Origin of the sequence: Morganella sp. Je.2.23 (assembly GCF_051129855.1) — a bacterium.
GTDB classification, from domain to species: domain Bacteria; phylum Pseudomonadota; class Gammaproteobacteria; order Enterobacterales; family Enterobacteriaceae; genus Morganella; species Morganella sibonii.
Genome location: NZ_JBCPSQ010000001.1, coordinates 805,376 through 862,785, shown reverse-complemented (window position 1 = coordinate 862,785; position 57,410 = coordinate 805,376). Strand labels below are relative to the sequence as shown.

56 protein-coding genes and 1 riboswitch (2 of these 57 running past the window's edge) are annotated in these 57,410 nt (G+C 50.2%); of the genes, 26 read left to right on the top strand and 30 right to left on the bottom strand.

Going from position 1 to position 57,410, the window contains the following annotated elements; translation table 11 throughout:
- Both AAZR23_RS04145 and AAZR23_RS04140 read right to left on the bottom strand, forming a co-directional pair.
- On the bottom strand, window positions 1-418 hold the 5' portion of the coding sequence (locus AAZR23_RS04145; protein WP_247716798.1) for a threonine/serine exporter. Its footprint begins 56 nt before the window's first position; only the first 418 of its 474 coding nucleotides appear in the window; it begins with the start codon at window positions 416-418; the stop codon falls past the left edge of the window.
- Window positions 418-1,206, bottom strand: a complete 789-nt coding sequence (locus AAZR23_RS04140; protein ID WP_046892259.1) for a threonine/serine ThrE exporter family protein — start codon at window positions 1,204-1,206, stop codon at window positions 418-420. Before AAZR23_RS04140 ends, AAZR23_RS04145 begins: the two co-directional genes overlap by 1 nt.
- 121 nt (window positions 1,207-1,327) lie before the next feature.
- Here AAZR23_RS04140 and AAZR23_RS04135 point away from each other — a divergent pair, with 121 nt between their 5' ends.
- Window positions 1,328-2,050, top strand: a complete 723-nt coding sequence (locus AAZR23_RS04135) for a TetR/AcrR family transcriptional regulator (RefSeq protein ID WP_080947947.1) — start codon at window positions 1,328-1,330, stop codon at window positions 2,048-2,050.
- 26 nt (window positions 2,051-2,076) lie between these two features.
- On the opposite strand, the gene AAZR23_RS04130 is transcribed toward AAZR23_RS04135, so the two are convergent.
- Entirely contained in the window at window positions 2,077-2,487 is a 411-nt protein-coding gene (locus tag AAZR23_RS04130; RefSeq protein WP_434690692.1) for a hypothetical protein, read from the bottom strand.
- 257 nt (window positions 2,488-2,744) lie between these two features.
- Here AAZR23_RS04130 and AAZR23_RS04125 point away from each other — a divergent pair, with 257 nt between their 5' ends.
- Window positions 2,745-3,038 (top strand): DUF5339 domain-containing protein, encoded by a 294-nt coding sequence (locus tag AAZR23_RS04125; RefSeq protein WP_046892262.1) that lies wholly within the window; start codon window positions 2,745-2,747, stop codon window positions 3,036-3,038.
- Window positions 3,039-3,096: 58 nt separating this feature from the next.
- On the opposite strand, the gene AAZR23_RS04120 is transcribed toward AAZR23_RS04125, so the two are convergent.
- The 3 genes from AAZR23_RS04120 to AAZR23_RS04110 all read right to left on the bottom strand — a co-directional run bounded on the left by AAZR23_RS04120 (window position 3,097) and on the right by AAZR23_RS04110 (window position 5,062).
- Complete coding sequence (locus AAZR23_RS04120) at window positions 3,097-3,534, bottom strand: universal stress protein (protein WP_052927453.1); 438 nt, start codon at window positions 3,532-3,534, stop codon at window positions 3,097-3,099.
- A 157-nt stretch (window positions 3,535-3,691) separates the two neighbouring features.
- Window positions 3,692-4,120: a universal stress protein gene (locus AAZR23_RS04115; RefSeq protein ID WP_046892264.1), complete on the bottom strand. Its 429-nt coding sequence runs from the start codon at window positions 4,118-4,120 to the stop codon at window positions 3,692-3,694.
- Between the two features lie 78 nt (window positions 4,121-4,198).
- Window positions 4,199-5,062 (bottom strand): NAD(P)H-hydrate dehydratase, encoded by an 864-nt coding sequence (locus AAZR23_RS04110; RefSeq protein WP_218428168.1) that lies wholly within the window; start codon window positions 5,060-5,062, stop codon window positions 4,199-4,201.
- Window positions 5,063-5,216: 154 nt separating this feature from the next.
- On the opposite strand from AAZR23_RS04110, the gene AAZR23_RS04105 reads away from it, so the two are divergent.
- Entirely contained in the window at window positions 5,217-5,438 is a 222-nt protein-coding gene (locus tag AAZR23_RS04105; protein WP_046892266.1) for a DUF2594 family protein, read from the top strand.
- 186 nt (window positions 5,439-5,624) lie between these two features.
- On the opposite strand, the gene AAZR23_RS04100 is transcribed toward AAZR23_RS04105, so the two are convergent.
- On the bottom strand, window positions 5,625-7,073 hold the full coding sequence (locus AAZR23_RS04100) for a DUF3999 domain-containing protein (protein WP_434690686.1): 1,449 nt from the start codon (window positions 7,071-7,073) through the stop codon (window positions 5,625-5,627).
- Window positions 7,070-9,742: a DUF2339 domain-containing protein gene (locus AAZR23_RS04095; protein ID WP_434690683.1), complete on the bottom strand. Its 2,673-nt coding sequence runs from the start codon at window positions 9,740-9,742 to the stop codon at window positions 7,070-7,072. The genes AAZR23_RS04100 and AAZR23_RS04095 overlap by 4 nt, the downstream gene beginning before the upstream one ends.
- Before the next feature lie 741 nt (window positions 9,743-10,483).
- Between AAZR23_RS04095 and hemB the strand changes: the two genes are divergently transcribed.
- The gene (gene hemB / locus AAZR23_RS04090; RefSeq protein WP_046892269.1) at window positions 10,484-11,458 is read left to right on the top strand and encodes a porphobilinogen synthase; all 975 of its coding nucleotides are present in this window, start codon (window positions 10,484-10,486) and stop codon (window positions 11,456-11,458) included.
- A gap of 156 nt (window positions 11,459-11,614) precedes the next feature.
- Here hemB and AAZR23_RS04085 read toward each other — a convergent pair whose 3' ends face one another.
- The 9 genes from AAZR23_RS04085 to ftnA form a co-directional block, all read right to left on the bottom strand.
- Entirely contained in the window at window positions 11,615-11,968 is a 354-nt protein-coding gene (locus AAZR23_RS04085; protein ID WP_107679813.1) for a DUF488 domain-containing protein, read from the bottom strand.
- The gene (locus tag AAZR23_RS04080; RefSeq protein ID WP_434690681.1) at window positions 11,965-12,480 is read right to left on the bottom strand and encodes a methylated-DNA--[protein]-cysteine S-methyltransferase; all 516 of its coding nucleotides are present in this window, start codon (window positions 12,478-12,480) and stop codon (window positions 11,965-11,967) included. Before AAZR23_RS04080 ends, AAZR23_RS04085 begins: the two co-directional genes overlap by 4 nt.
- Before the next feature lie 443 nt (window positions 12,481-12,923).
- A complete protein-coding gene (prc, locus tag AAZR23_RS04075) occupies window positions 12,924-14,969 on the bottom strand; it encodes a carboxy terminal-processing peptidase (RefSeq protein ID WP_107679811.1) in 2,046 nt (681 codons plus the stop codon).
- An 18-nt stretch (window positions 14,970-14,987) separates the two neighbouring features.
- Window positions 14,988-15,680, bottom strand: coding sequence for an RNA chaperone ProQ (gene proQ, locus AAZR23_RS04070; protein WP_052927446.1), 693 nt, complete (start codon window positions 15,678-15,680; stop codon window positions 14,988-14,990).
- Window positions 15,681-15,775: 95 nt separating this feature from the next.
- Window positions 15,776-16,273, bottom strand: coding sequence for a GAF domain-containing protein (locus tag AAZR23_RS04065; RefSeq protein ID WP_046892274.1), 498 nt, complete (start codon window positions 16,271-16,273; stop codon window positions 15,776-15,778).
- Window positions 16,274-16,652: 379 nt separating this feature from the next.
- Complete coding sequence (locus tag AAZR23_RS04060) at window positions 16,653-16,988, bottom strand: YebY family protein (RefSeq protein WP_171819800.1); 336 nt, start codon at window positions 16,986-16,988, stop codon at window positions 16,653-16,655.
- A gap of 34 nt (window positions 16,989-17,022) precedes the next feature.
- Window positions 17,023-17,922, bottom strand: coding sequence for a copper homeostasis membrane protein CopD (copD, locus tag AAZR23_RS04055; RefSeq protein ID WP_434690676.1), 900 nt, complete (start codon window positions 17,920-17,922; stop codon window positions 17,023-17,025).
- Window positions 17,923-17,929: 7 nt separating this feature from the next.
- Window positions 17,930-18,313: a copper homeostasis periplasmic binding protein CopC gene (gene copC, locus AAZR23_RS04050; protein WP_046892276.1), complete on the bottom strand. Its 384-nt coding sequence runs from the start codon at window positions 18,311-18,313 to the stop codon at window positions 17,930-17,932.
- Between the two features lie 191 nt (window positions 18,314-18,504).
- On the bottom strand, window positions 18,505-19,011 hold the full coding sequence (ftnA, locus tag AAZR23_RS04045; protein ID WP_107679807.1) for a non-heme ferritin: 507 nt from the start codon (window positions 19,009-19,011) through the stop codon (window positions 18,505-18,507).
- 237 nt (window positions 19,012-19,248) lie between these two features.
- On the opposite strand from ftnA, the gene AAZR23_RS04040 reads away from it, so the two are divergent.
- Window positions 19,249-19,482: a DNA polymerase III subunit theta gene (locus AAZR23_RS04040; RefSeq protein WP_025154120.1), complete on the top strand. Its 234-nt coding sequence runs from the start codon at window positions 19,249-19,251 to the stop codon at window positions 19,480-19,482.
- Window positions 19,483-19,698: 216 nt separating this feature from the next.
- Here AAZR23_RS04040 and yebF read toward each other — a convergent pair whose 3' ends face one another.
- Window positions 19,699-20,082 carry a protein YebF gene (yebF, locus tag AAZR23_RS04035; protein ID WP_166707665.1) on the bottom strand — a complete coding sequence of 128 codons (384 nt, stop codon included), beginning with the start codon at window positions 20,080-20,082 and terminating at the stop codon, window positions 19,699-19,701.
- Window positions 20,083-20,225: 143 nt separating this feature from the next.
- Window positions 20,226-20,417 (bottom strand): YoaH family protein, encoded by a 192-nt coding sequence (locus AAZR23_RS04030; protein ID WP_046892279.1) that lies wholly within the window; start codon window positions 20,415-20,417, stop codon window positions 20,226-20,228.
- Between the two features lie 124 nt (window positions 20,418-20,541).
- On the opposite strand from AAZR23_RS04030, the gene pabB reads away from it, so the two are divergent.
- The 8 genes from pabB (at window position 20,542) to mntP (ending at window position 28,748) form a co-directional block, all read left to right on the top strand.
- Entirely contained in the window at window positions 20,542-21,930 is a 1,389-nt protein-coding gene (gene pabB, locus AAZR23_RS04025) for an aminodeoxychorismate synthase component 1 (RefSeq protein ID WP_434692387.1), read from the top strand.
- Complete coding sequence (locus AAZR23_RS04020) at window positions 21,917-22,483, top strand: CoA pyrophosphatase (RefSeq protein WP_434690671.1); 567 nt, start codon at window positions 21,917-21,919, stop codon at window positions 22,481-22,483. Before pabB ends, AAZR23_RS04020 begins: the two co-directional genes overlap by 14 nt.
- A 190-nt stretch (window positions 22,484-22,673) precedes the next feature.
- A complete protein-coding gene (locus AAZR23_RS04015) occupies window positions 22,674-24,038 on the top strand; it encodes an L-serine ammonia-lyase (protein WP_107679806.1) in 1,365 nt (454 codons plus the stop codon).
- Window positions 24,039-24,521: 483 nt separating this feature from the next.
- Entirely contained in the window at window positions 24,522-25,505 is a 984-nt protein-coding gene (manX, locus tag AAZR23_RS04010; RefSeq protein ID WP_181257634.1) for a PTS mannose transporter subunit IIAB, read from the top strand.
- 63 nt (window positions 25,506-25,568) lie between these two features.
- Complete coding sequence (locus AAZR23_RS04005; RefSeq protein WP_046892283.1) at window positions 25,569-26,366, top strand: PTS mannose/fructose/sorbose transporter subunit IIC; 798 nt, start codon at window positions 25,569-25,571, stop codon at window positions 26,364-26,366.
- Window positions 26,367-26,379: 13 nt separating this feature from the next.
- The gene (locus AAZR23_RS04000) at window positions 26,380-27,237 is read left to right on the top strand and encodes a PTS mannose transporter subunit IID (RefSeq protein WP_004237386.1); all 858 of its coding nucleotides are present in this window, start codon (window positions 26,380-26,382) and stop codon (window positions 27,235-27,237) included.
- 121 nt (window positions 27,238-27,358) lie between these two features.
- Complete coding sequence (locus AAZR23_RS03995; RefSeq protein WP_434690665.1) at window positions 27,359-27,817, top strand: DUF986 family protein; 459 nt, start codon at window positions 27,359-27,361, stop codon at window positions 27,815-27,817.
- A 157-nt stretch (window positions 27,818-27,974) separates the two neighbouring features.
- Window positions 27,975-28,172, top strand: a riboswitch (yybP-ykoY riboswitch).
- Window positions 28,173-28,178: 6 nt separating this feature from the next.
- Window positions 28,179-28,748 (top strand): manganese efflux pump MntP, encoded by a 570-nt coding sequence (gene mntP / locus AAZR23_RS03990; RefSeq protein WP_166707663.1) that lies wholly within the window; start codon window positions 28,179-28,181, stop codon window positions 28,746-28,748.
- A gap of 62 nt (window positions 28,749-28,810) precedes the next feature.
- Here mntP and rlmA read toward each other — a convergent pair whose 3' ends face one another.
- On the bottom strand, window positions 28,811-29,626 hold the full coding sequence (gene rlmA, locus AAZR23_RS03985; protein WP_434690662.1) for a 23S rRNA (guanine(745)-N(1))-methyltransferase: 816 nt from the start codon (window positions 29,624-29,626) through the stop codon (window positions 28,811-28,813).
- A gap of 82 nt (window positions 29,627-29,708) precedes the next feature.
- Here rlmA and AAZR23_RS03980 point away from each other — a divergent pair, with 82 nt between their 5' ends.
- The 4 genes from AAZR23_RS03980 (at window position 29,709) to AAZR23_RS03965 (ending at window position 36,444) form a co-directional block, all read left to right on the top strand.
- Entirely contained in the window at window positions 29,709-30,755 is a 1,047-nt protein-coding gene (locus AAZR23_RS03980) for a hypothetical protein (protein WP_434690660.1), read from the top strand.
- 104 nt (window positions 30,756-30,859) lie between these two features.
- Complete coding sequence (locus AAZR23_RS03975) at window positions 30,860-31,597, top strand: vWA domain-containing protein (protein WP_349416425.1); 738 nt, start codon at window positions 30,860-30,862, stop codon at window positions 31,595-31,597.
- Window positions 31,598-31,778: 181 nt separating this feature from the next.
- Entirely contained in the window at window positions 31,779-33,116 is a 1,338-nt protein-coding gene (locus AAZR23_RS03970) for a YadA-like family protein (RefSeq protein ID WP_434690657.1), read from the top strand.
- 1,195 nt (window positions 33,117-34,311) lie between these two features.
- Entirely contained in the window at window positions 34,312-36,444 is a 2,133-nt protein-coding gene (locus tag AAZR23_RS03965; protein WP_434690655.1) for an autotransporter domain-containing protein, read from the top strand.
- A gap of 66 nt (window positions 36,445-36,510) precedes the next feature.
- On the opposite strand, the gene AAZR23_RS03960 is transcribed toward AAZR23_RS03965, so the two are convergent.
- From AAZR23_RS03960 to guaB, 5 genes are all read right to left on the bottom strand, one after another.
- Window positions 36,511-38,106: an MFS transporter gene (locus AAZR23_RS03960; RefSeq protein WP_434690652.1), complete on the bottom strand. Its 1,596-nt coding sequence runs from the start codon at window positions 38,104-38,106 to the stop codon at window positions 36,511-36,513.
- A gap of 72 nt (window positions 38,107-38,178) precedes the next feature.
- Entirely contained in the window at window positions 38,179-40,047 is a 1,869-nt protein-coding gene (locus AAZR23_RS03955; RefSeq protein ID WP_434692384.1) for an amidohydrolase, read from the bottom strand.
- Between the two features lie 105 nt (window positions 40,048-40,152).
- A complete protein-coding gene (locus AAZR23_RS03950) occupies window positions 40,153-40,797 on the bottom strand; it encodes a hydrolase (protein WP_182107764.1) in 645 nt (214 codons plus the stop codon).
- A gap of 579 nt (window positions 40,798-41,376) precedes the next feature.
- Window positions 41,377-42,954 (bottom strand): glutamine-hydrolyzing GMP synthase, encoded by a 1,578-nt coding sequence (gene guaA / locus AAZR23_RS03945; protein ID WP_166707647.1) that lies wholly within the window; start codon window positions 42,952-42,954, stop codon window positions 41,377-41,379.
- Window positions 42,955-43,013: 59 nt separating this feature from the next.
- Window positions 43,014-44,480, bottom strand: a complete 1,467-nt coding sequence (gene guaB, locus AAZR23_RS03940) for an IMP dehydrogenase (protein ID WP_434690647.1) — start codon at window positions 44,478-44,480, stop codon at window positions 43,014-43,016.
- A 172-nt stretch (window positions 44,481-44,652) separates the two neighbouring features.
- Here guaB and xseA point away from each other — a divergent pair, with 172 nt between their 5' ends.
- A complete protein-coding gene (gene xseA / locus AAZR23_RS03935) occupies window positions 44,653-46,029 on the top strand; it encodes an exodeoxyribonuclease VII large subunit (protein ID WP_434690644.1) in 1,377 nt (458 codons plus the stop codon).
- A 44-nt stretch (window positions 46,030-46,073) separates the two neighbouring features.
- Here the strand turns inward: xseA and AAZR23_RS03930 are convergent, their stop codons facing one another.
- Window positions 46,074-48,140 carry a S9 family peptidase gene (locus AAZR23_RS03930; RefSeq protein WP_434690641.1) on the bottom strand — a complete coding sequence of 689 codons (2,067 nt, stop codon included), beginning with the start codon at window positions 48,138-48,140 and terminating at the stop codon, window positions 46,074-46,076.
- 150 nt (window positions 48,141-48,290) lie between these two features.
- On the opposite strand from AAZR23_RS03930, the gene AAZR23_RS03925 reads away from it, so the two are divergent.
- Window positions 48,291-48,839: an NADPH-dependent FMN reductase gene (locus tag AAZR23_RS03925; protein ID WP_218428144.1), complete on the top strand. Its 549-nt coding sequence runs from the start codon at window positions 48,291-48,293 to the stop codon at window positions 48,837-48,839.
- Between the two features lie 18 nt (window positions 48,840-48,857).
- Here the strand turns inward: AAZR23_RS03925 and AAZR23_RS03920 are convergent, their stop codons facing one another.
- A complete protein-coding gene (locus AAZR23_RS03920; RefSeq protein WP_434690638.1) occupies window positions 48,858-49,664 on the bottom strand; it encodes an MBL fold metallo-hydrolase in 807 nt (268 codons plus the stop codon).
- A 191-nt stretch (window positions 49,665-49,855) separates the two neighbouring features.
- On the opposite strand from AAZR23_RS03920, the gene AAZR23_RS03915 reads away from it, so the two are divergent.
- From AAZR23_RS03915 to AAZR23_RS03900, 4 genes are all read left to right on the top strand, one after another.
- Window positions 49,856-50,314: a DUF6097 family protein gene (locus AAZR23_RS03915; protein ID WP_166707642.1), complete on the top strand. Its 459-nt coding sequence runs from the start codon at window positions 49,856-49,858 to the stop codon at window positions 50,312-50,314.
- A 127-nt stretch (window positions 50,315-50,441) separates the two neighbouring features.
- The gene (locus AAZR23_RS03910) at window positions 50,442-51,107 is read left to right on the top strand and encodes a response regulator (RefSeq protein WP_046892339.1); all 666 of its coding nucleotides are present in this window, start codon (window positions 50,442-50,444) and stop codon (window positions 51,105-51,107) included.
- Window positions 51,108-52,526, top strand: a complete 1,419-nt coding sequence (locus AAZR23_RS03905; protein WP_434690635.1) for an ATP-binding protein — start codon at window positions 51,108-51,110, stop codon at window positions 52,524-52,526.
- Window positions 52,527-52,561: 35 nt separating this feature from the next.
- Entirely contained in the window at window positions 52,562-53,134 is a 573-nt protein-coding gene (locus AAZR23_RS03900) for a cysteine hydrolase family protein (protein ID WP_052926082.1), read from the top strand.
- 42 nt (window positions 53,135-53,176) lie between these two features.
- On the opposite strand, the gene AAZR23_RS03895 is transcribed toward AAZR23_RS03900, so the two are convergent.
- On the bottom strand, window positions 53,177-53,503 hold the full coding sequence (locus AAZR23_RS03895) for an AzlD domain-containing protein (protein ID WP_052926081.1): 327 nt from the start codon (window positions 53,501-53,503) through the stop codon (window positions 53,177-53,179).
- The gene (locus tag AAZR23_RS03890) at window positions 53,503-54,165 is read right to left on the bottom strand and encodes an AzlC family ABC transporter permease (protein ID WP_166707641.1); all 663 of its coding nucleotides are present in this window, start codon (window positions 54,163-54,165) and stop codon (window positions 53,503-53,505) included. The genes AAZR23_RS03895 and AAZR23_RS03890 overlap by 1 nt, the downstream gene beginning before the upstream one ends.
- A gap of 106 nt (window positions 54,166-54,271) precedes the next feature.
- On the opposite strand from AAZR23_RS03890, the gene AAZR23_RS03885 reads away from it, so the two are divergent.
- From AAZR23_RS03885 to AAZR23_RS03875, 3 genes are all read left to right on the top strand, one after another.
- Window positions 54,272-54,829: a helix-turn-helix domain-containing protein gene (locus AAZR23_RS03885; RefSeq protein WP_015422664.1), complete on the top strand. Its 558-nt coding sequence runs from the start codon at window positions 54,272-54,274 to the stop codon at window positions 54,827-54,829.
- 143 nt (window positions 54,830-54,972) lie between these two features.
- The gene (locus tag AAZR23_RS03880; protein WP_434690629.1) at window positions 54,973-55,545 is read left to right on the top strand and encodes an HdeD family acid-resistance protein; all 573 of its coding nucleotides are present in this window, start codon (window positions 54,973-54,975) and stop codon (window positions 55,543-55,545) included.
- Window positions 55,546-55,741: 196 nt separating this feature from the next.
- On the top strand, window positions 55,742-57,025 hold the full coding sequence (locus tag AAZR23_RS03875; protein ID WP_052926079.1) for a mechanosensitive ion channel family protein: 1,284 nt from the start codon (window positions 55,742-55,744) through the stop codon (window positions 57,023-57,025).
- Here AAZR23_RS03875 and AAZR23_RS03870 read toward each other — a convergent pair.
- Window positions 57,002-57,410, bottom strand: partial view of a DUF924 family protein gene (locus AAZR23_RS03870; RefSeq protein ID WP_434690625.1) — the 3' portion only. It continues 128 nt past the right edge of the window; 409 of the gene's 537 nt are visible here — the last part of the coding sequence; the start codon falls outside the window, past its right edge; its stop codon occupies window positions 57,002-57,004. The genes AAZR23_RS03875 and AAZR23_RS03870 overlap by 24 nt on opposite strands.

Genomic DNA, 57,410 nt, shown 5'->3' with positions numbered 1-57,410 from the left:
ATAAGGCACCGACCACAAAGGCCGCCCGCAGAAAATTACTCACCAGCATTTCCAGCAGTTCAGGGGTAAAACCTGACTGCGACAGTTTAATAACCGCCAGCATCGCCATATAGGCATTAATTCCCGGAAACATCGGAATAATGGCCGCCACCGTAAAAACTTTCGGGTGTGCCAGCCACCAGCGGGACCACTGAATACCGATGATCCCGACCAGAACCGATGCCCAGAATGTGGCGGAGACAATATCAAAACCGGCGGCAATCAGGATAAACCGGCTGCCGTGGCCGATTGCCCCCAACAGTGCACAATATTTCAGTGCCCGTTTCGGCACATTGAATACCATAGCAAACCCGGCTGCGGGGATCGCCGCCAGCAGCATATCCTGTGCCAGTGCTGCCAGGAAGGATAATATCGTCATCATATCCAGTCCCTCAGGCTGCCGAGTGTAATTGCGGTAAAGATACCGATACAGGTTGCCAGGGTAAGCAGACTGGCCATCGCCCAGCGGGCAAGACCGGTGTTAACATGTCCTTTGAACATATCCGCAACCGCATTGATCAGCGGGAACCCCGGAACCAGCAGCAGTACGCTCGCGGCCATGGCAATACCGGATGTTGCCGAAAACAGCGGGATTTTCAGCATCATTCCCGCCACCATCGTGGCAACAAACGCCGTAAAACAGAAGTTAATCAGCGGGTTCATATGCCGTGCGGTCAGCACCTGACGGACATACATGGCGCAACCACTGGCCGCAAAGGTAATCACCGCCCCGTCCCAGCCGCCGTTATTCAGTTTGCAGAAACAGGCGCAGGACAGTGCCACCATCAGCACCATTACCCAGCGCGGATAGCGCAGCGGTTTCATATGCGCGAATTTTTTCTGCACCCCTTTGCAGTCCAGATGTCCGTGCTCCGCGAGGATCACCACATGCTGCACCTCCGTCACGATATGCATATTGATACCGCGATCCACCACCTTACGGGTGGATGTCAGGCAGTGCCCGTCAATGATCGTGGTGAGCACAATGGCATTCGCCGAGATGGCGCAATCCACCTGATCTGCCCCGAGTGCTTTTCCTGTCCGCCCCGCCAGTTCTTCCACCAGCATACTTTCCGCGCCATGCTGTAACAGCAGCAGCCCGCATTCGATACACAAACGGGTGATAGTCCGCTGCATATCCTGAGTCACCTCTTTCCCCTGCCCCATAGTTTTACCGTTAACCGTTGATGGTCCGACTTTCCCGCTATTCTAATTCTTTGTATTAACAACTCACTGGGTTTGATCAATAGTTTGATAATAAATCGTCATACTGTACCGTAATTGCAGTATGGCAGGGAAACGGGCTATTGAGCAATCCGGCGCGGCGTGGTTAAATCAGAGCTTGTCACTGTTACCGGAGCCCGTATCTGTTATGTCACCAACCCCGTCACCATTAACCCCGAAAGGGCAGCGCCGCCGTCATGCCATTCTTACTGCCGCTGCGGATGTTTTTATCCTTCATGGTTACGAAGGCACGACACTGGATATGATTATTGAGCAATCCGGCGGTTCACGCTCCACACTGTATACCTCTTTCGGCGGGAAAGAAGCGCTTTTTCTGGCGGTTATAGAACACCTTATCAGCGGAATTTTTGAGGATAATGAAGAGGAAGAACCGGAAGCAGCCACCGATGCGGAAACATTGTTATACACCAGCGGAAGACGTTACCTGAACAGTATTGTTCACCCGCAGTCACTCGGTTTATATCAGCTGATTCTGGCGGAATCACAGCGCTTCCCGCAAATCAGTGAACAATTTTACCGCGCGGGCCCGCTGCGCGCCGCACAGCAACTGGCTGCCGGGCTGAAAACACTGCCGGGAATTGCCGCGTCGGAGGAAACATTGCTGGCTGTTGCCGCCCGTTTTCTGGAAATGCTGAAAGCCGACCTTTATCTGCCGGTTTTCAGTCATCAGCATAAGAAACCAACGGCGGAATTTATTGAAAAGCAACTGCCGTTATCCGTGGAGATAACCGCCTGTTACCTCCGCCACAAATTAACACCCCAATGAACAGCAGTTACTGTTAACATCTGCCTTCAGGCGGTAACTTCTGCCGCCTTTGCCTGTGCCGCAGCCATATCATCCGCCACAAATACCGGTACACCGTAAACGGCACCGGCCATCGGCGCGAATTTTTCCAGTTGTGCTTTATCGCCGGTTTCCCGGTTAACAGTCAGGATCATTACGCTGCAATATGCCGCCATTTTCTCTTTTCCGGTTTTCAGCCAGCGGCGGACATACTTCCGTGCATCCATATCTTCCTGCGTATCCGGTTTTTCCGGTCCGGTTTTCGGCGGATAAATTAAAGCAAAAGGTGTCTGTTTATCCAGCAGTGCATCCAGCTCTTTCACCCACTGTTCTGTCTGTACCATATTTTCCGGGAATGACTGCATTATCACCACAGGAAATGCAGTGGTATCCATATGAACAAAATTAACTGCTGACATAATTACTCCGTAATCTTTTTTGTATTCATTGGTACAATATTGTCACGTCCATAACCTGTCAACAAATAAGAATGCGTTTCAATTGCATCCGCACAAATTGTTCATTGTGTGATCAGTCATCCCCGGCCATGTTATTCTTATGCAAAAAGTAAGTAGTTATTCTGAGATTCATCTTATTCTTATATATATTCCATGATATTTCGGGGCATATTGATTAATTATTCATATCCGTTCCTGCCTACAACATAAGGTCTATAATGAAAAAGCTGACACTAATTTCCCTGGGATGCCTGTTCTCTGTTACTGCCTTCGCTGCCAACGCCAGCAAAGTCTGTGATGAATATTTCACCGAGATTGACGCGATGGTCAAACTTGCAGAACAGGAAGCCAAAGGCGATGCTGATGCAACAGCACAGATCAATGCCATGAAACAACAGCTGGAAACAGCGAAAACACAGATTAAATCAGTGCCGGAAGAGACTCAGGACATGGCGTGTCAGCAAGGTCTGGATGCACTGAAAGAATTCAAAGCATCGATGGAAAAACAGTAATTCTGTCTTCTGCAAAAAAGGTCCGTGTTTGCGGACCTTTCCGTTCCTGTCATGATACTCAGCGGACAACCAGTACAGAAATCGGTGCGTGTGCCACAATCCCCGACGCAGTTGACCCCAGCAGATGCGTTGAGATACTGGGATGCCGTGAACCGACAACAATTAAATCCGCATGAATTTCTTTTGCTTTTGCCAGCACCTTATCTCTCGGGGTGCCGTAATCCACAAAATAGCTGATCTGTTCCGCCGGCAAATCCACTTTTTCTGCAATCGCTTTCAGCTCTTCTTTTGAACGGGCGACCGCTTTTTCAGCAAATGAATTCAGTAATTCATAGTGATAGTTATAGCTTATCGAGAATTTCGAAATATCCGGCACAGAGTGAAACAACATCAGTTTCGCCTGTGACATTTTCGCCAGATAAATCGCATGTTTCAGTGCATTGCTTGTCAGTACATCTTCTGTCACATCAATAGGAACTAATATCGTTTTATACATACCATCCCTCATTGTCAGCCCGTGTTATATTTGATTTAAGTATAGGCAATAAACCGGAAACCACCGTGCCCGGCATCATGTTTTTTCAGAAGAAACAGACAGGAAAATATCCGGTGACACTGACGGTCACCGGAGAAATATCAGAGACGTGCTGAACTCAGCGGACGACCATCACCGATACCGGGGCATAACGGACAACACCACCGGCGGTGGAACCCAGCAGATGGGTGGAAATATTCGGACGGCGGGAACCGATAACAATAATATCCGCTTTCACTTCCTCCGCAGCCTGGATAATTTCATCACGCGGGGAGCCGAATGTAATGGTATAAGCAAGACGTTCCGGCGGCAGATCAATAGAATCCATCAGCATATGAATATCTTCTTCCGCTTTGATGGTCGCTTTATCTTTTATTTCCATATAACCCAGCGCATACGCATTAATAATCGCGGATGAAATAGGCAGGACATGGACAATATGCAGCTTAGCCCCTGTTTCATTCGCCAGATAGAGTGCGTGGCGGACAGCTTTGCTGGTCAGTTCTTCTTCTGAAATATCAATAGGAACCAAAATTGTATTATACATACTGCCTCCTCGGGTAAGTCATGCGATATGGCATTACTATACTGAACAATGAGGAAAATATCTGTGAGATTGATACCGTTAACTCTTATTACCCTGTGTTTTTGTTATCAGGCGGTTACGGATCAGTCTGACGTAATCAATAATTTCATGGGCGGTTAATCCGACCGGGCCGGTACCGGCAGCCACACATTCATCTGCTGCCGCGCCGTGCAGCCAGACCCCGCCGCACACGGCTTCCTGTACCGGCAACCGCTGAGCCAGCAGACTGCCGATAATGCCGGATAACACATCTCCGCTGCCTGCGGTCGCCAGCCCTCGGTTACCGCTGTGATTACACCACAGCACGCCTTCCGGTGAGGCAATCAGGCTGTGATGCCCTTTCAGTACGGCCCAGCAGTGATACTGTGCCGCCAGTGCCAGCGCTGCGGCCGGGCGATCTGCCTGAATATCCGCCACCGTGGTATGCAGCAGCCGGGCGGCTTCCTGAGGATGCGGGGTTATCACGCACTGATCATCCAGCGCAATACCCGGCGTCACCGCCAGGATATTCAGTGCATCCGCATCCAGCAACTGTGGTTTTCCTGTCTGTATAAACGCAGCTTCCGCCAGTGCGCGGCTCTCTGCACTTTGCCCCAGACCGGGGCCGGTGACCTGCGCGGTTACCGCCGGGTCATCCGCCGGGGATCGGGCTGTCCGCAGCATCAGTTCAGGCGCATTTTCAATAAACGGTACCGGTAATTGCGGCTGGTTAAATCCCAGGATCACTTTACCGCAACCGGTTTTCAGTGCCGCACACCCGGCCAGAATTACCGCGCCGGTCATTCCCTCCGCACCGCCGGTGATCCCGAGTGTACCAAAGGTTCCTTTATGGCTGTCCTGCGGACCCGGTGTCTTTAACATCGGGTAATCACGGGTTATTGCATTGATATCAATAATATTCATCTTATTATTTTGCCTTTTTCAGCGGATAATGAATACACCCTGTTTATCAGCATAGTAGGAAACTAAAAAAGAAAGTAGAGCAGTGACGGGCAGATCTGGTATTCTTTGCGGCTGAAATATCCGGGAACGATAAATATAACGGTTGAGGTTAACCATGAATAACGCATTTAAAACAGAAAACGATACTGAAAAACTGGCTGCGGAAGTGACCTGCTTAAAGGCACTGGTGACATATTTACTGAAGGCGGTGGGTCAGGCGGATGCCGGCCGTATTATCGTCAATATGGAACGTCAGATCAGTGAAATTGATGATGAACATCTGGCCGGTACATTTAAAGATACCATTGCTCAGATTAAAACAGAGTACCGGAAATAATTTCCGGCCTGGCAATTAATGCTGTCCGGGAATAATGCAACGAATCGCTAAAGAGAGGATGAGTTGTTTGTGTCAGGATAATGTTCCTGTACTAAATACCCTTTCTTTTTTATTTTCGTTTCTGTCCGCACGCTGTTATACCATTCTGTTATACAACGTGCGGACTTTTTTTATACTGTTCTGTTATTACTTATCCGGTTTCACTTCTTTCAGCAGACGGACAGCAAATATCCCGAGTACAGCCACCCCTGCGACCAGAACTCCCCACAACAGCCAGGTTTTCCAGGCAAACGGCGGTGCCGCTTCCGGTGCCGGCAGTAACTTCGCTTCACCGCCCAGCGTAACCACCTTTTCTGATACATCCGCCCGCGGAATCGCATCCTGATTATTCAGATAATTACCCGGCAGAAGCTGTGCCAGCGGTAAAAACGCCGCTCCGGCATCATAAGCCCCCCACACCAGCAGATACGGCGCAGAGCCCTGGGCGTTAAAGGTCAGATATTGTGCGTATTTCACCCCGGCAACCTGAGGCGGGCTATCGCGCCAGCTGCTGTTAATCGCCGTCAGCCGCACCTGACGGACCGGCAGATCATTCAGCCGGATGCTGCTGTTCCGGTTTTCTGTGTCATCCGATACCAGTGAATAAAGCACTTTGTTATCCAGCGGCAACCAGTTTCCCGCTGTACCGCTCCGGTATTCTATCCGCACCGGCAGAACCGTATTTTCCTGGTCGATATGAAAATCCAGGCGGCTGAGATTCTGCGTATTCGGCAGACTGTAAATCATACTGCCATCGGTGTCTGCTTTCGGCGTAAAGCCGAAGCGGTTAACCTCCCGGCGTTCCACTGTCCGCGACCCCGTTCCTTCCGCTGTTGTGATCTGCGGTGGTGCCTGATTGTTATCCCCGGTCACGGAAAGCAGCCAGTATTTCGCCCTGCTTTCATCACCGCGGATATAGTCCGGGATTTTTATCTGCTGTGCCAGCAGTGTGTCATCGCCGGATTTCAGATCCATCAGCGGCACATCGCGGATCACCGGAGACCAGTTCTGTTTGTCATCGCTGCTGAACAATGATGCTCTGGCCTGCATATTCCCGGTCTGCTGCGGCCAGTTCAGTGTGATTTCGCGCAGCGGCAGCGGGAGCTGCTGTTTATTATCCGGCACCAGCAGATAGGTTTCGGTTGCCGGCCGCACCAGGCTGTCCGCATTATCATTGTAGATGGTCAGTTCTGTGCCGTTATCCGCTTTCAGACGGATTTTGCGGTTGCCGTCCTGCTCTTCCGCACGGCTTTGTGACAACGGATAAATAACGAAACGGATACGCGCGCTTTCGTCTTTTATCTGCTTTGCCGCCGTCAGTGACATCGGCACCGGTGTTCCGGTGCTGTCAAAGATACGGATATCCCGCAGATCCGGCCATGCACTGTTCAGCCAGACATTATCCGGAACTGTCAGCCGGTAAAATGGCGAATTCTCCGTTCCCGGCTGTAATTCTGCTCCCTGGTTAAAGTCATTCAGTGTCTTAGCCCCGGTTTCCGCACGGGAAAGCATTGTCACTGATGCCAGTACCGCCGCCAGGAGCACCGTTCCGGTATGCCATTTGCGGCGAAATGCTGTCTTTTTACCTGTGATCATCCGTTATTTTCCTTATTATTCTGCATATCAGTGCCTGTCTTCGGCGGTAACGGCGAGAAATAGCCCACAACCAGAATCAGAAGTGCCACCCCGATAAATGCACCGGCTCTGGCAAGCCCGCTGCTCTGGTTCATATCAACCACAAAGAGTTTGAGGATCACCACAGCAAAGATAACCGCGCCCGCGACCCACAAATGGCGTTTATGCCGCCGGGTGGCAGTTGTCATCAGGATCACCGCCGTCAGTGCCCAGACAATCGCCAGTGTGGTCTGGATCAGACGGGACTGTAACAGTGCCGCGGTTGTCCATGCGGTTCCGTCCGCAAAGGCCAGAGCACGGATCAGAATCCCGTTCGCCCACCAGACAGCCAGCCCGGCGGTAATAATACCAAGCACACGGACCACATCGGACCGGAAACGGACTTTCGGTGTGGTCCGTATCACGGCATCACGCAGACACCACAAGGCGGCAAGGCCGAACAATCCGGCTTCATCCAGCGGATTCAGCAGCGGGACATATTGCCAGAGTGATAACTGACCATCCTGCATATTTCCGGCAAATAATCCCATTCCCAGCAGAACGGCCAGCGGATACACACTCTGCCAGTACAACGCACCGTGATTATCCAGCGGCGGCCACCGCAGGCGCTGCATGGCATACAGCACGAAAAATACGCCGCATACTGCCAGCATCGCAATAAAGTAAGCCCACTCTTCCATACCCCACGGCAATTGTGCTTCCGCCCACAAGACTTCAGTGATCAGCAGGCCGATCAGTGTCCAGAGTGTTGCACCGTGCATCAGATTGCTGACAACCCGTGGTGCCTGTTCCGGCAGCAGCCGGATCAATGCAATCATCGTGCTGATGACCAGCAGCCAGATAAAGCCGCCGTACAGTGACCCGGCCGGATGTATCCCGGCAGAAATATAACCGCACAGCATCAGCAGACTCACTATCCACAGCGCGCTGATGCAGTAATACAATTGAGTCCACTGTACTTTCCGGGCCAGGAAGAACCAGCTCCAGACGGAGATCACAAGCCCGGTCAGTACATACTCCTCACCGGACAGTAATTTCCCCGCCGGTGATAACCACGGCAGAATCCACAGCCAGGAGAGCCAGGTAATCATTGCAGGGATAATCAGCAGCCCGGAAATCAGTTTGCTGCGCGGCATCAGGCGGAAATGGTGATGAAGCGCCCCGGCAACCAGCAGCCCGCCCCACTGGAAGATATACATCCAGGTCGTTTGTTCTGACCAGTATATGAAGTCCATGCTGTAGAGCAGAGAGGCAAACCCGAGCAGCACCAGTCCGGTGGCACTCCAGCCGACAATCCGCTGTTTTTGCAGACAGGCAAACCACAGGATCGCCAGCCCCTCAATCGTCCACGCCATTGACGTCCATTGTGGTGACAGCGCCATCGGCACCGCCAGCGAGATAAAACCGATACTGAGCAGCAGAAACCCGAGAGACAGACGTTGCCCGTCCGCCCGGAAACGGCGCAGGCTGACCACCGTCAGCAGCAGATAGAGCAGCCCGAAAGCAAGGGACGAGATTGCCGTACCGAGATAAAACGGTTCTGTAATGGCATATTGCAGTGAAAACGCCAGTACCGGCGGTGCGAACAACAGCACCGAATCCACCATCAGCTGTTTTCGTCCGTTGTCAGTCAGGACATGATGGCGGGCATACTGCTGGGTCATCAGCCCGTAGATCACCAGGTTCAGAATAATGAAGATCTGGCAGCTCAGATAAAATTCCGGACGGTAATTTTCCACGCCCCAAAGCACACCGACCACAAACGTAAAGGTGAAACCGACAATATTCAGAACCCGCCAGCCCTGCCAGTAGTTCATCACCAGAATCGAGACGGAAAGCATCAGATAATAAGAGAACAGCGCGATATAGTTACCACTGCCGGTGGAGAGCAGCACCGGAGCCGCGTAACCGCCGATCACCGCCAGAACGGCCAGACTGACCGCGTTTTGTATAACAGCAAAGAAAACAGACGCCAGACAGATAATGACCATCAGCGCCAGTGCAAACGCCAGCGGCAGGAACTGGTAGAGCTTATAAGCGGCAAATATCGTGATATAAAACGCACCGAGGCTGCCGCCCTGAACTATCAGGCTGTACAGCCGGTTTTTATGGCGGACACACCAGCCGACAACAAAGAGCGTCACGGACAAAATTGCCGAGCCAATCAGGCGGACTTCCGGTGTCAGGATATTATTTTCGATACTGAATTTCAGCAGATATGAGAGACCGATAAACAGCAGCAGAATACCGGTTTTAGCCGGGAGATTACCATTAAGCAGCCATTCAATAATACCGGCAGCCGGGCTTTTCCGCGCCGTATCCGCAGTACCGGCCGGTAATGGTATAATAACAGGCTCCGGGCCGGGATCAGGTTCCGGTTCATCGTATACAACCGGTTCCGGCATCACCGTGACAACGTCAGACAACGCAGCAGACTGAACGTCAGTATTTACCACCGGATGACCACCGGTCAGTGCATCCAGCTCCCTGCGCAGTGATTCCGTTTCCTCTGTCAGAATACTGACCTGCATTCTCAGCTGCGTTGTGCGCCTCAGCGCCGCAACAGCAATAAACGGCGTCACCACAATGAGCGCCGCCAGCACAAAACCCCAGAAGAGTAATGAATCCATGTTTATCCTGTTTTTCAGTCTTTAACTTACAGTGTAGACAATTTTTAATTTCCGTTATCTCACATACTGCCTGTTATGCTGCTAAAAATCCGGCGAATAAATACGGATAGCTGACAAATACCATAAAATGCTGTTTTATCCCGTTAATGCGTTGTTAAAACACCACTAATAGCGGCAGGTACCCCGGTTTCGTATATGTTTTAACTAAAAATCATTTTTTCGGATTTTAAATATTGACTGTTATCACAAAAAGAGGCAATTTTGAGATACTGATCACAACAATATAAGGACACTCATTATGCGATTTTTAGCCCGTTTCTTAAAAGAGTTAGATAATGTCACTGCGTCCTTCTGTGTGGTCGCATTTTACCGGAACCGTCTCTGAATTCGGATAATGCCGGTCAGCATTTTCGAGTCTTATCGCTCCAAATCAAATTTAGTTGAAATGTTAAATTTAATTTGTGACAAAGGTTGACTCTCATCAACAAAGTGCTACAGTTATGTCATCGAATTGTGAGAACGCAATAAACAAGAACGCAATTATGTTACCTGCAATAAAAAATATCAGACGTTTTATCTCAGAGCTCAATAAAATCGCCCGTATTATATTCTGAAGATAAACGCACATCGTTTCAGGCTCCCTCTGCGGAGCCTTATTTTTTTCTGCGCTGTACCCCATCCTGCACCGAAAGGTTTATACTGACCGCATTATTTTTTATGAAATAAGGAGCAACTGTCGTTATGCAACATGACATCCAGCGTCTCAGAAGAATTCGTCAGACCCCGCAGATGCGTGATCTGTTCCGGGAAACCTCATTAAGCCTCAATGATCTCGCGTTACCGATTTTTGTCGAGGAAGGTGCCGATGACTATAAAGCCATCGACAGTATGCCGGGCGTTATGCGCATTCCGGAAAAGCGTCTTGCTTATGAAATCGAGCGGATCGCCAAAGCCGGTATCAAATCCGTTATGACGTTCGGCGTATCTCATCATCTGGATGCGACCGGCAGTGATGCCTGGGCGGAAGACGGACTGGTTGCCCGGATGTCCCGTATCTGTAAAGAGACGGTACCTGAAATGGTCGTGATGTCCGACACCTGTTTCTGTGAATACACCAGCCACGGGCACTGCGGCGTGGTCCATGACGGCGTGGTGGACAACGACGAAACACTGCATAATCTCGGGTTGCAGGCGGTAATTGCCGCACAGGCGGGTGCTGATTTTATCGCTCCTTCTGCTGCTCAGGACGGCCAGGTACGGGCGATCCGTCTGGCTCTGGATGCCGCCGGGTTCCATCAGACCGGGATTGTCTCCTACTCCACCAAATTTGCCTCTGCCCTTTACGGCCCGTTCCGTGATGCCGCCGGCTCCTGCCTGAAAGGTGATCGCAAAACCTATCAGATGGATCCGATGAACCGCCGTGAAGCCATCCGTGAATCACTGATTGATGAGCAGGAAGGTGCCGATATGCTGATGGTGAAACCGGCCGGCGCTTACCTGGATATTCTGCGTGATGTACGCGAGCGTTCAAACCTGCCGCTGGCCGCCTATCAGGTGAGCGGTGAATATGCGATGATCAAACTGGCCGCACAGGCCGGTGCTATTGATGAAACCCGCGTGGCACTGGAAACACTGGGCTCAATCAAGCGCGCCGGAGCCGATTTAATCTTCAGTTATTTTGCCCTGAGTCTGGCAGAAAATAAGATCCTGAGCTGATTGTGTAAAAGCTTATGCTGATTAGCCTGTGGTAACGGGCAGGTCAACGAAAAGCATGCGCGTCACGGATGACGCGCCTGAGCGCACACGGATGTGTTTACAGCGACTTTTCGTTTTGCCCGTTGCCGGCAGGCGTAAACTCCGGACTTACAGACCTCACTTCTTATTTTTTTCTTCCAGATACGCTTTCAGCACTTTCGCCTGATTGTGCTCTTTATCTTTTGCCGCAAACAGCAGTGTCAGATTACCCTGCGCGGCTCTGTCCAGCAACGGTTGCCATCCCTGCGGTCTGCTGTCCAGTTCTTCGCGGTAACGCCGTTCAAACTCAGAAAACTGATCGCTGTTAGCGTGGAACCACTTGCGTAAATCGGTATCCGGCGCAACATCCTTATTCCATTCATCATAATTCAGATCGGTTTTTTTAATGCCGCGCGGCCACAGCCGGTCAACCAGCACACGGTAACCATCACTTTCCGCGACCTCATCATAAACCCGTTTGCAGAAAATCATATTGCGGCTCCTTTAATCTGTTTTTCATGAGTCAGTAACCAGGCTTTACGTTCAGTTCCTCCGGCATAGCCGGTCAGCTCACCATTTTTGCCGGTAACACGGTGACACGGCACCAGTACTGAAACCGGATTCATGCCGTTTGCCCGGCCGACAGCCCGGACAGCACGCGGGCAGGATAACGACTCAGCCAGCATACTGTAAGTAACCGTACAGCCAAACGGCACGGACAGTAAAGCATCCCAGACTTTTTGCTGAAAAGGCGTTCCCGGCAGCACCAGCGGAACCGTAAATTCCGTCAGTTTACCGGCAAAATAGCCCTGCAATTGTGTATCCAGCAGTGTCAGATGAGGATGACTTCCGTCTTTCACCGCCATTTTCAGCCTGGACGAAACCAGCTGCAAGGTATCTTCGCGACGGTTGTCCTCAGTAAATTCCAGAAAACAGATACCCTGCTCCGTTGCTGCTGCCGACATATCACCCAATACTGTGCTGATTTGTGTACGATATATCATCAGAGTTCCTTTGTTTTTCGTGTACCGTTAGAAGGTGTACTGTTTTCTTTACGAAACTGTCTGTTTTTTGAGTTAAAATTGATTTTATTATGCTCAACTTCTTTTTAGTGAAAACTTGATTGAACTCACACTAATGAGTAAAGTACATCCCAACGATACAGCACATTAACTGTACCAGTTTAGATTAACAGATAAACACGTTCACCTGAGTATTGAACATTATTTTCAGAAATAATGGAGGAATTGTTATGGCTAAATTAATTAAATCCACAAAAACAACTTTCGATCGTATTACCACTGCAGTTATGACAATTTCTGTACCGCACTTCTTTTAATTAAGACGCGACAAATTGCCGGTGCCGCTGTTATTTATGCGGCACAAAAAAAATCGACAGCTTAAATGCTGTCGATTTTTTTATTTATGTTATTCCGCAACTAACGGTTTATTGTGCGCTTTTTGCGATATCAGGCACTTTGGCCAGGTCAGCGGCAATCTTAACGGTTTCATCAAGATACGCATCCGGTCCTTCGTAATCTTTCGGCAGTGCCTCCAGATTCGCCAGCGGTTTCTTACCTTCACGGGCATAACGTTCATTAATCCGTTTCAGTCTGATCCCTTCCAGTTCTTTATCTTCTTTATCACGCTTCGCGTAATTCAGAGAGATAATATACTGTGTTGGTTTATTCGCCTTAAACCGGGTCAGATCTTCATAAATATATCCGAATTCCGGATCGGCTTTTGAACGTTCCTGATATTTCTGTGCCAGTTCAGGTACCGCTTTACGGATAATATCAGTCTGTGAATACTCCGCCGGGGCAATGCTGTCCCACGGCAGTGCATTATCCTCAAAACTTTCACCGATATCGTCGTTATCAAAGCCGGTCGGCATAATGATATCCGGGGTCACCCCTTTACGCTGGGTACTGCCGCCGTTGATACGGTAGAATTTCTGGATGGTATATTGCACAGAACCTAAATCCGGCCATTCCGGGCGCAGCATCTGATCGTAAATCCGGCTGACCGGACGGTGCTGCTGCACAGTTCCTTTACCGAAGGTCGGTTCACCGACAATCAGTGCACGGCCGTAATCCTGCATCGCTGCCGCGAAAATCTCAGACGCGGAGGCACTCAGGCGGTCAACCATCACCACCAGCGGACCTTTGTAGTAAATGACATCATCGCTGTCAGCATCTTCACGGACACGGCCGTTATTATCCCGCACCTGTACCACCGGACCACTGGTGATAAACAGACCGGACAGATCCACCGCTTCAGTCAGTGCACCACCGCCGTTACCGCGCAGGTCGATAATCACCGCATCCACTTTCTCTTTCGCCAGTTTCTGCAGTTGGGTTTTGGTGTCATTGGTCAGACCCACATAGAAGCCCGGAATATTGAGCACCGCGACCTTCTGGTCACCGACCTGTTTGATGGTCATTTTCACCGCTCTGTCTTCCAGGCGGATCTGCTCACGGGTCAGGGTGACAATACGCGGTTTGGCACCTTTGGTATCACCCAGCACTTCGAGGCGGACTTTACTGCCTTTGGCACCTTTGATTTGTGATACCACGTCATCCAGACGCCAGCCGACCACATCCACCATCGGCTTTCCGGTCTGGCCGACAGCCAGAATTTTATCCCCGACCGCCAGTTCCTTGCTCTTCAGCGCAGGACCACCGGCGACCAGTGAATTAATCACCGTATAATCATCATCCATCCGCAGCACGGCACCGATGCCTTCCAGAGACAGGCTCATTTCAGAGTTAAACTGCTCGGTATTGCGCGGGGAGAGGTAACTGGTGTGCGGATCGATCTCGCGGGCAAACGCGGTCATGATCAGCTGAAAGACATCCTCACTTTTGGTCTGAGTCAGACGCTTAAGAGCATAGGTATAGCGCTTGGTGAGAGTTTCTTTGATTTCGTTGTCATCTTTGCCGGACAGTTTCAGGGTCAGCCAGTCATATTTGACTTTGGCATCCCACAGTTTGTCCAGCTCGGCTTCTGTCTGCGGCCACGGTGCTTTGCTGCGGTCCACATCAATGACATCATCGCCGTCAAAATTCATCGGCTGTTTCAGGCGGTTCAGCGCATACTGAAAGCGCTCAAAACGGCGTTTTTGTGACAAATTAAACAGATCATATAACGGCTGTAACTCCCCTTTGCGGAGATAGTTGCCGACATCTGCTTTATTTTTGCTGAATTTCGCCACATCAGACGCTAAAAAGACGTTATGGCTGTAATCCAGCAGATTCAGATAGCGTTCCAGGATTTTCGCTGAAAATTCCGGGTCCAGCTGAAACTGGCGGTAATGGGAGTGCAGAAACCGGGATGTCACACGCTCACTGACCGTGGAGTGCTCCGGTGCCTGCTGAGTATCCGGTAACTGGCTGATTTTGACATCCGGCAGCGCAGTGGTGCCGGTTTTTGCCATCGTATTGCCGGTTAAACTGAATCCGATGAGCAACGCCAGGGGTAAAAATTTGTTCATGCCTCGGTTGACTCCGTATCAGAATTTTAAGTGTTCCGCACGCACGATCATTGCCAACCCTGAAGGCAGCTGAACACGTACACCGTCTTTGGTGATCTCGAGAACCTGCGCATCCATAACGCCGGAACCGACTGTCACTTTCAGTTGCTGTCCAACCTTCAGTGCCTGAATATCAGTAATTGGTGTCAGTTCAGACTGAGATTCGGGACGGGGTGCACGTGGTTTACGTGGTGCGTCAGCGGATTTTGGCGACTGAGCTTTGCCGGTACGCGGTGCTTTAGGCTTGTCCGTACGGCTGCTGCGGGAGTCAGCGGCAGCTTTATCTGCCTGACGCGGTTTTTTCCCGCCTTCCTGCTCACGTTTCTGCGCGCGCTGTGCCTGGACTCTGGCTTTAGCTTCCGTTAACTGGGTACGGGCATGTTCAACATGTTCCGCTTCCAGATCGCCGCAATCGTTACCATCCAGATCAACACGTTTAGCCCCTTCTTTAACGCCGTACAGGTAGCGCCAGCTTGAGGTGTACATCCGCAGTGCGGTACGTAACTGTGTTTTACTGATACCATCTTCTTCAGTGATACGACTGACGATATCGCGGAAGATGCCGATTTTCAGCGGACGGGCTTCGCCTTCTGCCACAAAACATTGCGGGAAGCGCTGAGCCAAAAATGAAATAATTTCTTTACTGCTATTCAACTTGGGTTGATTTTCCATGAATTTTCCTGATTACAACGGTGCTTTGCCAACCAGCAGGCATGAACAGGCGTCATTATAATAGTGTTGCAGACAAATGCTATGCTCTCGGAGGCCTAACTTGCGATCATTTCACGATATTTCGGCATAAAGCACGTTGCAAGATGTGCGCAGAGCGCGTCATTCAAGGCTTTGAGACCAATTTCATCATTATTATCAAAACGATTAAAAATCGGGCTGTCGATATCCAGCACGCCGATAATCTGACCATTTACGATAAGCGGCAACACGATTTCTGAGTTACTGGCCGAATCACAGGCAATATGTCCGGCGAAATCATGCACATCATCCACACGGATGACCCGTCCCTGCGCAACCGCCGTTCCGCAGACACCCCGCCCCGCAGGAATACGGACACAGGCGACTTTGCCCTGAAACGGTCCCAGCACAAGGGTATCACCCTGGAGAAGATAGAATCCGGCCCAGTTTATCTGTTCCAGTTCATCAAACAGGACAGCACTGACATTGGACAGTGTTGCGATGACATCCTTCTCATCACTGATGAGCGATGTTAAACGGCGGGTTAAATCCTGATAAAACGCGAGTTTGTTCATGTGTCACACTACAGTTACGGGTTAAATATCCGGTTAAAGTAATGTTTAATTTATATCAAATAACAAGGCAGCCCTATAGGAATAATTACAAATCCTTTCACATTTTCCGGGAATAAGGAGAGAAAAAACGGCGGGAATAAAAAAGAGACCGGATAAAGTCCTCTATCCGGTCCAGGGAAAAAGGCTCGTAGCGAGCCGTGCGCTAAAATTGCCATTGAAAATATCGTACAACCTACATGATTAAGATTAGTCGGTTTGATTACATATGCAAAATATTTATTTATCAAATCGTTAACATATATCCGATTTAAATGGCTTATATTTCAGCTGGTTAATTAATAACCGAATATTAATCGTTAAATTTCATAATTAATATGTGTTATTTATCACCACACAGCGCACCGGCAGCCTCTTTCACCGGGGTCAGATCCATCTCTTTTTCTGGGTTTCCGGGTTGTTTTAATGTAATAACTGAGAGATCAGTCACTTTTATTTTCTGCTCTTTCGCCTGTTGTGCCGCCACATCATTCAGCGGGTATGACATCAGTGTGGACGGATTAATCACCCATAGTGCATTTCCGTCCCGGCAGTTGATCATCACTTCCTCACGGGTAAACGGCCATTTCTCACCAAACTGGAATTTGCTGATGGTTTTCAGCGGCGCAGCCTGTGCCGCTCCCGCCAGTAAAAGAGGAATTAATGCCAGAGCTTTCATCATCGTATGTCCCGGTTGTCAGCCCGCATGAGAGTTACGCAGGCTGATAAGTTGCAAAAATCGCCACCATTAAAATGGCCAGTGTGCCGAGAATTATCTCAATCCAGCTGTTAATCATCAACAGGCGGAAGCGGCCTGATTGTGCGATTTTCGGTACTACCGCATAACGGTTGATCACCGCCAGCAGGACCATCGTCAGTACCAGCCCGGTTTTCAGCCACAACAGTGCCTGATAATCACTGCCGCTCCACTGCGGCCAGTCCGGCAGCAGCATCAGAGTGCTGATAAGGCCGGTTGCCAGTACCAGGAAGACAGCAAGGTGACCCAGGTTTGAAAAACGGATCAGTGTCGCGGTAACGTCCTTTGGCAGCCCCTCGGCAAGCGTGTCCCGCCGGAGCAGGATCAGCAGACAGACCAGGAACGGCCATAATCCGCCGAACCAGTAAGCAGCACTGAGAAGATGAACAACCTGATTAAGCTGATATAACCGCCCCGCCCAGCCGCTGTACAGCATACCGTGGCCGGTAAACGCATGCAGCGCCAGCATCACAGCCGCACACACCAGGAACAGAGAACTTTGTGCTCTGCCGGCCGGCAGAAGCAGTCCGCCGCAGAGAACCGCCGCAAGCATCAGCTGCCAGCGCCAGATCTCCCCGAAAGATGTCGACAGTACGGCGAATATAATGTCCGGGTCCTGCATATCTGCCCAGCCGTCCCCCATCAGTGCCGCCTGTAACAACAGCCAGAGAACAGTTGTCAGAGCCGTGAGCACCGCTGCACAGCGCGCAGTGTAACGAAGCCTGACCCGCAGCAGCAGCGCCACCCGGTCACCGGAGAGCAGGACAGAGAACAGGCCGCAGCCCGCAAGGAGCATCACGGCCGTAAAATGAATGAAGCGGCAGATAATCAGCAGCGCTTCCGGTGTCGGTTCCATAACCGGCTTATTTCACCGTAAACTGATAGTCACCGTTGGTTTTATGTCCGTCAACAGAAACCACTTTCCATTCGACATGATAGACACCGGCAGGCAGCGTTTCCGTCAGCGGGAGGATCAGACGGGTATCATTCCCTTCCGCCAGTTCCGGTTTTCCGGCTGCCACACTCTTATTCTGTGCATCTTTCACACTGATTTTACTGAATTTAAGTTCAATACCTTCGGAGAAGTCCAGTGAGATATGTTCAGGCGATCCGGTCACTGCGGTATCAGCCGCCGGTACCAGCGTTTTGACATGCGCATGCGCGAAAGCCTGCTGGCCGGATAAACCAACGAATAAAACAACAACAGCAGATAATTTGCGCCAGTGCGCCGTCAGGTTAGTTAACATAATGGTATGCCTCATTTTTGCAGGTGATGTAATTATGCGGGACATACTAGCGCAACCGGGGGTATTGCGGAAACCTTCACAGGCCGGAGAGTGTTTTTTGTGATCGGTAACACAAATAAAAACCACACAAATATCAGTACATTATGATAATTGTGTGGTTATATTATAAATAATAATGCTGTCAGCAATAATCAGCTTGCTGAAGGCTCGCTCGCCATGCGACCCAGATCTTTATCCAGCAGGAACATCGATTTACCGCTGTCACCCACCATCGCAAATTTATCCAGTACAGATTTGAACAGTTTTTCTTCTTCGTGTTGTTCAGCCACATACCATTGCAGGAAGTTAAAGGTGGAGTAATCCTGTGAGGTCAGCGCAGCATGTACCAGTTTATTAATTTCATCAGTAATTAATTTTTCATGCTCCAGCGTCAGAGTGAAAACTTCACTCACTGAACCGAATTCAGTCGGTGGTGCATCGATGGCTCCCAGCAGCGGCATCGCGCCGGTATCGCTGAGATAATTAAACAGGCGCTGCATATGTTCCATTTCTTCCGCGGCATGCGCTTTTAAAAATGCGGCAGCACCCTCGTAACCTTTATCAGCACACCATGCGCTCATCTGCAGATATAAATTCGAGGAATAGAATTCAAGATTCAGCTGGGCATTCAGTTGTTTGACCATATCCGTCTTTAACATATACAGGCTCCTGAGTAATAGTTTATTTCATCATCTGCGGTCATTATGCACACTCCTGCCGGGAAGAAAAGTGCTATTTAATAATTTCACAACATATTGAAAACAAAATGATTTTGTAAAGATAATCAGAATTAATCGCATTCTCTTTACTGGCAAACTGAATACGCTTTAATCCGGGCTTGCAGTCCGGCGGAAGCTCAGTTAAGTTAAGGCCGTCAGCCGTTACAGGAGCATATCGTGGGTTATAATCTTGCCGAACTCAGTCAGGAAGAGATGGATAAAATCAATGCGGACTTAGCCGCATCCGGTGTCGCCTTTAAAGAGCGCTATAATATGCCGGTGATCGCCGAGCAGGTGCAGCAGACACTGCCGGAATCCCTGCGTGCCTATTTTGCCGAACGTCTGGTGTTTTACCGTCAGCGCAGTGCCGGATTATCCCGCCTGCCGTATGAGCCGAACGCCAAACGCTGAATATAATAAAGGCGTGCCTGAGCACGCCTTCAGGCCGTCGACAAACCCGCAGGGGTTGGCGACGACCGACAAATATTGTAAAAATAAATCAGGAAAATCAATTTATTGATTTTCGGCTGATAACACAAAGCAGGAAAAACCGCGTTTTATCCTGCTTTGTCTGCAATATTAAGGCGTGCAGTTGCACGCCTTTTTACGGTTTAACCGTCAGTGTCATTACTGCGGCAGACCGTAAGTCATGGTTTTCGCCGCGCAATTGATATCAACGGTATAGCTGACCTGCTTTTTCGAGCCGCGCACTACCAGCGGCACACTGTAATTACCGTCTTTCTCAGTCACTTCCGCCACATTAACCCAGGCAACCGGCTTGCTGCCCAGCAGCGCTTTATCATCCTGCCAGCGCGGGTAACGGCTCTGCACAAAATCATATTTCACCTGTGCCGCTATCTGATCTTTGTTCAGCGATTCGCACGACGGGAACGTCACCATACGCTCATTTTTGACTTCTGCTGTCGCCGGCGCCTGTGCGCTGACGCTGAATGCCAGAAGAATACCTGCACCTGCCAATCCGGTACGGGTGAACAGATTCATTGCTTTCATAAAACCTCCTGTTTTAATCCCGAAAGAGACTAAATGTCATTTTTATACAATAGCGCTTAATCAAATTTTACTTAATGCTTATTGATACAAACTAACATATTTATTATCAGGAAATTGTGACACTTGTTAAATATTTGTTTCTGTTATTCGCTGTCGTCATCTTCCTCATCAAACATCGCGCGGATCTGCTCACCACCGTGATGCCGTTCGCGTAACTCTGCCGCAACCTGTGCGATGGCCTCACCACTGCTCATTCCTTCCTGCATCAGGGTATGGATACGCTCAACAGCGGCCTGCTGTTCTTCATGACTTAACGCGGGCATTCCGGTAAACATAATCACCTTCTATAACATTTCAGTAAAAAACACATTATACTCATAATGATGGCGGTACGCATCCGCCTGTTTTCCGATAAAATAACCGGCAGTTTCCGGACACAGATTACTGACAAATTTAATGATGACATCACATTCCGTACCTGTACTGACACCGCTCGAATACCAGCCCGGTCTTGCCCTGGCCCTGTTTGCCCCGCTGTCACATCAGCCGTGGGCCATGCTGCTGCACTCCGGCAGTGCACAACATCAGCATAACCGCTTTGATATTCTGACCGCCGATCCCCTGATGACCCTGACCACCCGGGGGGATGAAACCTTAACTGAAGATAGCCGGGGCCGGTGTGTCCGTCAAAATGAGGACCCGTTTCAGTTACTGGATGCTGCACTGGTGCAGTGCGGGCTGAATCCGCTGCCGCACGATGATTATCCGTTTGCGGGCGGAGCCATGGGATTGTGGGGATATGATCTCGGACGGCGGACTGAATCCCTGCCGTCGCTGGCACGCAATGAGCTCTCTGTCCCGGACATGGCCGTCGGTATTTATGACTGGGCGGTGATTGTTGACCACCAGCGCCGCTGCGCCACATTAATCACTTATACTGATCCCGCCGCACGTCTGCACTGGCTGGAAAACCAGACCGCACCGGAAACCGTGCCTTTCGCCCTGACCGGTGACTGGCAGTCCGATATGACCGAAACGGAATATCACGCCAATATTGCCCGTATTCATGGCTATTTACAGGCCGGTGACTGTTATCAGGTCAATTTATCGCAGGGATTTACCGCTCCGTATGAGGGGGATGAATGGCAGGCTTTTCTGCGGCTGAATGACGAAAACAAAGCGCCGTTTTCCGCATTTCTCCGCCTGCCGGATGCCGCTGTGTTATCTGTGTCACCGGAACGCTTCCTGTGGCTGAAAGACGGCACCGCCGAAACCCGTCCTATCAAAGGTACCCGTCCCCGTCATCTGGCTGATCCGCAGGCTGACGAGGCAGAAAAACAGGCACTGGCCGCGTCAGAGAAAGATCGTTCGGAAAACCTGATGATTGTTGATCTGATGCGCAATGATATCGGCCGGGTGGCACTTCCGGGTTCGGTCAGCGTACCGTCGCTGTTTGCTGTTGAGCCTTTTCCGGCGGTCTGGCATCTGGTCAGCACCATCACCGCGCAATTACCTGCGGCATGCCGGGCGGCACATTTATTGCGGGCCTGTTTTCCCGGCGGTTCCATTACCGGCGCGCCGAAAATCCGCGCGATGGAAATCATTGAAGAACTCGAGCCTGTCCGCCGCCACGCTTACTGCGGCGCTATCGGTTATATCAGCGCCTGCGGCACTATGGACAGCAATATCGCGATCAGAACCCTGATCGCGGAAGACAACCATCTCTATTGCCGGGCTGGCGGCGGAATTGTCGCCGACAGCCGTGCCGCGGACGAATACCAGGAAACGTTTGATAAACTGGGCCGCATCCTGACGGTGCTGCCGGAGAGAAAAAATGAGTCCGCTTGAACGCTTTATTCCGCGGTTTCAGTTAACCCGCCCCTCTGAAGCAGAAATTGCCGGTGAGCGTGATCGCCGGGCGGCGGTGTTACTGCCCATTACCAATAAAGAGCGGCCCGGCATTCTGCTGACACAGCGGGCCGCGTCGATGCGTTCCCATCCCGGTCAGATTGCCCTGCCGGGCGGCGCGGCGGACCCCGGTGAAATATCCCCCATCGCCACGGCACTGCGTGAGGCACGCGAGGAAGTCGGTATTCCGCCGCAGTCTGTACAGGTGCTGGGACAGATGGCGCCGGTGGACAGTGTGACAGGTTTCAGGGTGACGCCGGTGGTCGGGATTATTCCGTCATCACTGCCGCTGTCGGGTAACCCGCAGGAAGTGGCGGATATCTTTGAACTGCCGCTTGATGCCGCTCTTGATCTGAGCCGTTACCGCTACATTGATATGGCCCGTAATACCGTAGAGCGCCGCCTCTATTTTTACCTGTATGAAGGACGGATGATTTGGGGATTAACAGCCGGTATTTTATATCGTCTCGCAACGCAAGTGAAAAATGATTGATTTGTAACCGATTTCACACTTCTGCCCTATTTCCCCCTGTTTTTTTTCATCAGGTATGCCCGATTTTTATCCGAAAGCGCTGTTACGCAGTGAAAAATGCGATAAACTACTTTATCCGTGTGAGCAAATAACAGTAAAGTAACGCGCTTTACGATAAATCACTATTACATTGTTTTTTAAGGAGTCTGACGTGATTAGCGTTTTTGACATGTTTAAAGTGGGTATTGGTCCTTCCAGCTCCCATACCGTAGGGCCGATGAAAGCCGGGAAGCAGTTTGCTGATGAGTTGGTTGAAAAAGGTCTGATTTCCCGTGTGACCCGCGTTTCTGTTGATGTCTACGGATCACTCTCCTTAACCGGGAAAGGTCACCACACCGATATCGCCATCATTATGGGTCTGGCCGGGAACTTACCGGCAACCGTTGATATCGATGGTATTGCCGGTTTTATCCGCAATGTGGAAGAGACTGAGCGTCTGTCACTGGCCAATGGTCAGCAGACCGTGGATTTCCCGCGTGAAGGCGGCATGAATTTCCACACCGGTAACCTGCCGCTGCACGAAAACGGTATGAGCATCACTGCATTTGCCGGTGATGAAGAACTGTACACCAAAACCTATTACTCCATCGGCGGCGGGTTTATCGTCGATGCAGAGCATTTCGGTCAGGATAACGCCAATGAAACACCGGTTTCCTACCCGTATGCGTCAGCTGAAGAGCTGCTCAATCACTGTCATCAGACCGGGCTTTCAGTTTCCTCTCTGATGCTGAAAAATGAGCTGGATATGCACAGCCGTGAAGAGATCGACGCGTATTTCGCCGATGTCTACAAAACCATGACTGACTGTATCGCCCACGGTCTGGAAACCGAAGGTATTCTGCCGGGGCCGCTGCGTGTACCGCGCCGCGCCGCCGCGCTGAACCGCCTGATCAACTCAGCCGGTAATCTGTCCAAAGACCCGATGAACGTGGTTGATCTGGTTAACATGTTTGCACTGGCCGTCAACGAAGAAAACGCCGCGGGCGGCCGTGTGGTCACCGCACCGACAAACGGTGCCTGCGGTATCGTACCTGCCGTGCTGGCGTATTATGATCACTGCATCGAGAAAGTCACGCCGGAAACCTACCTCCGCTACTTCCTCGCCTGCGGCGCGGTCGGTATTCTGTACAAGATGAACGCATCTATCTCCGGTGCGGAAGTCGGTTGCCAGGGCGAAGTCGGCGTAGCCTGCTCCATGGCAGCGGCCGGTCTGACTGAAATCCTCGGCGGCAGTGCGGAACAGGTTTGTGTCGCAGCTGAAATCGGCATGGAACACAACCTGGGCTTAACCTGTGACCCGGTTGCCGGCCAGGTTCAGGTGCCATGTATCGAACGTAACGCCATTGCCTCCGTGAAAGCGATCAACGCCGCCCGTATGGCTATGCGCCGTACCAGCGCACCGCGTGTTTCTCTCGATAAAGTCATCGAAACTATGTATGAAACCGGGAAAGACATGAACGCCAAATACCGTGAAACATCACGCGGCGGTCTTGCAATCAAGGTTCAGTGCGACTGATTTTGTGAATTAAGTCTCAAAACATAATTCGGTAACATTAATATCCCTGCAACATTGCAGGGATATTTTTTACCTGAAGCGCATCAGCACCGGTTGTTTTTCAATCAAACCACCCTGTTTTCAGGCAGAAATGCTAACAATATGTGAAACCCATCAACACAACACTCTGATAAATGTCTCATTCACAACCCATCACTCTGAGAAATAACTCTTTCAACACAATAATTAACTATAATTAAGTGTTTAATGTTTCTGTTTTGTTGTTTTCTGACGGAAAGCAAGTTTTTTTACATCCATAGAATGTTACTCTGTCATTTAATTAGCGCCCCGAAATTAATTACCGCTGCTTAAACGTAAATAATTAGCGGTATCACGGGCCTGAGACTATCTTTACACTGGAGTCTTACGGTTTTTTTCCTGACCCATAAAAGATTCTGTGTAATACACAAGAACCATCCTGTCTGATGTTAAGGGGGAACAGAGGTGAGTATAGCCATTATGATTGGCACCCACGGCAAAGCCGCTGAGCAGTTACTGCGCACGACTGAAATGCTGATCGGTGAACAGGAGAACGTCTCCTTCATCGATTTCGTACCGGGGGAAAATGCCGACACACTATATGCGAAGTACAATGAAAAGCTGCCCGGTTTATCAACCGCTGACGGGGTTTTATTCCTCGTTGATACCTGGGGCGGCAGCCCGTTCAACGCAGCAAACCGCATCGTAACCGAGCAGGACCAGGCCGCAGGCGGCAACAGTAATTATGAGATAGTCACAGGCGTCAACGTACCGATGCTGGTCGAAACCTTTATGTGCCGCGATGACAATCCGTCATTACAGGAACTGGTTGCGGTCGCACTGGAAACCGGCCGCGAAGGTATCCGCGCCCTGAAAGCACAGGACGAACCGGCACCGAAAGCGGCACCTGCACCCAAACCGGCCGCACAGCCGGCGGCACCGGCAGGCCCGGGCGGACACATGACTATCGCCCTCGCCCGTATCGATGACCGTCTGATCCACGGCCAGGTCGCCACCCGCTGGACCAAGGAAACCAACGTCAAACGTATTATTGTTGTCAGTGACGATGTCGCCAACGATACGGTCCGCTCAACACTGCTCAAGCAGGTCGCGCCTCCGGGTGTTACTGCGCACGTGGTGGATGTCGCCAAAATGGTCCGTGTCTGGAATAACCCGAAATACGCCAATGACCGCTGTATGCTCCTGTTTACCAACCCGGCCGATGTTCTGCGCCTGGTGGAAGACGGCGTGGAGATCAAATCGGTTAATATCGGCGGGATGGCTTTCCACGAAGGTAAAAAACAGGTTAACAATGCGGTTTCCATCGATGAGAAAGATATTGAGGCATTTAAAGCACTCAATGACCGCAACATCGAGCTGGAAGTCCGTAAAGTCTCCACCGATTCAAAAATAAAAATGATGGATTTAATCAGCAAAGCTGAAAGTTAATTTGACCCATTACTCAATACAAAATTTGTTGTTTGCAAAATGACTGGTTAAAGGAGAAACACAATGGAACTTTCCGTTGTACAAATCGTTCTGGTCTTCATCGTTGCCTGTGTCGCGGGTATGGGGTCAATCCTCGATGAATTCCAGTTCCACCGCCCTCTGGTCGCCTGTACGCTGATGGGGATCGTACTGGGTGATATGAAAACCGGGATCATGATCGGCGGTACGCTGGAAATGATCGCGCTCGGCTGGATGAACATCGGTGCGGCAGTGGCACCGGATGCGGCGCTGGCATCCATCATTTCCACTATACTGGTTATCGCCGGGGGTCAGAATATCGGTGCCGGTATCGCGCTGGCGATTCCGCTGGCGGCAGCCGGTCAGGTACTGACCATTATTGTCCGTACCATCACCGTTGCCTTCCAGCACATGGGTGACCGTGCGGCGGATAAGGGGAATCTCACCGCTCTGGGGATGATCCACGTCAGTGCTCTGCTGTTACAGGCAATGCGTATCGCTATCCCGGCTGTCATTGTGGCCGTGTCTGTCGGTACTGATGTTGTCCGTGAAATGCTTGACTCGATTCCGGACTGGGTCACCAACGGTCTGAATATCGCAGGCGGCATGATTGTTGTGGTCGGTTACGCGATGGTTATCAACATGATGCGTGCCGGCTACCTGATGCCATTCTTCTATCTGGGTTTCGTTACCGCGGCATTTACTGATTTCAACCTGGTTGCGCTGGGTGTTATCGGTGCGGTTATGGCTGTGCTGTATATCCAGCTCAGTCCGAAATACAACAAATCGGAAGTCGTTGTCGCTGCCGGCAGCAAAAACGACCTGGATAACGAGTTAGACTAAGAAGGTGAGCAACATGGTTGATACTACAAGCAACGTAACCGGCAGAAAACAGTTAAGAAAGAGCGATATCCGGGGTGTTTTCATCCGCTCAAACCTGTTTCAGGGTTCATGGAACTTTGAACGTATGCAGGCGATGGGCTACGCATTCTCGATGGTACCGGTGATCCGCCGTCTTTATCCGGAAAATAATGAAGAACGCAGACAGGCTATCAAACGCCATATGGAGTTCTTTAACACACATCCGTATATGGCTGCCCCTATCCTCGGTGTGACCTGTGCGATGGAAGAGCAGCGTGCGAATGGCGCGGCTATCGATGATGGTGCCATCAACGGTATCAAAGTCGGTCTGATGGGACCGCTGGCCGGTGTCGGTGACCCGATCTTCTGGGGTACCGTGCGTCCGGTCTTTGCTGCCCTCGGTGCGGGGATTGCCATGACCGGCAGCCTGCTCGGGCCGTTACTGTTCTTCTTCCTGTTTAACCTGGTCCGCCTGGCAACCCGTTATTACGGTGTGGCTTACGGCTATAAAAAAGGACTGGATATTGTTCAGGATATGGGCGGCGGCTTCCTGCAGAAACTGACAGAGGGGGCGTCAATCCTCGGCTTGTTTGTTATGGGTGCACTGGTGAATAAATGGACAAAAGTGAATATCCCGCTTGTGGTGTCGGAAATTAAAAACCCGACCACCGGCGAGATGGAAATCACCACTGTCCAGACTATCCTTAACCAGCTGATGCCGGGCCTGATGCCGCTGCTGCTGACATTCGGTTGTATGTGGCTGCTGCGCCACAAAGTGAATGCCCTGCTGATTATTATCGGCTTCTTTGTGCTGGGCATTCTGGGTTACGTCTTTGGTTTCCTGGGACTGTAACCGGCAGCACGCGCGTTAACGGACGTATATTTTCAGAACGCGTATTTTCAGAATGAATATGTTAGTTTAAACGGGAGGCTCGCCTCCCGTTTTTTGTTTCACTTCAGGGGAAAGAACCACAATGACTGTAAATGATATTGTTCTGCTGGCTGTGATTGTGCTGATGCTGCTGTTTGCCGTTTATGACGAATTTATTGTTAACACACTGAAAGGTAAAACACAGCTGCGGATAAAACTGCGCCGTAACCATCGCGCTGATGCCGTGATCTTTATCCTGCTTATCGGTATTGTTATTTATAATAATATAACCGGACACGGCAGCCCGTTAACAACCTATTTACTTTCCGGGTGTATTATCATTGCAATTTATCTGGCTTTTATTCGTTCACCAAAGTTATATTTTAAACAGGATGGCTTTTTTTACGCCAATGCATATATTAAATATGACAGAATAAAAACAATGAATTTATCAGAAGACGGCATTCTTCTTGTGGGTTTGGAAAATCTAAAAATTTACATAAAAGTCACCCATCTTGATGATTTACAAAAGATTTATAATTTTATGATTAATCATAAATAATAACCCCTGATTTTTATCCCCCTACAGAAATAAAGACTAATGATAATATTAGTCTTTATTTTCTTATTAAATAACCCAGTAATGAAAATCATTCTCATTAGCATCTTTATAAATTAAAATATATATTCTTGCCTTTTTTATTTTCTGTGATATCTTTCCGGTCACGTCATTGGGGAGTAGCCTGTTCTGTTATTAACCTCACAGAGAAATAACAGAAAATCCGTGTCAACATACTTGCGTGATATTATATCAGCATGGTGCGGATGCCGTTTCGGTTGGCAAGACCATAGACACGCAGTTCACCGGAGGTCGGGGTTGGATTGTGTGTATATGGATAAGCTACCCGACCGAGACTGAGTTTATGAGTTTTTACGCCACCCTCGTCCTTGCCCTGGCCCTGTCTATGGATGCCTTCGCCGTTGCTGTCTGCAAAGGCGCTACCCTGAACAAACCACCTTTACGTGAAGCACTGCGCACCGGTTTTATCTTTGGCATAATAGAAGCTGTCACCCCGCTTATCGGCTGGGCAATCGGCATTTATGCCAGTCAGTATGTGATGGAATGGGATCACTGGATTGCCTTCTCACTGCTGTTTATCCTCGGTGCACGTATGATTTACAACAGTGTCACTGCCGGTGATGACTGCTGTGCCCGTCATGAAAAACCACAACGTCACAGCGCATTACATCTGGCAACCACCGCTGTTGCCACCAGCCTGGATGCCATGGCAATTGGCGTCGGTCTTGCCTTCCTGGAAGTTAATATTGTCCATACCGCGATGACTATCGGGCTGATGACCATGATTATGGCCACCACAGGGATGATACTCGGGCGTTATATCGGCCCGCTGCTGGGCAAACGGGCTGAAATTATCGGCGGGATTGTACTGATTATTATCGGATTCACCATTCTGTATGAACACATCGGTTAATCCGCAGTGGTGATACGTTCTGATGACCCGCTCCGGCGGGTCTTGTTGTTTCTGAATCTGACTTATCCTTCCCGGCGGTATACCCGGATCAGAAAATCGGTTTCACAGGAAAATGCGGTTTCGGCTGCCAGCTGATTTCTGACCGCATCCGTCGCTTTCCAGGCAAACGGTGTCATGGAGAGCAGAGCGAGAGCATCCGCACCGTTCAGTACCATCGGATAAGCCACCTGCTGTTCCTCCGCCGGGCCGAATCCCGGAAAATGTTCTTCTTTCAGCGGATGCAGATGTACTTCATCATAAATACGCGATTTCAGCTGATACAGATGACGCGGTCCCGGTGTTACCGTAATCACAATACCGCCCGGTTTCACCACCCGGGTTAACTCGTCAGGATTACATGGCGCATAGATCCGCAGCACGCCCTCCAGACTGTTATCCTCAAAGGGTAAACGCTGGCTGGAAGCCACACAAAAGCTGACCTGCGGATAACGTTTTGCCCCGTAGCGGACTGCGACCTTCGCCACATCCAGCCCGTAAACCGTAATCTGCCGTGCTGCAAGGCGTTCCGCCAGCGCACTGGTGTAATAGCCCTCACCACAACCGATATCCAGTACCTGTTCTGCCTGTGCCGGTAAATATTGCTCAAATGCAGCGATCACCTGCTCCCGCAGCGGACGGTAATGATGATTATCCAGAAATGCCCGGCGTGCCTGCATCATCTCTTTACTGTCACCCGGTTCTTTTGAGCGCTTGAACTGAACCGGCAGAAGGTTGATATATCCCTCTTTCGCAAGATCAAACTGATGGTGATTTTCGCAACTGTAACTGCCGGAACGGCGTGTCAGCGGGTGCTGGCAAAGCGGACATTGGTAAGACATAATCATTCACTGTGAAATAATGTAAAGGTGCAACCGGCAACGGCCTGTGCCGGTGACGGAAAATCTGAGGCGAAACCATACCATGAAAACCTACTGGTGGCAGGATAAAATTGATGATTATCAGCAATGGCACAGCCTGCTCATCAGGGTTAATCCGGAAACGGCAAATAAGGATGCACCGGCTCTGCTCAGCGGTCATAACAGCCGGATGCAATTACAGGTGCGCGGCACTCCGCTGTTCTGGGCAACCGTTCTGCGCGACCATTGCGGTGTCTGGCTGGTTTATAATCAGGATCATCCTGATCAGCATAATCTGTTATCGCCGCTCCGTGCGCAGCAGACTCAAAAAATCAGTGCCCTGCCGGCGGAAGAACAAACCCCGCAGTGGTGCCGGTACTTTGCCCGTGATTTACAGGAACGGTCCTCCCCGCTGCTCACCGCCGGAGAGTGGTTGCTGCGCCCGATGAATATTACACCGCCGTCCGCCCCTTATATTGTCAGCGCACCGCATCCCCGCGAAAAATGGTGCTTCCGTTCGCCGTTCACCAAAGATATCAGTAATGCGGACTGGCAGTTATACCCCGGTGATTTACCTGATCTGCAATCCCCCGAACGGGTTATATTTGTGGACTGGTGGTTCGGCGGTTACCGGCTGCTGCCGTGCTATACCGTTGAACCTCAGAGCAGCCGCCTGAAATACTGGCGCAAAGTGGCCCGCGAAGGAAAACTGCCACCGGTGCTGGTCTGGTATATCAGCGGTCTGGCATCCTACATTATACTGGATGGCCATCTGCGGTTGCAGGCAGCTTATGATGAAAATATTCCGCCATCCTTTATTGTGCTCAGCCAGTACCATGAATGCAGCTATGAGCCGGATCCTGCCGCGATTGAAAAAGTACAGCGGGCAATAGCGCATCAGATGGATAAAACCCCGCGCCCGGACGTCCGCAAGATCAACCAGACATTAATCAGTCTGTATCAGAACCGGTACGGACGCCATTCCACCCGCAGCCGGGCAATACTGGGTGACGGCAGTACATGGGAAGAGGACGTTTCCCGCTATCTGCACCGGTATCAGGATACCGGGCATCTCACTGCCATTTTACGGCGGACAGAAGAAACGGAGTGACCCGCTAATCGGATAAATCTGCTGTGAATATTTTTTGTTCAACGCAGAATACAGCTTTACCCGTCAGATTACTCTCCGCCCCCGGAGCCATATAAGGAATATCTATGTCCGGATTCACCCGTACCTTTATTACACCACTTTTGCTGCTGTTTTCAGCCTCGCTGTTTGCCGCGGCAGAAACCAAACCGGCAGCGCCGGAAAAAACCGCCGCAGCTGATCTGGATCTGGTCTTTGTTCTGGATAAAAGCGGTTCAATGTCCGGTTTTGAACAGGACACCATCGGCGGTTATAACTCCGTTCTTGCGGAAAACCGTAAAAAAGAGGGAAACATTTACGTCACAACGGTTTTATTCAACCAGGAAAACAGCACACTGCACAACCGCGAACCTATCAGTAAAGTCAAAAACCTGACCCCGGATGATTACACCGTCGGTGGTAATACCGCATTACTCGATGCGGTCGGCGTAACAATTGAAAAAATCCGCGAAAACCGGAAAATTACCAAAAACAATAATGTGTTATTTGTCATTATTACCGACGGTGAAGAGAACAGCAGCAGTAAATACAGCCGGGATAAGATCAAAGCAATGATTAATTCTGCGGAAAAAGAAGATAAGTGGGACTTTATTTTCCTCGGTGCCAATATTGATGCGATCGCAGAAGCAGGAAATATCGGAATTAAAAGCGACAACGCCACCGGTTATGTGCAGGATAAAGCCGGTTATGGCAAAGCGTATGAAGCGGTGAATAAAGCTGTTGAAGTAAAACAGCAATCAAAACCGATTACTTCCGACTGGAAAGCTGACGTCGAAAAAGATAACAACGAACGCAGTAAAAAATAACAAAACACCTCTTATTTATTCACCAAAACAGTACGGTTCGCCGTACTGTTTTATTTTCTCGTCCCGCCATTCTTTTTTCCCCGTAACTCTGCTTATCATGAACATTAAATGACCAAAGTTCAGCCGGATAATTACGCCAATTTGACTATATTAATGCCAATAACAACCACGAGGTGTAATTATGTTTAAAAAATCTTATCTTTTTTTAGCATTGATTCCTTTTATCTCTGTTGCCGCACCGGGTATTGATGAAAGTGATGATGTCACAACCTCAATGCCTGATTTTGCTACCGGTAAAATAGAGCAATCTGCCGGTGTTAAATTAGGTTCCGGGTTTATCAGTAACGATGCAAATAACACGATTATCATTGGTAACACAGCGGATAAAAATGAAATCCCGCCGGAAAACCCGAACAGCAGCATACCGGCAAACCAGCCAAAACCACCGGTGGCAAAGTCTGATTCTGATATTGCTATCGGTAACAGTGCCTATGCTGACGGTTCCGCAGATGGCCAGGCCGGAGCTCCGTCAATGGCTGTCGGTAATGGCGCGGTTGCCAAAGGTGAAGGCTCTGTTGCCCTCGGCAGCAAAGCCGTTTCTGACGGAATGGGCGGTGTGGCCATCGGTGATGCCGCGAAACAGAAAAACGGCGGGATCAGTATCGGCGGCAATGCCAGCGCCGGTGCGGGTGGTACTATTGATAACCCGTTCGGTGGTACGGTTGAAATCAACAACAGCGTTGCTATCGGCCGTGATGCAAAAGTCACCGGCGGAGCCATTGACTCCATCGCTCTGGGTTCCGGCTCTGTTGCCGGCAAAACCAGCGGTAATGCCCGCTTCCTGGACAAAACCGATGCAGCGGCTCAGTACACCGGTGAATTATCCATCGGGAAAAAAGCAGAAGCCCCGCAATGGGGTGAGAAAGATACTTACCGCCGGATCACCAATGTCGCCGGTGGTTCAGAAGATACCGATGCTGCGAATATTGCCCAGCTGAACGTGGTCAATAATACCGCCACTGCGGCAGAAAACACGGCCAAAGCAGCTGATACGAAAGCAACGGATGCCAAAAAAGCGGCAGATGCCGCGGACGGTAAAGCCACTGAAGCACAAAAAACGGCGGTAACGGCAAATACCAATGCGGTTGATGCCCGTAATACGGCTTATACCGCCAATACCACAGCGCAGAAAGCCAATAATACCGCGAATAGTGCCTATAACCTGGCAACGCACAACGCCGCCCGTATTGATAAACTGGAGCTGCGCTATGATGAGCTGAATGACAAAATGCAGCGCGGTTTTGCAATGTCCGCCGCCACATCAAACCTGTTCCAGCCGTATAACGTCGGTAAATTTAACCTCAGCGCGGCTGTCGGCGGATATAACTCTGAAAATGCCGTTGCTGTCGGCAGCGGCTACCGTTTTAATGAAAATGTCGCGGTTAAAGCCAGCCTTGCGACTTCTGCGTCAAACGGCGGAGATGTTATGTACGGTGCCGGTATGAATCTGGAATGGTAATAAACAGCTAAAAGTAACACAGGCTACCGGCCGGATACCATTTTGCTATTCTGCGCCGGCAGCCATTACATTAATAACGTTTATTTCCCGGGGCGTTAACCTTTATCCGGCAACTGGTTCCGGACAGCGGCAACTAAGCAAAATATAAAAACAAAAATACCAATAATATGCCGGAAAAATCAGAATTTAACACTCACCTTAAGTTCAGAACAGGCGACTAACTCTGATTCCTCAGAGTACAGAAAATAAAACAACCGAGGATAAAAATACAATTACAATCAGTGCGAGTAATGTTCTGAATATACCCTTCAATGTTTGCTCAAGAAATACTAATCCGTGTTTGTTACCCATCTCTTTCAGAATCCATAGCGCTACTCATTTTATTTTAGTTATGTGAAACCCATCACGATATAATGATATTACTTATCCATTTAGTCAATAAATATACTGTTTTCGAAATCTTTTTTTGATGAGTATCGGCTCCTCCCCCTGCAAACCTGATAATGAAACTCATTTTGTTTTGATACGTTTTCTGTCCGCTTTACACCTTCCCGGAAAGATCTGCATGCCGTACAGCCGGGACCTGAAATAATCCGTCCCATGCTATCAATTAGTTGATAATGCTTTATCACCGAAAGCATGACACAACGCAATAAAATTTATATCATTATGTTATTAATGAATTTTTATCTTGTAAATCGCATATTTATCACATCAGCCATCTGACACAAACACAACTACGCACATCGATAATATCGCGTTAGTGAGAATTATCAGATTTTATGATTGAAAATCCATCTCCGAAAACCTGAAAAGGCGTTTATCTGTTTTTTTTACTAAAAAAACGTGTTCAGGCGCAATTTTTATTTGCCTTAAGATCAGAAACCCAATAAATTACGCACCAAATTGGTTTAACCCAAAATTACATGGCAGTCATACACACAGATACAGGAGTTCCTGACCCCCCCGGCTTGCATCAGCATCCGGATGATTTTGATGTCATACTCATACTGACAATGATTTTGCAGACTCTATTTCGACCGGCACTTCCGCAATACGGCCGGATTTTTATGATGGACGCAGATTATTTATATCGCTAATTTTATTGGCAACATTATTTAATTAACGCCGGGTTTATTGCTGTCAATGCAATAAGTCAACACAACCTTATTATCTGGAAAAAACGAATATCACCATGTCTGAAAAACATAAAAAACACTTTAATAAAACCTTGCTGGCATTATTTCTGGCATCACAAAGCACTTTGGCATTTTCCGCAATGGACTATCAGGTTTCACAGATAAAAGAGATTGGCCAGGCTGCTGCAATATCTTCAGACGGAAGTATTGTTGCCGGAACTTATGAGATTTCGGATAATAACTACCGGCCCTTCCTTATTATAAATGGCAATTCATTTGATCTGAGTAAATATGCCACCGGCAATGACAGCATTTATATCTCCGGCCTTTCCGCTGACGGTAATATGGCGACGGGTTATATAGTTGACGCAAATGATAACGTCAAATCGAAAATGTATATTTACATTGCCAATACCGGCGATATAAGTATTCCGGATCAACAGGCATTTACCAGTGTCGCCTCACAGGGTATTTCCGGAGATGGTAAAACTATTATCGGTATTGCAGACCAAAAGGCTTTCCGTTTTACGGAGCAGGACGGTATAACATTACTGAATCCGGCTGATTCTGAAAGCTCAACAGCAAACGGAGTTAATCATGACGGCAGTGTGATTGTCGGCCGCTTCATCACCGGTAATGGTCAGGCATTTAAATATACCGCAGATAACGGCATGGTATCCCTGGGCACACTGAGAGACGATAACACAGGCCAGTCAAATGCTAATGCGGTATCCGCTGACGGGCTCGTTACCGTAGGCTCGTCAACAGACAATAACGATGAAACACATGCCATCCGCCATACTGATAAAGAAGGTATGCGCGATCTCGGTACGCTGAAGAAAGATAATACAGGGTATTCCAGTGCGTCATCGGTTTCACATGACGGACAATTTATCGTCGGATCGTCTTATAATGAAGATGATACCGAACGTGCCTTTGTCTACGTTTCCGGTGAAAAAAAGATGTACGAACTGAAACCTGTTCAGGATGAACTCGCCGGAGAATCCAGCGCTGAAGCAATTTCTGATGACGGCAGAGTCGTTGCGGGTTATGTGCAGAATGAAAACAATGAAACATCCGCTGTTTTATGGAAACTGGACTATAAACCGCCGATGACACCACTTGAGCCGTCAACACCGGTTGACCCGGTCAAACCCGTTGAGCCGGTCAAACCTGTCGAGCCGATCAAACCCGTTGGCCCGGCTGAACCTCTGACGCCGGTTGAACCGTCCGGACCCGGTGAGGTTATTATTTCCAATCCTGTTGATATCGCCAAAACCCGTAATACAGTGACAAAACTGGCAAACAGCAACTATCAGGTTCTGGATTTGTATCAGACTGCGCTGTATAACCTCGCCGAAAGCCGTTGCCGGATGGGCGATGACAATTACTGTACCGGCCTGTTTACCCAATACGATAATGTTCACCGGAACAGCCGTGTCGCTACCGGCGTATTTGGTTCATTCCGTTTACCGGCAGAAAACTGGACGCTGGGCGCATCACTGAATTTTGCGGTGAATACGAATCTTGCTGATGGCTACGATACCCGCGGAAGTAATAATCCCGGCGTCGGCACATGGTTACGTTACCAGAAAAACAGTGATAATACCGGCTTTAGCAGTGAACTTTCCGCCGCATTTTTACAGCAGGATCTGGAAATTACCCGCCGGGCACAACGCGGAACGGAAACCGGAAAAGGTAATTCCGATATCAAAGGTTACTATGTAAGATTCACCACCGGTTACGGTATTAGCGTCAGCGAAAATACGCTGGTTACCCCGCTGGCTGCTATTAAATATCACCATGTCACACGAGCCGGATATACTGAATCAAATGGTGTTAGTTTCCCTGCAACTTACGGCCGTGCCGGAAATAAAAATCTTGATTTACAGCTTGGTGTTGATTTAAAACACCGTGTTAATCAGAGTGCAGAACTGGATGCGGGTATCGGTGCCGATATCAGACTCCGCCATCAGCGCGATGCATTTACCGGTCATATTCAGTATGTGAACGATACTGATTATATTTATGACCGCGGAGACAATCAAAATATAAAACCATATGCCCGTGCCGGTGTAAATTACTTTATTAATGAGAACTCAACAGTTCGCGGTGATATCGGTTATCACACCACTGATTACCGTAATGATGGTTTACAGGTTGGCCTCAGTTATTCATACCATTGGTAAGCACTTTTAAATTAGCTGATATTATCCGGCAATACTTATTTATTGCCGGATTTTTTATTTCCTGTTTTATTTCAGTTTTTTTGTTTCCCGGGTATAGGAAAGATAATGCACAACAGTTTTGCTTTGAATAATGGCATTTAACTGACTGTCAATCCGGCGATCATCCACGGTTGCCCGTTTATGCTGACGGTGATGTTCTGCCGGGGATGACACCATAAATGTCTCCATAAATTCATCGCTCGTACCAGGTACTGAAAATAATCCTCTTGAATATCCTCCGTCACGGAGCCGGACCCGTTTCAATTGTTCCATCAGGTCAAAAAATTCTGTCTGATGCTCTGTATTCACTTTGTACTGAATACACACCATCACCGGATTTTTATTATCCTCCGGATAATACTGAAATTCCTCCGGCAGGATCAGATGTTCAGAAGGCGATAAATTAATATTGTCGTGATCAATTTTTACTTTCAGCACACACAGCCAGACAACTACCGTACCGGCAGCCGCCGCAAGCAGCGCTGTCGTGACTGATGTGTGCGACGCAATCTGCCCCCAGATTAATGAACCGGATGCCATTGAACCTGAAAATACCGTCAGATAAAGCGCCAGCCCTCTTGCCCTGACCCAGTCCGGCAATGCTGTCTGCGCTGATACCATCAGGGTGGAAAGTGTGATCAGCCAGCTGAATCCGGCAATAATACTGCCCGCGATCGCCAGATATTCCGAGGTGGTCACGGCAAATATCACCAGCACAATCACAGTACCGGCAGTCCCGGAGGTCACTAACATTCCGGTGCTGAACCGTGCGCGTAACGCGGACAGACTGAATGCTCCGATGACCGCTCCGATACCGATACTGGTGGTTAAGATCCCGTATAACGTTGCATCACCCTCAAGTGATACCCTGGCAACCAGCGGCAGCATCGCCCAGTAGGCACTGGCAAATATAAAGAAAGCAGCGGCTCTGATAATGGTTTTAATTAATGCCGGACTGTAACGGACATAGCGCAGCCCGGAAATCATCGCAGCAACCACAGATTCTGCCGGTAAGGTGTTTTCTTTGTGCTTCTCCCCTTTCCACCACCACACCGCCGCAATAATGGCAATAAAGCTGAACGCGTTAAGAACAAACGGAAGATAAAGCCCCACCTGTGAGATAAGCACACCGGCAAGTGCCGGGCCGATGGCACGGCTGATATTAATCCCCATACTGTTTAACGCAATCCCCGCTTTTAATTCATGAGGCGCGACAATACCCGGGACAATAGCCTGCCAGGCAGGACCTGAAAAAGCAGCCCCGGCGCCGAGAATAAAAGTAATAAACAGCAGCCAGCCGATACTGACCGCACCGGAATAAACCAGAACAGCCAGTAATGCAGCGGCAAAAAGCATCGTGATATTGACAATAATAAGCAGCTTGCGCTTATCAAAAATATCAGCAACAGCCCCGGCCGGTAAAGCTAATAAAAAGACCGGCAATGTAGTCATGGCCTGAATAGTCGCGATCATGACAGGATCAGGGCTCAGATTTGTCATCAGCCATCCTGCACCGACATCATTCATCCATGTACCGATGTTAGAAAATAATGTCGCCACCCATAACACAAAGAAAACACGGTTACGCAGCGGTGACCAGGCAGATGATTGCGGATTAGTCATGTGAATATGATCTCCGGTTTAATGTGGCTGATGTTTCACCACCAGCCACCGTATTAACAGACACAGCAATAATTAAAATGCAAAACAGGAACACCCCAGTGCGCCCCAGAAGGCATTATCATCCGCAACCGGCACAGACGATTTACGGGCAATATCATGCTGATGGCCGTGCACGTGACACGAACCGCAGCACTGGTGTAACTGATTCAGGATCGCGGCTTTATTTTCCTGCTGTAAATAAGAATAATGCCCCGGGACTTTAATAACCGGTGACCAGTCAGGTAAAACCGGTATTGACGACGGTGCCAGCGGTCCGAAAATACCGTTACCGTAAACGATCTCGCCATTTACTACCGTCAGCAGTGATTCAATCGCTTTAATTTCCGGTTCAGGCACACGGAAATAGTCGTCAGACAAGGCAATAAAATCCGCAAACTGCCCTGATTTAATCTGCCCTTTTTTACCCTGCTCATCAGAGAACCAGGAACTGCCGATAGTCCATAACTCTAACGCGGTATCTCTGTCTAACCGGTTATTGTCATCGTACATTTTCATACCACCGACTGTCCTGCCGGATACCAGCCAGTAAAGCGCTGTCCACGGGTTATAACTGGCCACCCGTGTTGCATCCGTTCCCAGACCGACCGGCACCTCCGCATTGAGCATTTTTGCCACCGGCGGTGTGTGTTTCACCGCTTCATGACCATATCTGTCCGCAAAGTATTCTCCCTGGAATGCCATACGATGCTGGATAGCCAATCCGCCGCCCAGGGCTTTTACCCGTTCAATATTTTTTTCACTGATGATTTCCGCATGATCGAAAAACCAGTGCAGGCCGTCAAACGGGATCTCTTTATTTACTTTTTCAAACACATCCAGCATACGGCTGATAGATTCATCATAGGTGGCATGCAGACGGAACGGCCAGCGGTGCTCAACGAGGTGGCGGATCACGGCTTCAAGTTCCGCATCCATATTGTCCGGCAGATCCGGTCTTGGTTGCAGAAAATCCTCAAAATCAGCCGCAGAAAACACCAGCATCTCCCCCGCGCCATTGTGACGGAAAAAATCGGTTCCCTCTCCCGGCGACACCATGGATGTCCATTCGCGGAAGTCCTCCAGTTCCTGTTTCGGACGCTGGGTAAACAAGTTATAGGCGATACGGATGGTCAGCTGATTCTGTTTTGCCAGTTCCGCGATCACCTCATAATCTTCCGGGTAGTTCTGAAAACCACCACCGGCATCAATCGCACTGGTTACCCCGAGGCGGTTAAGCTCACGCATAAACTGACGGGTTGAGTTAACCTGATAATCCAGAGGCAGTTTCGGGCCTTTCGCCAAAGCGGAATACAACAGCATGGCATTCGGTTTCGCAATCAGCATACCGGTCGGGTTACCGTGCTCATCCCGCTGAATTTCCCCGCCCGGCGGGTTTGGCGTATCTCTGGTATAACCGATCACCCGCAGTGCTGCCTTATTCAGCAGCGCACTGTCATAAAGATGCAGTACAAAAACCGGCGTATCCGGTGAAACGGCATTGATCTCGTCTAATGTCGGCATCCGTCTTTCGGCAAACTGGAACTCACTCCAGCCACCCACAACCCGCACCCACTGCGGCGCCGGTGTCACATCAGCCTGTGCTTTTAACATCGCCAGAGCATCCGATAATGACGGAACACCTTCCCAGCGTAATTCAAGGTTATAGTTCAGCCCGCCGCGGATAAGATGAAGGTGCGAGTCATTCAGGCCGGGAATAATCACCTGACCTTTAAGATCAATAATCTCCGTTTCTTCATTCCTGAACTCCATGGCCTCATCGTTGGTTCCGACAGCAATAAATTTACCGTCACGGACTGCAACGGCCTGAGCAACGGGATTTTCACGATCGAGAGTATGAATATCACCGTTAATAAATATTTTTGATGCGAAGATTTTATTCATCATGATGTGTTTCCTGTTTATGAGGAACTCACTGGTTATCAAAGCGTGTTGTGGCAAACGGCATAAAAAAATAACCGGAGAGTGACCTCGCCGGTTATAACACTGTTATCTGATAACGCGCTGAGGTGCTTTATGAACCATGGTATAGGCATAATCAACACCCATGCCGTAAGCACCGCTGTGCTCCTGAACCAGCCCCATCACCGCGTCATAGGTTTCTTTGCGGGACCAGTCACGCTGGTACTCCAGTAATACCTGCTGCCAGGTAACAGGAACAGCCCCGGCCTGCACCATACGGTCAATGGAACGTTCATGCGCATCAACTGACGTACCGCCGGATGCATCTGTCACAATATAAACTTCATAGCCTGCTTCAATCGCCATTAAGGTCGGGAAATTTAAGCAGACTTCAGTCCATAATGCCGCCATAACTAACTTTTTACGGCCGGTTGCTTTAACGGCTTCGACAAACTTCTGATCTTCCCAGGAGTTCATGGAGGTACGTTCGATAGGTTTTGATTCAGGATGGACAGCCAATAATTCAGGCCAGATATATCCGCTGAAGCTTTCTGTTTCAACAGAGGTATAAATGGTCGGCACATTGAAAATTTTTGCTGCTTTCGCCAGACCAACGGTATTATTTTTCAGTTGCTGGCGGTCAATATTAGCCACACCGAAAGCCATTTGCGGCTGATGATCAATAAAAATAACGGCGGAGTTTTGCGGACTTAACAGCTCTAATTTAGACATAATATATTCCTGTTCAATTAGTTAAGTTGATAACGCCTGAGTATTAAACTCACTTACTGACAGGAAACATAATAAGTTCTCACCTGATAATGACCAGATGGCAAATTTGACTTTAGAAGTCAAAAAAAATGAACGAGATTTGTTATCTTTTGATTTATTTATCTTTTATGCCGGATTTTACAGAATAAACAGAGACGGTTTTGTGCATTGATAACAATACGTTCATTATAGTTTCACTTAAACACAGCATATTAATTCTTTCTTTGTTTTATTGTTCTGCATGAAATGATATTAACTTCCCGTCTTATATTAATAATCATTCGTTATTCAGATGATCCCAAAAAATATCTCATTTTGTCCTTTATCACTCTTTTCTTATTTTATCTTTTGTATACCGGCCATAATGTAAATATCCCGGTAACAAGATGCAATAATACCCACTTTAATACTCATTCAACTTGTGCCTGAAGCTGCTAATAAGTGCTGGGCACGACAAGCCATAAAAACAAAAAAGCCCACTTTTACATGGGCTTAATTCGTTATTTTTCCAGTCACTGCCAGCGGGTTTTTATTGGGGGATTATTCCCACTCAATCGTCGCCGGTGGCTTGCCGCTGACGTCGTATACGACACGGGAAATGCCGTCGACTTCATTGATGATGCGGTTGGAGACACGGCCTAACAGGTCGTATGGCAGATGTGCCCAGTGTGCGGTCATAAAGTCGATAGTTTCGACTGCGCGCAGTGAGACAACCCAGTCGTATTTACGGCCGTCGCCCATGACACCGACAGAACGTACCGGCAGGAAGACAGTGAATGCCTGGCTGACTTTGTGGTACAGATCCGCTTTGTGCAGCTCTTCGATAAAGATAGCATCGGCGCGGCGCAGGATGTCGCAGTACTCTTTTTTCACTTCGCCCAGCACGCGGACACCCAGGCCCGGGCCCGGGAACGGATGACGGTACAGCATATCGTACGGCAGACCCAGCTGCAGACCGATACGGCGGACTTCGTCTTTAAACAGTTCGCGCAGCGGCTCAACCAGTCCCAGCTCCATATCTTCCGGCAGACCGCCGACGTTATGGTGGGATTTGATTACATGGGCTTTACCGGTTTCAGAGGCGGCAGATTCAATCACATCCGGATAGATAGTGCCCTGCGCCAGCCATTTGACCTGTTTCTGTTTTGATGCTTCTTCGTCAAAAATTTCAATGAATGTATGGCCGATAGCTTTACGTTTGGCTTCCGGGTCCGCAATACCTTTCAGGGCATTCAGGAAACGGTCTTCCGCTTTGGCGTGGATGATATTGAGGTCAAATTTACCTTCGAACATCTCCATAACCTGCTCTGCTTCGTTCAGACGCAGCAAGCCGTTATCCACGAATACACAGGTCAGACGTTTGCCGATGGCGCGGTTTAACAGCATCGCGGTTACAGAGGAATCCACGCCGCCGGAAAGTGCCAGGATGACGTGGTCGTCACCGATCTGCTCACGCAGACGGATAACGGTGTCTTCGATAATGGCTTCCGGCGTCCACAGTGCTTCACACTGACAGATATCCAGCACGAAACGTTTGAGGATTTCCAGTCCCTGGTGAGTATGAGTGACTTCCGGGTGGAACTGCACGCCGTAGAAACGTTTTTCGTCGTTTGCCATGATTGCGAACGGACAGGTTTCAGTGCTGGCAACAGTCACGAAATCAGACGGGATAGCGGTAACTTTGTCGCCGTGGCTCATCCAGACATCCAGCAGCGGTTTGCCGTTGTCATCCAGCATGTCATGGATGCCACGGAACAGTTCGCAGGTTTCACGGATTTCGACCTGCGCATAACCGAACTCGCGCTCGTCAGAGGTTTCCACCGCGCCGCCGAGTTGCATAGACATGGTCTGCATGCCGTAGCAGATGCCGAGAACCGGCACACCGGCACGGAAGACATATTCCGGTGCGCGCGGGCTGTTGTGTTCAGTGGTGCTTTCCGGGCCGCCGGAGAGAATAATACCGTTCGGATTGAAATTACGGATCTGTTCTTCAGTGACATCCCATGCCCACAGTTCACAATAAACGCCGATTTCACGGATACGGCGCGCGATCAGCTGAGTGTACTGCGATCCAAAGTCAAGGATAAGAATGCGGTGCTGATGAATATTCGTTGTCATTAATGTATGTTCCAAAAGCAAACAATTATAGGCTGGCGGTCCGCAGACCGCCGCATGAATCAGAGACCTGAACGGTAGTTTGGTGCTTCTTTGGTGATCGTCACATCATGAACGTGACTTTCCTGAATCCCGGCACCACTGATACGGACAAACTCTGCTTTAGTATTCAGTTCGTGAATAGTTGCACAACCGGTCAGTCCCATGCAAGAGCGCAGGCCGCCCATTTGCTGGTGAACGATAGTTTTCAGCACACCTTTGTAAGCCACACGGCCTTCGATACCTTCCGGCACCAGTTTGTCAGCAGCGTTATCGGTCTGGAAGTAACGGTCTGAAGACCCTTTGGACATCGCACCGAGTGAGCCCATACCACGGTAAGATTTGTAAGCGCGGCCCTGGTAGAGTTCCACTTCTCCCGGAGATTCCTCGGTACCGGCAAACATCGAACCGACCATCACACATGCCGCACCGGCAGCCAGCGCTTTCGCGATATCACCGGAGAAACGGATACCGCCGTCAGCGATAACAGGGATGCCGGTACCTTCCAGTGCTTCAACCGCATCAGAAATCGCGGTTAACTGAGGTACACCCACGCCGGTCACGATACGGGTGGTACAGATAGAACCCGGGCCGATACCCACTTTCACCGCGCTGACACCAGCGGCCGCCAGGGCTTTCGCACCTTCGGCTGTGGCGACGTTACCGCCGATGATTTCGAGATCAGGGTATTTTTCACGGGTTTCACGGATGCGCTGTAACACGCCTTCAGAATGACCGTGAGAGGAGTCGATTAACAGAACGTCCACACCGGCAGCCACCAGCGCATCAACACGCTCTTCGTTACCGGCACCGGCACCGACAGCCGCACCGACACGCAGGCGGCCGTGCTCATCTTTACAGGCGTTTGGTTTACGCTCTGCTTTCTGGAAGTCTTTGACGGTGATCATACCGAGCAGATGGAATGCATCATCCACCACCAGCGCTTTTTCCACGCGGCGTTCATGCATTTTCTTCAAAACCACTTCACGGGCTTCGCCTTCGCGGATAGTTACCAGACGCTCTTTCGGCGTCATAACAGCAGTAACCGGCTGATCCAGGTCAGTCACGAAACGCACATCACGGCCGGTGATGATACCGACTAATTCATTATCGGTAGTGACTACCGGATAACCGGCGAAACCGTTCTGTTCGGTCAGAACCTGAACTTCACGCAGTGTGGTGCACGGGGTAACAGTCTGCGGATCAGAAACCACGCCGCTTTCGTGTTTTTTCACACGGCGGACTTCATCGGCCTGACGCTCGATGGACATATTTTTGTGGATAAAGCCGATACCGCCTTCCTGGGCAAGGGCAATCGCCAGACGCGCTTCCGTTACAGTATCCATCGCCGCCGAGATCATCGGGACGTTCAGACGGATCTTCGCAGTGAGTTGTGTCGATAAATCGGCAGTGTTAGGCAGAACTGTGGAGTGTGCAGGAACTAAGAGGACATCATCAAAGGTTAAAGCTTCTTTTTTAATACGTAACATGTGCAATATCTCACCAGGCAGCAGGATTGAAAGAAGATAAAATATTGCCGCGGCATTATACAGGTGGTAATCGGTTGCGCCTAGCCTTTTTTTTAAAAATTCGTTGATAATCTGTCAGAAGGCGGTAGTATCGGACAATTAAGTCCTTGTTTTATTATTTGATCTGGCTCACATGTTGCTACCTGAAAATACCGCAATTTTTACTGTTACCCGGTTAAATACGACAGTCCGGCAGTTACTCGAGCTGGAAATGGGCCGGATTTGGATCAGCGCGGAGATCTCCAACTTCTCACGCCCGTCTTCCGGTCACTGGTATTTTACCCTGAAAGATGAAAAATCCCAGGTGCGGGCAGCGATGTTCCGCGGCAATAACAGCCGTGTGACATTTGTACCGCAGAACGGGCAGCAGGTGCTGGTGCGCGCCGCGATCACCCTGTATGAGCCGCGCGGGGATTATCAGCTGATTATTGAATCCATGCAGCCCGCCGGTGAAGGTTTGCTTCAGCAGCAGTTTGAACTGCTGAAAGAGAAGCTGAAAGCCGAAGGACTGTTTGATACCCGTCTGAAAAAACCGCTGCCGGTACCTGCCACCTGCGTGGGGGTGGTGACATCCGCTACCGGTGCCGCCCTGCACGATATTCTGAATATTCTGCGCCGCCGTGATCCGTCGCTGCCGGTTATTATTTATCCCGCACAGGTTCAGGGAGCCGATGCACCGGCACAAATTGTCCGTGCTATCGAAACCGCCAACCGCCGTGATGAGTGTGATGTGCTGATTGTCGGGCGCGGCGGCGGTTCACTGGAAGATTTGTGGAGTTTCAATGATGAGCGGGTGGCTCGGGCGATTTTTGCCAGCCGTCTGCCGGTGATCAGTGCCGTCGGCCATGAAACGGATATCACTATCGCCGATTTTGTCGCGGATTTGCGGGCACCGACCCCCTCCGCAGCCGCCGAACTGGTCAGCCTTGATCTGACTGAACGCCTGCGGCAGATCCAGTCTGTTCAGCAGCGTCTGGAAATGGCGATGGACTATTTTATTGCCAGAAAACAGCGATTGTTCAGCCAGTTACATCACCGTTTACAGCAACAGCATCCGCAATTGCGTCTGGCACGGCAGCAACAGCTGATTCAGCGACTCGAACAACGGCTGATTCAGGCCGGACAGCATATGCTGACACAAAAATCCCGTCAGCTGACACAAGCTGAACAGCGTCTGATGCGCCGTGACCCGCGTCCGCAGTTACAACAGCAGCAGCGCCATGTTCAGCAGTTGCAGTTCCGTCTCTCCTCCGCTATGCGGGAACAACTCAGTCAGCAGCGTGAGCGTTTCGGGCGTCTCTGTTCAACGCTCGAAGGTGTCAGCCCGCTGGCAACACTCAGCCGCGGGTTCAGTATCAGCCAGACAGACAGCGGTGAGGTGCTGAACAAAACCCGTCAGGTGAAAGTCGGGCAGAAAATCACCACCCTGTTACAGGATGGCAGTGTGGAGAGTGAAATTATCGCCGTACACAAAAAAGCGGCTGCCCGTAAACGAAAAGCCGCTGAGTAATATACGGTTTTACCGGTGACACTGTCACACATTAAGTGACGGTGTCACGGAACCCGCTGTTCATCCACCATCAGCAGGAACACATAACCGAGTGCCACATCCCACAAATAGTTAAATCGTCCCGATTTACCGCCGTGCCCTGCTTCCATATCGGTATAGAGCAGCAGCAGATTATCATCCGTTTTCATCTCCCGCAGTTTTGCCACCCATTTTGCCGGCTCCCAGTATTGTACCTGTGAATCGTGCAGACCGCTGGTTACCAGCATATTCGGGTAAGCTTTCGCCTCAATGTTGTCATAAGGGCTGTAGGCGCGGATGTCGCGGTAAGCTGATTCATTTTCCGGATTGCCCCACTCGTCATACTCACCGGTGGTCAGCGGAATGGACGGATCAGACATGGTGGTCAGCGCATCCACAAACGGCACCTGCGTCACAATGCCGCGATACAGCTCCGGAGCCTGATTAATCACCGCTCCCATCAGCAAACCGCCCGCACTGCCGCCGGTTGCGTAGATCCGGTCTTTCGCACCATAACGCCGTGCAATCAGTTCCCGCGTTACATCAACAAAATCATTAAAACTGTTGATTTTATGCTGCATTTTTCCGGCATTGTACCAGCGCTTACCCAGTTCACCGCCGCCGCGGATATGCGCCTGAGCATAAACAAAACCGCGATCAAGCAAACTCAGCCGGTTGGCGTCGAAATCCGGGTCCATACTGGCGCCATACGCGCCGTAGCCTTCAATCAGCAGCGGATTATCTCCCTGTGAATCGTGTCCCTGTGAATCGTGTCCGGGCTGATAGTGATCTTTATGCCAGACCAGTGAAACCGGTACCTGTACGCCGTCACGGGCAGTGATCCAGATCCGTTCACTGTGATAATTCTCCCGCTGAAAACCGTTTACCTGCGTCTGTTTCAGTAACGTACGTTCTCCGCTGGCCATATTCAGTTCATACACCGACGCCGGTGTGGTCATCGAGGTATAGCCGTAGCGCAGCAACTGACTGTCCGGCTCCGGATTCAGTCCGAGCCATGCGCAATAAGCACCGTCATCAAATGCGACTTGTGTTTCTTTCCCGCTCTGCCGGTGAATAATACGGATTTTCGGCAGCGCGGCGTGCCGTTCCTGTAATACCAGCCAGTCACGAAACAGTGTGAAATCCTCCAGATCGGTATCCGGTTGCGGTGCAATCAGCGTTTGCCACGGATGCTCCGGGGAATCGGTCTGATAGAGGCCAAACAATTCATTTTCGTGGTCAGAGCGGATATAAAACTGCCCGTCCAGATGATCAATATGGTATTCGCGCCCGTCCTGACGCGGTGAGAAACAAACCGGTGGCTGTAACGGCGCATTGGCATTCACCAGCTGAACCTCAGAGGTGACCGGGCTGTGACAGCCGATAAAAATCCAGTCACGGGAGGATGACAGGGATAACCCGGTATAAAAACGATCATCTTCCTCGCGGTACACCAGTTCATCCTGTGTGGTATCGGTACCGAAACGGTGGCGATATACCTCGAACGGCAGCAATGTCTGCGGATCCTGGCGTACATAGAACAACACCGAACCGTCGGCTGACCACACCAGATCGTCAGCCACGTCTGTCAGCACCGATTCCTGCCAGTCATTATCAGTCAGATCACGATAAGCAACCTGATATTCACGGCGGCCGACTTTATCCTCGGCAATCGCGATACGGCGGTTATCCGCACTGACGGCCAGCGAAACCAGCTCGTAATACGCCAGCCCCTCTGCCCGCACATTGCCGTCCGCCAGCAGTTCCCACTCGTCACCGGTTATTTTGCGCCGCTCATACAGCGGATACTCTTTACCTGCCTCAAAACGGGTGCGATACACATAACCGTTATAACGGTACGGCGCGGATTCATCGGCCTGCGGCATACGGGCAACCATCTCCTCATACAGCGCCTCTCGCAGCGGTTCAGCGGCCTTCAGTTTCTGTTGTGTATAGCGGTTTTCATCCGTCAGATACTGAATAACCAGCGGATCACTGCGGGTATCATCCCGCAGCCAGTAGTAATTATCCGTCCGGGTTTCACCGTGTGCGGTGAACTGTACCGGACGTTTAAGGGCCTGCGGGATAGTCATACCTGCTCCTGATCTGTTTTTTTGTTGTGATGTCATAAAAATTTACTAAATTCTGCCCTTTGTTCCGCGATTCCGCACTATGATAGTAACGTTTTCATTTGTTTTAATTCTTTATTCATCACCGGGTTTTCACCGGTTCAGGAGGTTACAATGAAACAATACCGCGTTGCTGTTGTTGTCGGTTCTCTGCGTGAGCAAAGTTACAACCGTCAGCTGGCGCATGCTCTGGTCTCCCTTTTCCCCGCACACATTCAGTGTGAATTTGTCAGTATCGGTTCACTGCCGCTCTATAATCAGGACTGTGATGCACAGCCGCCTGCTGAAGTACTGGCATTCAAACAGCAGATTTCACAGGCTGACGGTGTGATTTTTGTCACGCCGGAGTATAACCGCTCTGTCCCCGGTGTGCTGAAAAACGCACTGGATCAGGGCTCCCGTCCGTGGGGACAGAACAGCTGGGACAGTAAACCCGCTGCTGTGATCGGCACCTCTGCCGGGGCAATGGGTACGGCGATGGCACAGCAGCACCTGCGCAATGTGCTGGCATTTCTGAATATGCCGACTCTCAACCAGCCGGAAATGTACCTGCAATGGTATGACGGCATGGTCAGCGCAGACGGCACATTCAGCGAAAAAACCGGTGCTTTTGTGCAGAAATGGGCCGATGCCTATGTCCGCTTCCTGGAAGCGCACAGCTGATAATCCGGCCGGGCAGACTCAGCGGAATGTCAGTTGCTGCCCGGTATTAAAATCATCCGCATTCAGGGCATGACGCCCTCTGTCTCCGGTACAGTGACAGCCGTACACCCGGGTTTCCGGGCCAAGTGCCTCTGCGGCACGGCGTAACGCGGCCGGTGTTGCCCGGCGCAGATGCAGTCCGCCGACCACCGCCTGTACCGGTGCATTATCCGTCAAAGCCCGCGCATGCTGTATTACCGACTCAATCCCGGAATGGCTGCATCCGGTGATGATCACAATCCCCGCCTCCCCGTGCCAGATCAGAAAACTGTCATCCCGGACATAATCCGCCTCCCCGCTTCTGAGCAAAACCCCGTAACGGCGCACCACGGCCCGCCGGGTGATTTCTCCGGCAAACAAAAAACGGGATGAAATCGCGTACGGCTTTTCGGTCAGCACAAACTGATAGTCACGGCGCAGTGTGTCCTCACAGAACAAGGGGGATAACCGTTTGAATTTCAGCGGGTAACTGCCCAGCCACAGCGCGGCACGGCGCGGCTCAAAAATGTGCGGATGCGCAATCACTGTCAGCGGGGACGGCAGTTTATGCCGTTCAGTGCGGGTTAATCCGCCGAAATGGTCATAATGACCGTGCGACAGTACCACCGCATCAATTTCTGACAGTGAAATCTCCAGCGCCTGTGCATTACGGATATAGGTATCGTCTGCGCCCGTATCAAACAGCAGCGAGGTATCGCCGTCCTCCAGCAGCAGGCTCAGACCGGCGTGAGATTCCAGTTTCGGGTCAGAATTAGTATTTTCCAGCAGTGCAGTGATACGTAACATGGATAATAATCCCTGAAAGATAAATATGTTCTGCCGTTATATATAACACAGTGTTTTCCGCTATAACGCATCTGTATTGTACCGCAGAGCGCAGATTATGATTTAATTCAGGTAATGTTAATAAATCAGCATGACCCGGCTGTAAAATTGTTAAATAATAGCCGGCCGATACCGACTTTCAGGAGTTCCGCATGGGAATTATTACCGCTTTTGCGAAAAGCACCGATAACAGTCAGCTTTTACGCCTTTTGCATCAGCAAATAGAAAAACAGGATGTACCGGTAGCCTGTCGTGATGATCTGGATGATCAGCTCACGGATATCGCCGCCTATATGCATGATGAACATTATCCCGCCCTGGCGGTTCGCCGGAAAAAAGTCAATATACTGACCGGGATACTCGCCCTGCCGGTATTACTCTTCTCTCTGCTGCTGTTTTCACAGAAGATTATTGATACCCTGTCACTGAATATCGATATCAGCTATCTTTCACTGACCCTGCTGGACTATAGCCTGACTTACATTTGGGCTGTATTTATTTATGCGGCGGTGTTGTTCGGGACTATTTTTTATTTTTATTTCCTGCAAAAACAGGCAGAAAAATATGCCGGCCATCTGATTGATGACTTTATCAGCCGGATATCTCGGTAACCGGAACGGATTAAGATCAGATTAAGCCCCGTTGTCACATTAATTTGCCTGCGTTGTCACAGTAAACGTCAATGCTATACTGAAATCCGCTTTTACAGAGCGAATTTACAGAGAGAGAGAAAAAAACGTGCAAATTCTATTAGTCGAAGACGATTTACAATTAGGCAAAGCATTGTGCCGGGGTCTGGAACTGGCCGGTTTCCGGGTGTGCTGGCTGCGTCTGCTGGCCGACGCCCGCAGGCGGCTGACAGAACAGCACTTTGATCTGATGCTGCTGGACCTCGGGTTGCCTGACGGCGACGGTTTTGACTCTCTGGTTGAATGGCGTAATAACGGGGAACAAATTCCGATTATTATTATGACTGCCCGCAACCAGCGTGATCATCTGGTGAATTCCCTTGATTCGGGAGCGGATGATTTTATTTCCAAACCCGTTGAACTGCCGGAATTAATTTCACGGGTTAAAGCGGTTTCCCGCCGTATTGCCGGTTTTTCCTCACAATTATGGAAAGTGGATAATATTACTCTTAACCCGATGAACCATCAGGTAACGCTGAACGATGAATTATTATTGCTCTCCGGTAAAGAATATCAGTTACTGTACGAGTTAATGCGTAATACCGGCAATGTGGTACGCAAACCGGAGCTGGAACAGCGTTTATTCGGGCTGGACGATAAAATCGAAAGTAACTCCCTGGAAGTGCATATCCATAATCTGCGCCGTAAAATCGGCAAAGAAAAAGTGATTACTGTCCGCGGAATTGGCTATCTGCTGAAAAAGGACAGCGAATAAGTGAGAATCCGCTCATTCTTTGTTTATACCGTTCTCCTCCAGACGTTCTCAATGCTCCTGCTGTGGGGCGTCTGGATTGCCTGGCTGAAATACGCTTACCTGCCGGATTTAAGTGAAGATTTTAACGCTCAGCAAATGGTTATTGCCCGGGGGATGTCCGATACCCTGCGGGAAACCCCCACAGATTCCGCCACCTTTCCGCAAATCACCCGGGCACTGGAGAGCATGTACGCCAATGCGATGAAAAGCGGGCTGGAAGAGGAAAATTATGATCCGCTGGTCGCCATTCTGCACAGCACAACGGGTGAAGTCCTGTACAGCAATAAACCGGATGTCCATATTCCGCTGAAACCGGACGGAATCGAGCGTTTCTCTGAGGACGGTGAAACCTGGTATCTTGCTTATAATACCGACCCGGATATGCAGCGCACCGCGGTGATCGGCGAATCCGGTACCGACCGTCATATGCTGATCGGCGACCCGGCAACCGGTACCGCCGTTCCGCTGCTGTTTATTCTCGGTACTATGCTGTCATCCACTATTATCACCACCTATCTCAGTCTGCGCCCGCTGCGTGAAACCACCCGCAGTATCGCCACCCGCAATCCGGGCAATCTGACACCAATCAGTATGAAGTATCAGTACAATGAAATGCGTCCGGTACTGCATGCCATCAACCAGCTGATGCAACGGGTGGATGCTGCCAATCTGCGGGAAAAACAGTTTATGGCGGATGCCGCTCATGAACTGCGCACGCCGATTGCCGCGGTACTGGCACAAATTCATCTGCTCAAACAGATTGATGACCCGGCGGAACGTAACGAAATTACCGCCGATATGGAAATCAGTCTGGATCGCGCGGTGTCATTATCGCGGCAGCTGATTGATCTGGCCCGGCTGGAAACGGAAGATTATCCGCTGAAAATGGAAAAAATCGACCTGACTCAGGCGCTGAGCCACGCTATTGCGACACTGGTGCCCTATGCCCTGCGCAAAGATATTGAATTTTCCTTCGACGGCCCGGAAAGCTGCATTATTGTCAGCGATAAACAGGCACTGTTCTCCATTATCAACAATATATTAAATAATGCGGTGAAATACTGTCCGCCGGGCAGTCAGGCGGAAGTCTCACTGAACACCGGAACACCGGAGGAAGTACAGATAATCATCCGTGATAACGGTGACGGGATCAGTGAACAGCATCGTCATCGTCTGTTTTCACGTTTTTTCCGTGTCCCCGGCAGCAGTGAAAACGGCAGTGGCCTCGGCCTTGCTATTGCCCAGAATCTGGCGGAAAAGATCGGCGGTTATCTCTCGGTCACCGACGGATTACAACAGCGTGGTATCGGGTTTGTGATCCATATTCCGGCTGAAAACCGTGAAATTCCCGCCGCATCCCATGACAGTTCTGATACATAAGGCTATGCTGAAAACAGTCAGAACAGGAGGGACAGATGAAACAGGCACTGATTATTATCGACCTTATCAATGACATTACCGGTAAACACGGGCTTTCCAATGCCTGTCATGAACAGACAGAAGCCCGTCACCTGATCGCCGCCACGCGGGAAACCGCCCGTCAGGCACGGCTGCGGGCGATCCCCGTAATATGGGTACGGGTCGGGTTTGCGGATGACTGGCATGATATCCCTGCCGGGTCACCGATGTTTCAGCGGGCAAAAGAGATTGGCGCCCTGAAACTGAGCGGCAGCGGTTGTGACTGGGCAGACGGCACGGATGTACAGAAAGAGGATATCTGCTTTGTGAAAAAAGGCGTCAGTGCCTTTGCGGGAAATGATTTACTGATCTGGCTGCGCAAAGCCGGGATTGAGCATCTGGTTCTGGCTGGTGTCAGTACCGTGATGGCGATTCAGAGTACGGCACGTTATGCCCACGACAGCGGGTTTTATGTCTCGGTGGCAGAAGATTTATGTGCCGCCCCGACAGCAGAGCTGCATCAGATAAGCCTGGAGATGCTCCGGCCGATGGCCGCTATCACCACCTCCGCCGCCTGGCTGGCACAATAACTTTTCATTATCCGCGCAGTTTCCCTGCGCGGATCTCCTTGCTTACCACAGCGACAGCAGATAACGCAGCAGCGCGGTCACAATCGCGGCAGCCAGCACTATCACCAGAAACGGCTTTTTATACCATGTCAGCAACCCGGCAACCGCCACCCCGGCCATTTTCGGCCAGTCTGATAATTCCTGCCCGCTGAAAATAGTCATGGTCACTGCCACGGCAAACAGGATGACAATCGCACCCGCTGAGAGCAGATTTTTGACATGTGACGACACCGAGAAACGCCCGCTGAGCAGTGCCCCGGAAGCCCGCATGGCATACGTCCCGACCGCCAGCAGTGCGATCCCCGTCAGAATGGATAATGTATCCGGCATTATGCTCTCCTCAGGCTGACAACCAGCCCCAGCAGTGATAACAGTACCGGGATACCCGGCGGTAAAAACGGTGTGGCGGCCAGTGCAATTACAGCACCCAGCAATGCGGCGCGGCGGGTTTTCGCTTCACGCAGTGCAGGCAGACATAATGCAAGGATAATGGCCGGGAACATCGCATCCAGACCCAGCGCTTTGGTATCCACAATAAACGTGCCGAGAAACTCACCGATAATCGTTCCCAGCGGCCAGCACAGAAAAATTCCCAGTCCGCACAGCCAGAAGGCGGCTTTTTGCTTATCTTTCTGTTTTTCCGCCAGACCGAACACCACACTCTCATCATTGAGAATATGAAAGCCCAGCAGTTTTTTCGGGCCTGTACCGGCGAGATCATGTACCGCCAGACTGAACGGCACGTGACGGGCATTGACCAGCAATCCGGCCAGCGCGGCAGACACCGGACTACCGCCTGCGGCCACCACGCCGATAAACAGAAACTCTGACGCACCCGCCAGCACAACTAGGGACAGTGTCAGCGGTACCCAGAGCGGGAATCCGCTGGCATGTGCCAGCGCACCGTAGGAGACGCCGACAATTAAATCAGCCACGCAGACCAGCAAAATATTGCGGATCATGGCATTATCGAGTGGAATAGCGAATTTCATTGCGATAGACTTATAAATTGAACGATACGTTCATTATGTCGAACGCTTTAAATTACGCAAGTGTTAATTCCGGGTTATTTCCGTTAACCAGCAGAGAGTACATTTTATGGATTCACCTATCACCCCGCCCCTGCAGATTATGGCTGTCAGGCTGACTGAAGAGCGTCAGCGCCAGGGTCGTTCCATCGCCGATGTTGCGCGCAGTGCCGGTATTGCCAAATCCACACTGTCACAACTGGAGTCGGCACAGGGAAATCCGGGAATCGAAACACTGTGGTCACTCTGCGTGGCACTGAATATCCCGTTTGCCAGCCTGTTTGAAACCCCGAAAAGCCGGGTAACCGTGCTGCGGCGCGGGGAAGGCATTCAGGTCAGCGCCGAGAATGCCTATTACCATGCTTTTCTGCTCTCTTCCGCTTCTGCGGTTAACCGGCGTGACCTGTACACCATCACGGCGCAGCCCGGTAAAGATCGTGTTTCCGAGCCGCATATGGCACAGGTTACCGAACATATCCTCCTGATGACCGGCAGTGCTGTCGTTGGTACTCTTGATGAACCCGCCACACTCCTGCCCGGCGACTATATTTCCTACCCCGGCGATGTCCCGCATATTTTCAAAGCACTGGAGCCGGATACCACGGCTGTGATGATTATTGAGCATTGATTTACGCATTTGCTATTCACAAATACTTACTTATCGCAAATAATGTAAAGTGAAGTTTATCATTTCGGGTATATTCCGCATCCGGTATCAGGCTGCTCCGGCACGCACTGATGCCGGTACAACGGGCTTACTAAGGAAAAACCATGCTTGATTTTAACCGTCAGAATTTAACTCATATGACAGCCGGTGCCCTGAAAAAACAGCGGGGCTATTTGTGGATCATCGCCATTCTCCTGCTGGCCGGTGGTGTGGCCTGTCTGATGAATCCGCTGATTTCCGGTGTCACCCTCAGCTATATTATCGGGGGGCTGCTCCTGATAAACGGGCTCTCCATGTTATTTGTGACACTCAGCAGCCGGCTTTACAGCGGCGGCAGTAAGCTGTTTTCCGTTCTGGTTGCGGTTGCCTATCTCCTTCTGGGTTATGTCTTCCTGACCGAACCGCTCACCGGGATGCTCAGCCTCGCGATTCTGCTCGCCATTCTGTTTATTGCGGGCGGGATCCTGCGTCTGGGCTCCGGTCTGCGTCAGATATCGCAGGCGCGCAGCTGGCTGAACATTATTATCGGTCTGCTGGATCTGTTTATCGCCTACCTGCTGGTCGGTAACGGTCCGATTGTATCTGTCTCCCTGATAGCGACTCTGGTCGGTATTGAACTGCTGTTCAGCTCTTTCGGGCTGATCGCCGCGGCTTCCGTCCTTAAAAAGAATAATTAACCGCTTCCGGTGGCGCGGGCAAATCATTTGCCGCGCCATTTTCCCTTTTTTTCATTTTTTCCGCTTTTATCGCAACTTTACATACCCTTTCAATATCCGTACCTGAAAAATGGTACAGTATTCAATATGATCCCATTTTAATATTTTGCTGCTCACTGAGGAGTCTGTAAAAACCACGTCACAGGAGATATTTTTTATGGAGCAACAACTGCGACTATGGCTGCAACAACGATTTGAACTCAGTAATGATTACGCTTCATGGACGGCCATTACCGGCGTAATTGTTCTTATTCTGGCTATCGCTGTTATTCTGCATCTTATCCTGCACAAAGGCCTGCTGCCGTATATTGAACGCCGTACCGGCGGCGCTCAGCGTCCGTGGGGCGCACTCATCACCCGGACCAAGCTGTTTAACCGGTTTGCACTCCTGATTCAGGGTATCGTCTTTAATATCCAGGCGCTGGTCTGGCTGGGACGCGGCTCTGCCGCACAGGAGATCCTCACCACCGGTGCGCAGGCATGGTGCCTGCTGTTCGGCATGCTGCTGCTGTTTTCAGTCATGGATATTCTTCAGAGCCTCTCACGTCATACTCCGTCTCTGAGCCGCCTTCCGCTGCGCGGTGTCATGCAGAGTCTGAAACTGATTGTCGCGGTACTTTTCAGTATTCTGATTATTTCACTGCTGATCGGTAAATCGCCGCTGATTCTGCTGAGCGGACTCGGTGCCATGACCGCGGTTCTGATGCTGGTCTTTAAAGATCCGATTATGGGGCTGGTGGCCGGTATTCAGTTATCGGTCAATGATATGCTCAATGTCGGAGACTGGCTGGAAATGCCGAAATACGGTGCGGATGGTGCGGTAACAGATATCGGGCTGACCACCGTAAAAGTGCAGAACTGGGATAATACGATCACCACAATCCCGACTTACGCCCTGATCTCTGATTCCTTTAAAAACTGGCAGGGAATGACAGCATCCGGCGGACGCCGTATTAAACGCAGTATGAATCTGGATACCACCAGCATCCGCTTTCTGACTGATGAGGAAATCAGTCAGCTGCGGGAATCACACCTGATAGCCGGTTACATTGATGCCAAATTACAGGAAATTTCGGAATACAACGCGCAGGAACCAGCGAATACCCCGCTTAACCAGCGGCGGCTGACCAATATCGGGACATTCCGTGCATATGCGGAGGCGTATATCAAAGCCAATCCGCATATTCACAAGAAAATGACCACCATGGTACGCCAGCTGGCCCCGACACCGGACGGGCTGCCGGTGGAGATCTACGCTTTCACCAATGTGACGGCATGGATAAGCTATGAGCAGATCCAGTCCGATATTTTTGATCATCTGTTCGCGATACTCCCGCAATTCTGGCTGCGGGTGCATCAGACTCCAACGGGCTTTGATATGCGCGGTATCGCCGCCCATTTCGCCCGTGAGTGTGAATCAGAACGCCGAACCGGGCTGTAACAGAAACTCCGCCTCTTCCGGGGTGGAGTTTCGTCCCAGAATCTCATTGCGGTGCGGGTAACGGCCAAAGCGGTCGATGATCGCTTTGTGCCGCCGCTCGTAATCTTCCGTACTCTCATCCAGTCCTTTAAACAGCAGTTCTGCCTGCTGATGGATCAGTGCGGATTCAGAATGCATATACGGCATCAGTACAAATTTACGCTGAACCGGAGGTAATTGCAGGTAATCTGCTGTTTTCACCGCCTCCTGAGCCAGCACCAGTGCCATCGGATCCTGCGCAAAGGACTGTGCATCCCCGCGCCAGAGGTTACGGGAGAACTGGTCCAGTACAATAATTTCCGCCAGACGCCCGCCGATATGCTCCCGCCAGCTGAAACATTCCCCG

Excerpts from the sequence above, each read along its gene's own strand:
- AAZR23_RS04140 (WP_046892259.1), bottom strand. The coding sequence starts at position 1,206 with ATGGGGCAGGGGAAAGAGGTGACTCAGGATATGCAGCGGACTATCACC.
- AAZR23_RS04135 (WP_080947947.1), top strand. The coding sequence starts at position 1,328 with ATGGCAGGGAAACGGGCTATTGAGCAATCCGGCGCGGCGTGGTTAAAT.
- AAZR23_RS04130 (WP_434690692.1), bottom strand. The coding sequence starts at position 2,487 with ATGTCAGCAGTTAATTTTGTTCATATGGATACCACTGCATTTCCTGTG.
- AAZR23_RS04125 (WP_046892262.1), top strand. The coding sequence starts at position 2,745 with ATGAAAAAGCTGACACTAATTTCCCTGGGATGCCTGTTCTCTGTTACT.
- AAZR23_RS04120 (WP_052927453.1), bottom strand. The coding sequence starts at position 3,534 with ATGTATAAAACGATATTAGTTCCTATTGATGTGACAGAAGATGTACTG.
- AAZR23_RS04115 (WP_046892264.1), bottom strand. The coding sequence starts at position 4,120 with ATGTATAATACAATTTTGGTTCCTATTGATATTTCAGAAGAAGAACTG.
- AAZR23_RS04110 (WP_218428168.1), bottom strand. The coding sequence starts at position 5,062 with ATGAATATTATTGATATCAATGCAATAACCCGTGATTACCCGATGTTA.
- AAZR23_RS04105 (WP_046892266.1), top strand. The coding sequence starts at position 5,217 with ATGAATAACGCATTTAAAACAGAAAACGATACTGAAAAACTGGCTGCG.
- AAZR23_RS04100 (WP_434690686.1), bottom strand. The coding sequence starts at position 7,073 with ATGATCACAGGTAAAAAGACAGCATTTCGCCGCAAATGGCATACCGGA.
- AAZR23_RS04095 (WP_434690683.1), bottom strand. The coding sequence starts at position 9,742 with ATGGATTCATTACTCTTCTGGGGTTTTGTGCTGGCGGCGCTCATTGTG.
- hemB (WP_046892269.1), top strand. The coding sequence starts at position 10,484 with ATGCAACATGACATCCAGCGTCTCAGAAGAATTCGTCAGACCCCGCAG.
- AAZR23_RS04085 (WP_107679813.1), bottom strand. The coding sequence starts at position 11,968 with ATGATTTTCTGCAAACGGGTTTATGATGAGGTCGCGGAAAGTGATGGT.
- AAZR23_RS04080 (WP_434690681.1), bottom strand. The coding sequence starts at position 12,480 with ATGATATATCGTACACAAATCAGCACAGTATTGGGTGATATGTCGGCA.
- prc (WP_107679811.1), bottom strand. The coding sequence starts at position 14,969 with ATGAACAAATTTTTACCCCTGGCGTTGCTCATCGGATTCAGTTTAACC.
- proQ (WP_052927446.1), bottom strand. The coding sequence starts at position 15,680 with ATGGAAAATCAACCCAAGTTGAATAGCAGTAAAGAAATTATTTCATTT.
- AAZR23_RS04065 (WP_046892274.1), bottom strand. The coding sequence starts at position 16,273 with ATGAACAAACTCGCGTTTTATCAGGATTTAACCCGCCGTTTAACATCG.
- AAZR23_RS04060 (WP_171819800.1), bottom strand. The coding sequence starts at position 16,988 with ATGAAAGCTCTGGCATTAATTCCTCTTTTACTGGCGGGAGCGGCACAG.
- copD (WP_434690676.1), bottom strand. The coding sequence starts at position 17,922 with ATGGAACCGACACCGGAAGCGCTGCTGATTATCTGCCGCTTCATTCAT.
- copC (WP_046892276.1), bottom strand. The coding sequence starts at position 18,313 with ATGTTAACTAACCTGACGGCGCACTGGCGCAAATTATCTGCTGTTGTT.
- ftnA (WP_107679807.1), bottom strand. The coding sequence starts at position 19,011 with ATGTTAAAGACGGATATGGTCAAACAACTGAATGCCCAGCTGAATCTT.
- yebF (WP_166707665.1), bottom strand. The coding sequence starts at position 20,082 with ATGAAAGCAATGAATCTGTTCACCCGTACCGGATTGGCAGGTGCAGGT.
- AAZR23_RS04030 (WP_046892279.1), bottom strand. The coding sequence starts at position 20,417 with ATGTTTACCGGAATGCCCGCGTTAAGTCATGAAGAACAGCAGGCCGCT.
- pabB (WP_434692387.1), top strand. The coding sequence starts at position 20,542 with ATGACATCACATTCCGTACCTGTACTGACACCGCTCGAATACCAGCCC.
- AAZR23_RS04020 (WP_434690671.1), top strand. The coding sequence starts at position 21,917 with ATGAGTCCGCTTGAACGCTTTATTCCGCGGTTTCAGTTAACCCGCCCC.
- AAZR23_RS04005 (WP_046892283.1), top strand. The coding sequence starts at position 25,569 with ATGGAACTTTCCGTTGTACAAATCGTTCTGGTCTTCATCGTTGCCTGT.
- AAZR23_RS04000 (WP_004237386.1), top strand. The coding sequence starts at position 26,380 with ATGGTTGATACTACAAGCAACGTAACCGGCAGAAAACAGTTAAGAAAG.
- AAZR23_RS03995 (WP_434690665.1), top strand. The coding sequence starts at position 27,359 with ATGACTGTAAATGATATTGTTCTGCTGGCTGTGATTGTGCTGATGCTG.
- mntP (WP_166707663.1), top strand. The coding sequence starts at position 28,179 with ATGAGTTTTTACGCCACCCTCGTCCTTGCCCTGGCCCTGTCTATGGAT.
- rlmA (WP_434690662.1), bottom strand. The coding sequence starts at position 29,626 with ATGTCTTACCAATGTCCGCTTTGCCAGCACCCGCTGACACGCCGTTCC.
- AAZR23_RS03980 (WP_434690660.1), top strand. The coding sequence starts at position 29,709 with ATGAAAACCTACTGGTGGCAGGATAAAATTGATGATTATCAGCAATGG.
- AAZR23_RS03975 (WP_349416425.1), top strand. The coding sequence starts at position 30,860 with ATGTCCGGATTCACCCGTACCTTTATTACACCACTTTTGCTGCTGTTT.
- AAZR23_RS03970 (WP_434690657.1), top strand. The coding sequence starts at position 31,779 with ATGTTTAAAAAATCTTATCTTTTTTTAGCATTGATTCCTTTTATCTCT.
- AAZR23_RS03965 (WP_434690655.1), top strand. The coding sequence starts at position 34,312 with ATGTCTGAAAAACATAAAAAACACTTTAATAAAACCTTGCTGGCATTA.
- AAZR23_RS03960 (WP_434690652.1), bottom strand. The coding sequence starts at position 38,106 with ATGACTAATCCGCAATCATCTGCCTGGTCACCGCTGCGTAACCGTGTT.
- AAZR23_RS03955 (WP_434692384.1), bottom strand. The coding sequence starts at position 40,047 with ATGAATAAAATCTTCGCATCAAAAATATTTATTAACGGTGATATTCAT.
- AAZR23_RS03950 (WP_182107764.1), bottom strand. The coding sequence starts at position 40,797 with ATGTCTAAATTAGAGCTGTTAAGTCCGCAAAACTCCGCCGTTATTTTT.
- guaA (WP_166707647.1), bottom strand. The coding sequence starts at position 42,954 with ATGACAACGAATATTCATCAGCACCGCATTCTTATCCTTGACTTTGGA.
- guaB (WP_434690647.1), bottom strand. The coding sequence starts at position 44,480 with ATGTTACGTATTAAAAAAGAAGCTTTAACCTTTGATGATGTCCTCTTA.
- xseA (WP_434690644.1), top strand. The coding sequence starts at position 44,653 with ATGTTGCTACCTGAAAATACCGCAATTTTTACTGTTACCCGGTTAAAT.
- AAZR23_RS03930 (WP_434690641.1), bottom strand. The coding sequence starts at position 48,140 with ATGACTATCCCGCAGGCCCTTAAACGTCCGGTACAGTTCACCGCACAC.
- AAZR23_RS03925 (WP_218428144.1), top strand. The coding sequence starts at position 48,291 with ATGAAACAATACCGCGTTGCTGTTGTTGTCGGTTCTCTGCGTGAGCAA.
- AAZR23_RS03920 (WP_434690638.1), bottom strand. The coding sequence starts at position 49,664 with ATGTTACGTATCACTGCACTGCTGGAAAATACTAATTCTGACCCGAAA.
- AAZR23_RS03915 (WP_166707642.1), top strand. The coding sequence starts at position 49,856 with ATGGGAATTATTACCGCTTTTGCGAAAAGCACCGATAACAGTCAGCTT.
- AAZR23_RS03900 (WP_052926082.1), top strand. The coding sequence starts at position 52,562 with ATGAAACAGGCACTGATTATTATCGACCTTATCAATGACATTACCGGT.
- AAZR23_RS03895 (WP_052926081.1), bottom strand. The coding sequence starts at position 53,503 with ATGCCGGATACATTATCCATTCTGACGGGGATCGCACTGCTGGCGGTC.
- AAZR23_RS03890 (WP_166707641.1), bottom strand. The coding sequence starts at position 54,165 with ATGAAATTCGCTATTCCACTCGATAATGCCATGATCCGCAATATTTTG.
- AAZR23_RS03885 (WP_015422664.1), top strand. The coding sequence starts at position 54,272 with ATGGATTCACCTATCACCCCGCCCCTGCAGATTATGGCTGTCAGGCTG.
- AAZR23_RS03880 (WP_434690629.1), top strand. The coding sequence starts at position 54,973 with ATGCTTGATTTTAACCGTCAGAATTTAACTCATATGACAGCCGGTGCC.
- AAZR23_RS03875 (WP_052926079.1), top strand. The coding sequence starts at position 55,742 with ATGGAGCAACAACTGCGACTATGGCTGCAACAACGATTTGAACTCAGT.